Below are 55245 nucleotides of genomic sequence, written 5' to 3' on the forward strand. Positions count from 1 at the left end.
CGAACCTGAATCGAAGCGAAGTCGCCGAACGATCTCGAACCATCGACGTCACCGGGTACCGGGTGGAGTTGGATCTGCGATCGGCGGCGGACTCTGCCGCGAAGACCTTTTCGACCGTCACGACAATTGATCTGACGTCGTCGGCGGAGTCCACGTGGCTCGACTTCATCGGTGCTGCAGTCGATTCCGTAGAGGTCGACGGTGCGTCCATTCCGGTGGAGTACGACGGATCCCGGATTGTGCTGCGCGGACTCGGCGGATCGAACGTCGTTCGGGTGGCAGCACACGGCCACTACAGCCGTTCCGGTGAAGGGCTGCACCGATTCGTCGACGACGCTGACGATCAGACGTATCTGTACACGCAATACGAGCCCGCCGATGCCAGGCGTGTTTTCGCCTGCTTCGAGCAACCGGACCTCAAGGCGCCCTTCACATTCGAGGTGACAGCACCTGACGGCTGGGAAGTCCTGTCGAATCAGCCCGCGACACGGACTCTCTCCGTCGACGGTGCGCAACGCGTCACTTTCGCACCGACGCTGCCGATCTCGACTTACATCACCGCGATCGCGGCCGGGCCGTATCACCGCGTGGCCTCGTCGTGGAGTCGCGGCGAACTCACGGTCGAGTTGGGCGCTTTGTGCCGGGCGTCGTTGGCTCCTCATCTCGATGCGGACAACGTTTTCGACATCACCCGTCAGGGGTTGGACTTCTACGCCGAGCACTTCGACTATCCGTATCCGTTCGGCAAGTACGACCAGATCTTCGTCCCCGAGTACAACCTCGGCGCCATGGAGAACCCGGGACTGGTGACCTTCACCGAGGCGTATGTGTTCCGCGGCACCGCAACCGACGAGCAGCATCAGCGTCGCGCCAACACGATCCTGCACGAAATGGCGCACATGTGGTTCGGCGATCTCGTGACCATGGTCTGGTGGGATGACTTGTGGCTCAAGGAATCCTTCGCCGACTTCATGGGATCGCTGGTCAGCGCCGAAGCCACTCGCTTCACCGATGCCTGGGTAGCATTTGCCATCAAGCGGAAGGCGTGGGCGTACCTCCAAGATCAGCTGCCGACCACGCATCCCATCGTCGCCGACATCGTCGATCTCGAAGCTGCAAAGCTGAACTTCGACGGAATCACCTACGCCAAGGGCGCCAGTGTCCTCAAGCAACTCGTGGCGTTCGTCGGCCGTGACGCGTTCTTCGAAGCGGCACGACGGTACTTCAAGGCCCACGCCTTCGGGAACACCACGCTTGTTGATCTGCTCGACGTGCTCGCGGAGACTTCCGGACGTGATGTGCGCGAATGGGCCCGAATCTGGTTGCAGACCACCGGAGTGTCCACGCTGTCGCTCGACGGAACAGACCTGGTTCAGACGGACCCGAGGCCGCATCGGCTCGCAGTCGGAATCTACGACTACAACGAGTCCGGAGATCTTGTTCGCACCGAACGCGTCGAACTCGACATCACCGAATCCCGCACGCCGGTCGACCTTCCGCCCGGAGCGCTCACACTGCTCAACGACGAAGACCTCACCTACGCGAAGGTGCGACTGGACGCGGAATCTCTGTCCACGGTCGAGGCATCCCTGGACCGCGTGAGCGATCCGCTTGCGCGCGGTGTGATCTGGTCGTCGCTGTGGAACTCGGTGCGCGATGCGCAGCTCTCGGTGTTCCGATACGTCGACATGGTGGAACGATTCGCTCCCACAGAGACAGATCTTGCGATTCTCAGCGCGATCCTGACCGATGCCCAATACGCGGTTCTTCACTACGTTCCGAAAAGCTTGCGGCCCAATGTCAGTGCGGGCTGGTTGGAAACGACCTGGAAGGCGGTGTTCGAAGCCGAACCTGAGTCCGGAAGACAGCTGGCATGGGCACGGGCTCTGTCGGCCGCCGCAGCGGTCAACGATGCTCGCGCCGGCGAGTTGCGGTCGATACTGGACGGCACGTGCCCGGGACCGGTCGGACTGGCTCTCGATCCTGATCTGCGGTGGGCATTGTGGATCGCCCTGTCCGCGACCGGGCATGCGAGTGTGAGCGACTTCGACGGTGAGCTGAGCAAGGACAGCACGTCAGCGGGTCGAACGGCGTACGTCCGCGCCGCGGCGTCGATTCCCGATGCCGAGACCAAGGCGGCTGCCTGGGCGTCGGCGACCACCGATGCCTCACTCTCGAACGACCGCCTGGATGCGACGATCGCCGGATTCCGTTCGGGCACAGACCCGTCGTTGATCGAGGGATATGCGGTCGAGTACTTCTCGTCCCTGGGGAAGTGGTGGTCCGAACGCAGCATCGAGATCGCGCGACGGTTGGTGAACGGGCTCTTCCCGGCAGCTGAAGACACCTCTGCTGTCGATTCCTGGATCCAGGCCAATGCTGAGGCGCCCGCGTCGCTGCGGAGGCTTGTTCTCGAGCGTCGGGATCACCTGGCCCGAGACCTACGTGCTCAGGCCTCGAACGCAGTGATCTGACGCCATCAGCTCCGAAATGTCCTGTTCTTGGATATTGTCTAAACAGGGCTGCGACGGGAGACGACGTGCACACGATCACGGATCTGTCGCTGGTCACGGGCCCGGTTCCGCCCGTGGTGACGGTGCTCGGAATTCTGGCACTTCTGTGGCTGATCTTCTCGAGATCGAGGCGTCACGTGCTGATCTCGATTCCGGTCTGCATCGTCGCGGCAATCGCGATCACTCTCGTGCTGTACTGGCTGATCGAGAAGGTGTGGCACCCGTTCCCCGATCCGATTGCCCGTCCGGTCTACGTGTGGATCGGGTTGGGCATTTTCGGCGTGCTGCTGGGTGTTTCGCGGGTATTTGCGGCGACGCGGATCGACGGCCGCGTGCTCACCGTGGTCTCCGTGCTCCTGGTGGTCGTGTCGAGCGCGGCTCACGTGAATCTGCAGTTCCAGTCGTATCCGACGTTGGGAACAGCGCTGGGACTCTCGGACGCGGAGAAGGTTTCACTCGCCGACCTGGACGACGGCAAGGACGGGGCGGTACCGGTTTCGCAATGGAAGGCTCCAGCGGACATGCCGTCGGCCGGCAAGGTCAGCACGGTCACGATTGCGGGGACGGTCTCTGGATTCAGCGCCCGCGACGCCGAGATCTACCTACCGCCCGCGTATTTCACCAACCCACGACCGGAGTTGCCGGTGTTGGTACTGCTTGCCGGCCAACCAGGCGCGCCCGAGGACTGGCTACAGGGCGGACGTCTCGTCCAGACCATGGACGCCTACGCCGCTGCGCATTCGGGCTTGGCTCCCGTTGTCGTCGTTGCTGACGGGACCGGGTCGGAACTGGCGAATCCGCTCTGCGTCGATTCCCAACTCGGAAACGTCGCAACGTACCTTTCGCGCGATGTTCCCGACTGGGTGCGCGGGAACCTCCAGGTGGATCCCGACCCGAGGAAGTGGGCGATCGGGGGACTTTCCTACGGCGGTACCTGCGCGTTCCAGATGGCAACGAACTTCCCCGCGGTGTATCCGACGTTCCTGGATCTGTCCGGTCAGATCGAACCCACCCTCGGTGATCGGAAGCAGACGGTCGATGCAGCGTTCGGCGGTAACGAAGCCGCGTTCGTGGCAGTGAATCCGCAGGATCTGCTCCGGGAGAAGAAGTTCCCCGACAGCGCCGGAGTGTTCGTAGTCGGCAAACAGGACAACGACTACCGCCCAGGTCTTCAAACGCTCTACGAAGCCGCAAAAGCCGCAGGGATGGACGTCCAGTACGCCGAGGTCGACGGAGGACACAGCTTCCAGGTGTGGTCGGCTGGATTGGCGAGTCAATTAGGTTGGCTGGGAACGCGACTCGGTCTGCCCGGATGAACGATCGTCTGGAAGTTCCGAAGACCCGATGATCAGCGGGTGAATTCTTCCGGTCGCCCCGGCTTCGGAGCCCAATCCCTGCGGATCTGCCACACTCGCGAGCCGAAGGTCGAGTGCGCCGGTCCATTCTCGGGTCAATTGCGCATCGAGTGCGTCGACGCGCTCGAGTAGCGGAGGGTGCTGGTCCGGCGGGCAGGCTTCGAGCAAGGTCGCGAATGCCGCGCGTAGACGACGCTGGACCTGCGCGGAATTGGTACTGAAGTGCCGGATCTCGTCGGTGGCGACGGACACGTAATCGGTCCAGGTGCGTTGCTGCCCTCGGATCAGCGTGAGATCCGAGGTTGACGTGTCGAAGCGGACCCGCGGGGCGAGAAGTACCAGAAGGTCCTCGATGTGGTCGAGAGCCTGCACGGCTCGGCCCGGGTCGTTGATGGCGGGTGACAGTGCCTTGAGCGCGATGTCCACGATCGACTGAAGCGCTGCACCGGGGCTGACGACCGGGCTGTGCGTGTCACCGAAGATCAAGCACGACATCAAGGTGTCCGGACGTACCTGCAGCGACGGTCCGCGTACCTCGAAGAGGGGCGCGTTCTGGGCGACGAACTCGCCGATGCTGGGGACGACCTCGACCGAGACGTCCCAGCGGCTGGCCAACCGCTGCAGTCGTGCGAGATCGATCGCCAGCAGAATCCGGCCGTCGGGTGAGAGGTGGCGCAGGCGAATCACCAGTGCGTCGGCGCTCTCGGAGGTTTCGGACTCGCGCGGTTGGGGGAGGGGGAGCGGCTGACTGGGTTTCGGTGCGCCGGAAGGCAAGTCCTCGTACAGCGGATAGGCACGAATCGTCGCGCTGCGACCCTGGGCCGCTATCCAACGCAGCAACCGACTGGAATTGAGAATCGACCCGACCTTCGCCACCAACGCGATGAACAGGATCGCACTGGCCAATGCCAGAAGCAGTGCGATCGCCGTTGAGATGGTCGGTGAGGAATTCTCCGAATCTAGCGCCAGATCGAGCGCAATGATCAAGGAGAAGACGAACGTGGCCAGAAACATGCCGATCGACCACCGCATCACTCGCTGTTGCGCAAGCATCGGGACCACCCGCACCGAAATCTGCGATGCGCCGAACTGCATTGCGAGGGTGATGGCGGTGAACACCAGACCGGTGAGAGTGATCATCCCGCCGGCGATGACGCTGAGCAGCGTTGCGGTGGCACCGGCGTCCACGCCCTCGGAAATGGTACCGACGTCGCCGTCGCTCACCAGGTCTCCGTCGATCCCGACGAGGATGTTCGCGGTGACGACGGACAGCACGACGAGGATCACGGGGAGGCGCCAGACCGGGACTGTTCGTAATCGTCGGCGAGTTCGGCGCCAGCGAATTCTGTCCGAAAGCCGCCGTGACAGTCCGACTTTCGTCGTAGGCGTCGTGGTGTCGACGACTGGGAGTGGTGGTGGGGTCGGAGGAGTGGAACCGAAACTTCCTGACACCGTTTCCTGAACGTAGATCTTCGCGTGGATCATCGGCTCGCGATACCGCTGCTCACGGGCGACTGCCCGGCTCATCTTCGCGGGCTTGTCGCGGTAACGCGAACGCGCCCACGGCGCACCCGGGCGACTCAACCGAATTGCTCCGACCAACAGAAGCGGGGTGAAGAACAGCCCGATCAAGCCGGTCCAGAGTTTGCCCTTCATCAACGTGATCACCGCGAGTCCGAGTTGGATCACGATCGCGACGACAACGCCGATCAACGTCGCCAGGCTACGGTCCTGCTCATACGGGTCGAATTCTCCCGCGAACCCGATCGGGTGGACTCCGAGAAGGAAAAGGAACGAGATCGCGATGGCAACGAACACCGCGTCGATGGACGAGCGACCCTCCTCGGCCCAGTAGACGTCGCGCAGATGTAGCACGAGTGCGTACTCGTCGAGGACCAGCGCGCTGCCGATACCGAACACCGACGCAAGAACACAGTTGGCGATCGGGGTGTGATAGTCGGCCAGAGCGATGAAGGCAAAGCCGGACACGAGCATCATCATCAAACCGAAAACCATGTGGTGGATGTGCATTCCACCGGGCGTGACATTGCCCGGCCACCACGAGACCTCAGCTCGGATCATTCGAACGCTGAACCGAATGAACAGGAACGTCAGGACAAAGGCGAGCAGAAGGAAGAACAGCGGGAGTCTGCCGGTGTCGACGACCGTGTGCTCGAACCAGGACCGCACGGCGTCAGCTCTTGCTGGTGGCGAGCTTGATCAGCTGAGGAGCCGTCGCGTCCGGAAGGTAAGCACGCGTGAGCGCGATTCCGATTCGAGGCAGGTCGGCCTCGTCGCGGAAACACAGGAAAACGGGTTCGTATCTCGGCTTGAACTTCTTCTTGAACGCGTGAAGAGACCGGAAGCCGTAGAGCGGTTCCATCGCGGCTCCGAGCATGTCGAGCAGGCGGTCCATCGATGCGGCGTCGGCGCCGTCGTCGCTGCGGGCCAGCGGCGCGCCGGACAGTGAGACGAATTGGGCACCTTGTTCTTTGAACTCGAGGGCCGACGATGCGATGAGGAACTCGACCACCGGCCGGAAGCCGTCCGGGCGTCGACGCATGACGTCGAGCGTCCAACCCCGGACCACTCCGCCTTCGCCGTACACCGGCAACCACGAGGTGACGCCGTGAATACTTCCCGTCGGGTCGACGGCCAAACCGACCCGGACGTCGCGATCGAGCGCCTCTTCGACGCTGCCGAGGGTGAACCCCATCTCGGGTAGTCCCTTGTCGCCCACCCATTCCTCGGATATAGCGCGCACCTGAGCCAAGACGGAGAACGGCTCGTCTGCCAGTGTTGTCATCCTGAAGGTGATGTCGTCCTTCTTGGCCTTGTTGAGTGCCGAACGGATGTCCTGCCAGGACTTTCCGGTGAACTGCAATTCCGGCAGGTCGACGATCGTGTCCTCGGCGACCTGAACGGTGCGCCACCCCCGCCGTGTGGCGGCATCGGCTGTTTCCTTTCCTACGGAGAACAAGCAGGGAGTGAGGCCGTTGGCTTCGGACATCGTCGTGAACTCGTCGACCGCCGCGGCAAGTCGCTCGGGGCTCGCTATCGGATCGGCCAGCACCACGACGACACCGACATGCCGTTGGAATGCAACGACGCTCTCTCCCGACTCACCGAAGTAGTAACTGTTGCCGTCCCACGTCGTCATCCACGACATGGTTCCGCCGCCGTGCTGTTTGAGCAGTTCCCGAGCAGTGGCGCGAGGATCGTTCCCGGACAGCGGTCCGCCTCGAATCTTGCGCCGCATCGGCACGTGAAAAGCGTGACGGCCCTTGATCAGCAAGATGAGTTCGAGAAGCCAGAGCAGCGCGGTACCGACCGTGACGGCTCCGGCGCTTTCGTAGTCGAAGAAGATGACCGAACCGAGGACGAGGGCGGTGGCCAAGACCGTCAGAGAGCCGAACACCACGGCAACCCACCAGGCCCAGCGGCGACCTCGTCGCAACTGATCCGCGATCAGTGCAACGATGATCACGTCGACCAATGCGGTCCAGCCCGAACCGGTTTCGGCTTCCGTCGGCCCGAAGGGTCCACTGCCGGGGAACAACCACACGGCGATCTCGACCACTCCGATCAGGAGCAGGCCGATGAATCCGAGCAGACGGATCTCGCGTCGCGTTCGGGGGATGAAGCCGCGCTCTCCGTCGCCGAAGAACTTTTCGCCGACCGGAAGGAAGATCGCAACCGCGATGAGGTGCTGTACGTCGGCGAGGCGACCTTCGAAGAGAAAGGCGATCGCGATGTACGCGCACAGGATGGCGCGCACTCGCATTCGCCAGGGCGAGCGCAGAGTTGCGGTGGTCGCGGCGAGTGCGGCGATGATGGCGGTGGTGACACCGACGTCGCGGTGGGTGGCGAGGTTGCGAGCCCAATCCCAATCGGTGTGGCTGCCCGCCCAGAGGAGGAGCGATGCACCCAGTTCGCCCGCCAACTGACCGCTGATCGTGACGATGGCCGCATTCTTGGTTCCCAGGCGCCACTCGCACCAGCCGACCGCGAAGGCAAAAACGACGATGATCGAAACATACTGACCCGGCGTCAAGCCGAAGAACCAACCCGTGACGAGAGTCCACCACTTACCTTCCTGCAAGGCAGGGACTCCGTAGGCGATGTCGTCGAACCACGAGTAGGTACGGACGTGATTCCACAAGGCGCCGGTCGCGATCCCGACGACGGTGATGGTGAGCACGACGATCGAGGTGAACGGCACGCGCCGCAGGACGCTCAGCGCGTCGGAGGCAAAGCGAGAGGCCCGATTCGGCGCGCCTGGCGCGCTCTGGTCGGTCTGCGGGGTGGGGGTCTGGGACTGCTCAGCCATCGAGGTTCTCTTCTCGCCATGCCGCACGGTGGATTCTGCCTGTTCAGCATGACAGGAATACAGACCGATAATCAGGCGAAGCGGTCAAAATGGACGAGACTGGCTGGGGGTCTCAGTCTCGTGGCGCTACTGTCGAGCCATGGTGAACGGAGATTTACTGAATCGGGACCACCTGGTCGCCTCACTTGCCGCTTTCGAACCTCGGTCGGTCGAATTGGACGGAAGGCGCTCGGCGTCGGTGGTCATCGTCGTCATGCGGACTGCGGACGGAACACCCGTGTTCCCGGTGACGAAGCGGCCGAGCAAGATGCGCGCTCACCCCGGTCAGTTCGCGTTGCCAGGCGGAAGCGTCGACCCGGGTGAGTCTTCCGAACAAGCAGCGGTTCGGGAGCTGTCCGAAGAGTTGGGCGTCGACGTCCCTGAGTCGAACATCATCGGCCGGCTCGACGACTACGTCACCCGTTCGGGATTTGTGATCCGACCGTTCGTCGTCTGGTCCGGTGAGGACATCGGGGGACTGGTACCCAATCCCGACGAGGTGGCCCAGGTGTATGCCGTGACGTCGGAGGAACTCGACGTGGACTCGCGATTCGTCACCATCGAGGAATCACCGAACCCGGTGATCCAATGGCCTTTCCGAACGAGCCTGATCCATGCGCCGACCGGAGCCGTCATCTATCAGTTCCGCGAAGTGCTGAACGGACGGAACACGCGCATCGACAACCTCGAGCAGCCGGTGTTCGCCTGGCGATAAGGTCAGCTCGACACGCTCGGGACAGTTCGGGCTACGGCGCCTCGGCGAATAGTCCGTCGTGCTGTGGAAAGCTGGCCGCACGGCAATCGAAAGACACGAGGTGTGTGCAGTGAACTCTGGCGAACAAGAACTGGTCCCCACGGATCGGATTCTCACTGTTCCCAACTTGCTCAGTATCGTGCGTCTACTCGCTCTGCCGCTGTTCGCCTACCTGCTGCTCGTCACGCACTCGGACGGCTGGGCATTGGCGCTGCTGATGCTCAGCGGGTTCACCGACTGGCTCGACGGCAAGTTGGCCAGGGTGCTCGGGCAGACCTCGCGTCTGGGAGCGCTTCTCGACCCGTTGGTCGATCGCCTGTACGTCGTGACGACACTGGTCACCTTCGTTGCCCGCGATTTCATTCCCTGGTGGGTCGCGGCGATTTTGATCGGCCGTGATCTTCTACTCGCGTTGACGCTGCCGATCTACCGCCGGCGTGGACTGCCGCCGCCCGAGGTCATCTACCTCGGCAAGGCTGCGACCTTCCTCCTGATGTTCGCGCTGCCCTTGATTCTTGCCGGGCATGGAGACTGGGCCATCGGACCGTTCACCCATGCCTTCGGTTTCGCTTTCCTGATCTGGGGAACCGTCCTGTACGTGTGGACTGCTGCGATCTACGTGCTCAAAGCCGTTGACGTTGCGCGAACGCACGAGGTCGTGCCTCGATGAAGTCGACCGGGGAGGACGTCCGTCGTAACCCGGTACCGTCGCTGCTTCGGTCGCTCATGACCGAACATCTCGATCCGGGCTACGAAGCGACGGCATTCGAACGCCAACACGAGCACACGACGAACAGATCCTCGAAGACGGGGCCGTGGCTGGCCCTCGGTGCACTGTTGATCGGGTTCATCGTCACGGTCTCTGCAGTTCAGGCCACCAAGCAGGTGACCGGCACCGAGGAGGTTCGAAGCGAGTTGGTCGCCAAGGTCCGTGACGCGGAGGATCGAATCGATTCGCTGGCCGCGTCCCGCGATTCACTCGGCGGCGACGTCGACGCCGCCCGTGGCTTGGCGCTCGAAGGCGATGCCAGAGGCAGCGCGGTCCTCGATCAATTGCGAGCGGTCGAATCCGGCGCAGGAGCCGAAGCTGTTCACGGGGAGGGGCTGGTGGTGACGTTGACGGACCCGGCCGGGCGCCCGAACCTCTCGGATGCGTCCCAGCGCAGCGTCGGCGGTAAGACAGTTGTCCTCGATCGCGATCTGCAGACCGTCGTCAACGCCCTGTGGGCTGGCGGAGCGGAGGCAATCGCCGTCGGCGGCGTGCGAATCGGGCCGACGGTGACCATCCGTCAGGCCGGCGGCGCGATGCTCGTCGACAACCAACCTGTCTTCTCGCCGTACCGCGTCGAGGCGATCGGCGACACGCGCGCGCTGCAGCGAGAGTTCGTCGTCAGCGACGCCTACGTGAGAATGTCGAGCGTCTCGCAACTGTACGGAGTCGGTTTCGCAGTGGCCGAGGACGACTCGTTGACACTGCCACCCGCGACGCCTCGTGCGGTCCGGGTGGCAACAGAACCCACAGAACCCAAGTGACAGAAGGAGTTCGATGAAGGCCGGTTCCGCCCTGTACGGACTCGCAGCACTGGTCGTCGGCATCGTCTTGGGCGTCGTTTTCAGCCCGCAGGTGCCCGACGTCATCCAGCCCTATCTTCCGATCGCTGTCGTTGCGGCACTCGACGCCGTCTTCGGCGGGCTACGCGCGTATCTGGACGAGATATTCGACGCAAAGGTGTTCGTGGTTTCCTTCGTCTTCAACGTGCTCGTCGCGTCGTTGATCGTCTGGCTCGGCGATCAGTTGGGTGTGGGTACTCAACTCTCGACGGCAATCGTCGTCGTGTTGGGTATCCGGATCTTCGGCAACGCAGCGGCATTGCGACGACGACTGTTCGGAGCGTGAGCCATGTCCGACCACGCCACGACTGACCCCGAAGAACCGCCAGTGACGACTACGGGTGAAGGTCGTCACGAGTTGCGTTCGCCGTCGAAACATCGCACGAACGTCGTGTTCGCGATCCTCGCCGCCGTGCTTCTGGGTGTGCTCGGCGTCGCGATTGCCACACAGGTACGCAGCACCGTGGCCGGAGATTCACTCGACGCCGCGCGCCCTGCCGACCTCCTGGTGGTTCTCGACAACTTGAATCGGCGTGAAGCCGCGCTGAGGCAGGAAGTCGCGAATCTTCAGGAATCGCTTGCCACTTTGGAAGCCGGCGGCAACACCGGAGCAGCGCTCGACGAGGCGCGGGCGCGGCTGACCTCGCTCTCCATTCAGGTGGGGACCGCTCCTGCTACCGGACCGGGTGTGACGATGACCCTGACGGATCCAGCAGGGGGCGTCGGCTCCGAAGTGATTCTCGATCTCATCCAGGAACTACGTGCTGCCGGGGCCGAAGCCATCTCGATCGCAGGTGCGAACGGCGAACCCATTCGTATCGGCGTGAACTCGTGGGTGAGTGGGCGCGGCGGCGAGATCGAATTGGACGGAACCCGGATCGAGCAGCCGTACACTGTGACCGCGATCGGGGATCCACCGACGTTGGCAGCAGCGTTGAACATTCCCGGAGGCGTTTTCGACAACGTCGCACGCAACGGCGGAACTTCCTCAGTCGACCAATCGCAGCAGGTCACGATCTCCGTCTTGCGACAATTGAATCCGCGCCAATACGCTCAACCCGGAAATTGATCTTTTGCGTCCGACTTTCGGACGGCCTGTGAAAGGAAGCCACTGTGAGTGAGCTCGATACACCTACCGATCTGCGCTACACCGCGGAGCACGAGTGGGTGAAGCGGACCGGCCCGACCTCAGTTCGAGTCGGTATCACCGACTTTGCTCAGTCGCAGCTCGGTGACGTCGTGTTCGTCCAGCTTCCCGCTGTCGACGAAGACGTGACCGCCGGTGAATCGCTCGGTGAGGTCGAGTCGACCAAGAGCGTCTCCGACATCTTTGCTCCGTTCACTGCGAAAGTTCTTGCAGCCAACGGTGAATTGGACGGACAGCCTGACCTCGTCAACACCGATCCGTACAACACGGGTTGGTTGGTCGAGCTCGAGGTCGCCGACGAGGCCACACTCGACGCCGCACTCGCGGCAACGCTGGACGCGGAGGCATACAAGGGACTCACGTCCGAGTAGAAAACCTGCGCGTGGACCGGCCAACTCGTGTTGTGTCGCGGCCTGTCTCGCTGCACGCGGCGGTCTGCGCAGGGTACGGTCGTTAGGTACGCATGTGCCGAGTCGGGGCGCAGGGCCGTATCGAACGTGACTGTGAAAGATGCTCGTGAAGAAAGTGCACTGCGTAGTCCAGTGATTCATGATCTGGATGATTGACCCAGGAGGAGAAACAGTGAGCGAGAACGGTAACGACGCGGGCTATGGGGAGTCGCCGGCGGAGACCACTTCGGTTTTCCGTGCGGACTTCCTCAATGAGCTCGACAACACCTCCTCTGCAGCACCGGCCGCCGAGCAGCCGGTTTCGGGCGTGGAAGGCCTTCCCGCCGGAGCCGCCCTTCTGGTGGTCAAGCGGGGACCGAATGCAGGATCCCGCTTTTTGCTCGATCAGCCGACGACGTCGGCAGGTCGGCACCCGGACAGCGACATCTTCCTCGACGACGTGACCGTCAGCCGTCGTCACGCCGAGTTCCGTCAGGAAGATGCAGATTTCCACGTCGTCGACGTCGGAAGCCTCAACGGCACCTACGTCAACCGTGAGCCTGTCGATTCGGCAGTTCTCGCGAACGGTGACGAGGTTCAGATCGGCAAGTTCCGTCTGGTGTTCCTCACCGGCCCTCGTGCCGGCGGTTCGCAGGTCGGCGAGTCGTCAGCAGGTGCGGGTAGCTAATGACGGCAGTGCGGCAGCAGAGCCAGCCCGGAATGTCGATTGGTTCCGTGCTGGATCGGTTGCGTCCAGATTTTCCCGACGTGACGATTTCGAAGATCCGTTTCCTCGAGTCCGAGGGCTTGATCAGCCCACAACGGACACCGTCGGGATACCGCAGATTCTCTGTCGAGGACTGCGAGCGTCTTCGCTTCGTGCTGACCGCTCAACGCGATCAGTACCTGCCGCTCAAAGTGATCAAAGAACAACTCGAAGCGATCGACAGCGGCGCAGCGACGGTGAGTGCAGAAGTTCCTGCGCCTCGTCGTGCTCGCGTCCTGTCGATCGCTACGGGCGATGTCTCACCCGAGGCTTTCCGGGTCGATCGCGAAGTTCGAGTCGGTCGTCAGGACCTTCTCGCTCGCGCCGACATCGACGATCGGTTTCTGACCGATCTGATCCGCACCGGTTTGGTCGTTCCCGGCGCAGCGGGCTTCTTCGACGAGGACGCCGTGACGCTGGCGCGCACCGCGAAGGCGATGTCCGAGTACGGCTTGGAGGTTCGTCATCTGCGGGCGTTCAAGTTGGCTGCTGATCGTGAAGCAGGACTCGTGACCCAGATCGCCGGACCGGTTGCCAAGGGTCGTGACGCCGGAGCACGTGATCGTGCCGAGGAAATGGTCCGGGAACTGGCTGCGCTGTCGCTGACTTTGCACACATGTCTGGTCAAGTCGGCGGTTCGGGGAAGTCTCGATCGCTGAGTTCCTCGATCAGCGGGGCACACTCGAATAGAATTTCAGTACGACCGCATCGGAGTCGGTCGGCTGGATCACGTCAGGTTGGAGGCAAGCTCGATGGGCGAAATGCGTGTGATCGGAGTTCGTGTCGAGCAGCCTCAGAATCAGCCGGTCCTGTTGCTGCGAGAGTCCGACGGCGATCGGTACCTGCCGATCTGGATCGGGCAAACCGAAGCTACCGCGATTGTTCTCGAACAACAGGGAGTCGAGCCGGCGCGGCCGCTGACTCATGACCTGATCAAGATCTTGATCGAATCATTCGGTCGGAGCCTCAAGGAAGTGCGGATCGTGGACCTGCAAGAGGGCACTTTCTACGCGGATCTCGTCTTCGACGAGCAGACCACCGTCTCGGCACGTCCGTCGGACTCGATTGCATTGGCCCTGCGCATCGGCGTTCCGATCTTCGCGTCGGAGGCTGTTCTCGCCGAGGCCGGTCTGGTCATTCCCGACGAGCGCGAAGACGAGGTCGAGAAGTTCAAGGAATTCCTTGACACCATCTCGCCGGACGACTTCAAGGCCACTGACGGTTAGTCCTGTTTGCCCGTAATCAGGCTTTAGTCTTCAACTCTCAAGTAGAGGTTGAGTCTCGGTCGGCGTGTTGCGTTGACCGAGCACCCTCGTGGTCTTACCGTTGCGTGCGGTGGAGATCTTCTCGCCTTGTCGATCGAGGCGTACTCTGGGTAAGTCCACTCATGGAATTACCTGCCTTGGATTCACATCTGAAAGTTCGGTCGGCACGGGATTCTCGTGACTGCTGATAGCACAGGTTGGTTACATGATGGCGAAGCGAGAGGGAGACGGCAGTGGAAGAACAGTCGAATGAGCGCGGAACGGGCATAGCCGATAGTGCCGAGCCGACTGCAGAAATGTCTTCCGAAGAGCTGCAGCCAGGCCTGTTCCCGGACGATTCCATCCCCGACGACCTCGTCGGATATCGAGTACCCAGTGCGTGCCAGATCGCCGGGATCACGTACCGCCAACTCGACTACTGGGCACGGACGTCGTTGGTTGTTCCGTCGATCCGTGGCGCTGCCGGATCCGGTAGCCAACGTCTGTACTCCTTCAAGGACATCCTCGTTCTGAAGATCGTGAAGCGTCTGCTCGACACCGGCATCTCACTGCAGAACATCCGCGTTGCCGTCGATCACCTCCGTAAGCGTGGCGTCCGCGATCTTGCCAACATCACCCTGTTCTCCGACGGCACCACCGTGTACGAATGCACGTCTCCCGAAGAGGTCGTCGACCTCCTCCAGGGTGGGCAGGGTGTATTCGGCATCGCAGTCAGTGGAGCGATGCGTGAACTCACCGGAACGATCGCCGACTTCCCAGCCGAGCGGGCTGACGGCGGCGAAAGTGATCCCAACCCGGAAGACGAGTTGGCTTCGCGACGCAAGAATCGCGCCAGCCGCAAAACCGGATAACGCACGTCACATCTCTTTGGAGGATGCCACGGTGCAGGTAGGCGTTTCGGTCAACTAGACTGGGCCTGCGTCGCCGGCGTACGGGAGAGCCTCGGATACCGATTCACCGAACTTGTCTTTGTTTCAGTCTTTGTCTCAAAGGTCAGTCGTGAGCGGGATCAGGGCGCCGAAGGAGCAATACCTCCCCGTCAATCTCTCAGGCACCAAGGACCGTACGGGCTCCGACGCCTCTGGAAAGCGGTGGGACAACCCACCCGCCGACGGGGAAAGGCTGTGGCTTCCGTCTATCGGCGGATCACTACCGAATCTCTCAGGCGCTCGGGAATCGAGCATGCGACAGAGGGGGAGGAACGCACCGCAGTTCGGTGTGTGTCCTGATCCTCCGATCTGTCTGGGAGTTGTCGTGATCGACGCTGCAAGCCGTATATTTGCCGACCGCCATGTCGGTCCGAACGCCGCGGAACTCGCGCGCATCCTCGAACTCGTCGGGGTCGATTCACTCGACGAACTGGCAACCAAGGCCGTTCCCTCCGTCATCCTCGACGCCGCCCCGAACGGCATCGCGGCCGGACTCGACGCTCTGCCGCTTCCGGTGGGAGAGCACGAGGCACTTGCCGAACTGACTGCACTTGCAGCCCAGAACACTGTCGCGACGTCGATGATCGGCCTCGGCTACTTCGACACGTTGACGCCGCCGGTGTTGTTGCGCAACATCATCGAGAACCCGGCCTGGTACACCGCGTACACCCCGTATCAGCCGGAGATCAGCCAGGGCCGCCTCGAAGCCCTCCTCAACTTCCAGACCATGGTCGCCGATCTCTCCGGCATGGAACTGGCCAACTCGTCGATGCTCGACGAAGCCACCGCCGCTGCCGAAGCCATGACGCTCCTGCGCCGCGCGAACCGCAGCAAGTCCCCACGCTTTGTCGTCGACGCGGACCTGTATCCGCAGACCCTCGCCGTCATCGAGACACGCGCCGAGCCGCTCGGCATCGAGATCGTCTCCGCAGATCTCACTGCCGGACTGCCCGAGGGTGATTTCTTCGGTGTCATCGCCCAGATCCCGGGCGCTTCGGGACGCGTCGTGGACTACACCTCGATCATCGCGGAAGCTCACGAGCGCGGCGCGCTAGTTGCCGTCGGCGCCGACCTTCTTGCGATGACGCTCATCACCTCGCCGGGTGAACTCGGTGCGGACGCGTGCTTCGGCACCACCCAGCGCTTCGGTGTTCCCATGGGGTACGGCGGACCGCACGCCGGTTACCTGGCCGTGCACTCCAAGCACGCGCGTCAGCTGCCCGGCCGTTTGGTCGGCGTCTCCATCGACGCCGACGGAGACAAGGCATACCGCCTCGCGCTGCAGACACGTGAGCAGCACATTCGCCGTGAGAAGGCGACGTCCAACATCTGTACCGCGCAGGTGCTCCTCGCGATCCTCGCTGCGATGTACGCGAGTTACCACGGCGCCGAGGGGCTCAAGGCGATTGCGTTGCGCGTCGCTGCCCGCGCACACGCGTTGGCAAACGGCCTGCGCGAGGGCGGCGTGACCGTAGTCCACGATTCGTTCTTCGACACTGTGCTGGCTCAGGTTCCGGGTAAGGCGGCCAGCGTTGTCGCTGCGGCCAAGGAATCCGGGATCAACCTGCGTCTGGTCGATGCCGATCATGTCGGTATCTCCTGCGACGAGGCCACCACCGCCGACCACGTCCTTGCCGTGCTCGACGCGTTCGGGATCGAGGATGCTGTTGTCGCCATCGAAGCCGAGGGCAATTCGGTTCCGGCTGCTCAGGAGCGCACCTCCGACTACCTGCAGCACGAAGCCTTCACCCGTTACCGTACGGAAACGGCAATGCTTCGCTACCTGCGCGCGCTCTCCGACAAGGACATCGCCCTCGATCGCAGCATGATCCCGCTGGGTTCGTGCACCATGAAGCTCAATGCGACCGCCGAGATGGAATCCATCACCTGGCCCGCGTTCAACGCGATCCATCCGTTCGCGCCCACGTCGGATGCACCCGGTCTGCTGAAGATCATCAAGGATCTCGAAGACTGGCTGGTCGCGGTCACCGGCTATGACAACGTCAGCCTGCAACCCAACGCCGGCAGCCAGGGGGAGTACGCGGGCCTGCTCGCGATCCGCAACTACCACCTCAGCCGGGGCGACGACCACCGCGACACCTGCCTCATCCCGTCGAGTGCTCACGGCACCAACGCGGCTTCGGCCGTCATGGCCGGGATGCGCGTCGAGGTTGTTGCGTGCCGCCCCAACGGTGACGTCGACGTCGACGATCTGCGCGCGAAGATCGCCGATCACGCCGAGCGTCTCGCCGCGATCATGATCACCTACCCTTCAACACACGGTGTCTACGAGCACGAGATCTCCGACATCTGCGCAGCGGTACACGACGCCGGTGGCCAGGTGTACGTCGACGGCGCCAACCTCAATGCGCTTGTCGGCCTTGCCCGTCCGGGCCGATTCGGCGGCGACGTCAGCCACCTGAATCTGCACAAGACCTTCTGCATCCCGCACGGCGGCGGCGGACCCGGCGTCGGCCCGATCGGTGTGCGCTCACACTTGACGCCGTTTTTGCCCGGACACCCGATGGCTCCCGAACTCGGTGGTAGAGGAACGATCTCGGCAGCGCCGTACGGCAGTGCGTCCATTCTGCCCATCACCTGGACCTACATCCGGATGATGGGTGCTCAGGGCCTGCGCCGCGCCAGCCTGACCGCCATCGCGTCGGCCAACTACATCGCGCGTCGACTCGACGAGTACTTCCCGGTTCTCTACACCGGCGAGAACGGCATGGTCGCGCACGAGTGCATCCTCGACCTCCGTGGGTTGACCAAGGACACTGGCGTCACCGTCGACGACGTGGCAAAGCGTCTGGCCGACTACGGTTTCCATGCACCGACCATGAGCTTCCCCGTGGTCGGCACACTGATGGTCGAGCCCACCGAGAGCGAGAACCTCGAAGAGATCGACGAGTTCTGCGAGGCGATGATCGCTATTCGCGGCGAAATCGATCGCGTCGGCGCCGGCGAGTGGACGGTGGAGGACAACCCGCTACGCGGTGCTCCCCACACTGCCGGAAGCATTGCAGCGCAGTGGGATCACCCGTACTCGCGTGAGATCGCCGTCTTCCCGCGAGGCAAGGCTCGCCCGAAGGTGTGGCCGTCCGTGCGTCGTATCGACGGTGCACATGGCGACCGCAACCTGGTCTGCTCGTGCCCGCCGATCGAAGCGTTCGCAGGCAACTAAGGCGTGTGCCCGCCGGAGATCATCACCTCTCGCGTACGAGTTCGAGAACGGTGATCTCCGGCGGTGCGCCGACGCGTACCGGCGGGCCCCAAGCCCCGGCGCCACGCGTCGTGTACAGCACTGTGTTTCCGACCTTGTCCAAGCCTTGCACCGAAGGCTGCTGCAGCGGAACGAGATACCTCAGCGGCCACATCTGACCGCCGTGAGTGTGCCCGGACAGCTGCAGATCGATACCCATCTCGGACGCCTCGATCGCCTGACGCGGTTCGTGCGCGAGAAGCAAGGCGAAAGTATTCGGATCGCGACCTGCGAGCGCGGCAGTAAGGTTCGGCTCGTACGGGGCCGGCGACGTGTAGTCGTGGATGCCCACGATGTCGATGGTGTCGCCGTCATGCTGGATCGAGGCGCGACTGTTGCGAAGTGTGGTGATCCCCAATGTTTCCCACACGTCGAGCCATTTGCCACCGTCGTCCGCGTAGAACTCGTGGTTTCCGCTGACTCCGAAGATTCCGTCCGGCGCCTGAAGATCGGCGAGCGGAGCAAGATCGGGAGCAACTTTTGCGACGGTGCCGTCCACGAGATCGCCGCCGATCGCGATCAGATCGACATTCTGCGCGTTGACGATTTCGACCACCTTGCGGGTGAAGTCGACCCCGCGGGCCGGTCCCACGTGCAGGTCGGTGATCAAGGCGATCCGGTATCCGTTGAAGCCCTCGGGCAGGCGAGCGAGCGGCACGCGGACGCGTGAAATCTTGGGGCCCGACGCCTCGTAGACGCCGTAGCCAGCGGTGCCGATCGCCGCGAGAGTGACTGCTGCTGTAGCCAACTGCAACGTACGACGCTTGGCCGGGTCGACTTCGGTCGTGGTATCCGTGCGGCGTGCACGTAGTCGACTGATCCCGGCAAACAGGCCGATCACGAGCAGTCCGGGAATCAGGTACAGCCACGAAGCCAGCCAGACCCATCCGAGAAATCCGATCGGTCGCGCCCAGGACGTCGGAAAGATTTCGCCGCTGCCGACCCCGATGAGCGTCGAGACCGCCAAGACGACAAGCGCAGTGTCGGCAAGACGAGCCCATCGCCTCGGGATGCCGGTGGCGCGAACGAGTCGGCGGTGCAGGAACCAGGTCAGAAGGGCGAGAAGGACTGCAAAAACCGCGACGCGCCCCATCAGGACAGCATCTTGGTCACTGTGGCCGCGAGAGCGGGGTCGGACGTCGAATCGACGCGAACCAAGGTTCCGCCGGTCCGATCCGAGACGTCTTGGAGTGTGGAGACGTCGTCGCCCGCACCGACGACGATCACGTCGACCTGTACCGGACGCGACGGATTGCCCGCAGCGGCGATCGCGCTGAGCAGTTCGGCTCGCGTCGTGGTGGATTCGTCAGGTGTACTCGAGGTGATCAGCAGCACCGAGTTGACTCGCCCCGCGTCGAAACCGTCAACCGCGGCTTTGTAGGAGCTGGCAAGCGCCGGATACTTGGAGGTCTTTCCGCCGGCTCGAAGCCCGTTGAGGAAATCGGTGATGGTGGCGCGCCGATTCGGCTCGGACAGTGAACCGCCCGGAACCAGGATGCGCTCGGACGGTTTTCCGTCGGTGCCCGTGCTGAACTCGCGAAGGCCGATGTCCGAAGCGTCAGGGCTGCGACCCAACTGGGTGTTCACTGCCGCGGCAACGTTCGCCAAGCGGGTAGCGCCACCGTCGTCGGTACCCATCGACGCCGACGTGTCCATCAGGATGGTGGCACTACGCGGAGAGACCGGATTGGCGACGATGTCACCGAGCGCAGCTGCGGTTTCGGCCGAAGCCGGTTTCAACGTGGACGAGATCTTGGCCGGAGACACCGCACCGAGATCGGGAAGATCTTGACCCTCGACCCGGAAACCGGCGCCGACGAACAACTGTGACTGATTCGGCTCACGCATGAAATCGGCAAACTGCGCCGCTGCGCGCGAGGCGGTTTCGTCGATCCCGCTGCCCGAGACGATGACCGCCGGATAGTCCGCGACTGGCGTTGCGCCGGCGGGGGAGTACGTCGTCATCGCCGCGTTCGCGCTCTGCGCTATCGACTGTTCCGTGGCCGGAACGGCTTTCACCGAATCCGGTGTTCCGGCGCTCAGTGCTCCGAGGGCTTCGGCGGTGGACGTCGGGGGAGTCGGCAAGGATTGGAACTGCAATGCCCGCGCACTGAGCGCAGCGTTGACCTGCGCGGACTTCGCCTGATCCGTCGTGACCGGACCGGCACCCGCATCGGCGACGTCGGCAGCGATTGCCTGTGCGGCCATCGAGGTTTCGGTACTTCCGACCGGCAGGGCGACCGTCAGATCGGAAGGCAATGACTTCCAACTCGATGCTGCGCCGGCCAATGCTGCCGCGGTCTCGGGGCCGGTTGCCAGAACGATCGGGGAACTCGCGAGCGAGCGAGGATCACCGTTGATCACGGCCTTGCCCGCCAGCGGCGCGAGTTCGAACGAGCTCGTCGGGATCCACAGGGAGGGACGCGGTCCCAATGCTGCGTCGTCCCAGGATGCCGCCGGACCGGCTTCGAGTGCCGTCGAGACCGACGCGGACGGCGCACCGTGCACCACGACGGTGATGCAGTGATCGCGCACGACCGGAGAGGTCTGGGTGTACCGCTTGGCCAGTTCCTCGATCTGTGGGGCGATGGACGGATCCGCGGTGACGTCGAGTGTCTTGTTGCCTTCGACGCACGTACCTGCTGCCTGCTGGCCCTGATCGTCGATCCGGTTGCTGAGGGCCTTCCACCCGAAGAAGCCTGCAACGATCAAGACGATCAGCACGACGACGAGAATCGGCCCCTTGCTGATACCTCTGGCGCCTGACCCGCCGCGATGTTCGCCCACGTACCTTGCCCTACCTTGGTCACTCGAAGAATGTCTGCTGAACGGACTGTGTCCTCGGCCAGTCTAGTGACGAATCTTCGGGGCCTACGCGAACAGCCTCGACACCGGTAGCGGTGCCGAGGCTGTTCGGGTTCAGCTTCGAGTTCGAAGAAGGTGAAATCAGGCGTTGGCAGCCTTGTACTCGCGGCGGCGGCGATGCAGGATCGGCTCCGTGTATCCGCTGGGCTGCTTCGCGCCTTCGAGGATGAGTTCCTTGGCAGCCTGGAACGCGATGTTGGAATCGAAATCAGGTGCCATGTTGCGGTACTCGGCGTCGCCCTCGTTCTGACGGTCGACAACCGGGGCCATGCGCTCGAGTGCACTGACAACGTCGCTCTCGCTGACGATGCCGTGACGCAGCCAGTTGGCGAGCAGCTGGCTCGAGATGCGCAGGGTGGCGCGGTCCTCCATGAGCGCGACATCGTGGATGTCGGGAACCTTGGAGCAGCCGACACCCGCGTCGATCCAGCGGACGACGTAGCCGAGGATGGACTGGCAGTTGTTGTCGAGCTCTTCCTTCTTCTCCGCGTCCGTCCAGTCGGTGCTGGGAGCGAGCGGGATGGTCAGGATGTCGTCGACGCTCGCACGCGGCTTGCCCTTCAGGCTGTCCTGAACAGCGAACACGTCGACGCGGTGGTAGTGCGTCGCGTGCAGCGTTGCGCCGGTCGGCGAAGGAACCCACGCGGTGTTGGCGCCGGCCTTGGGGTGGCCGATCTTCTGCTCGAGCATGTCTGCCATCAGCTCGGTCATGGCCCACATGCCCTTGCCGATCTGCGCCTTGCCCTGCAGGCCGCAGGCCAGTCCGGTGTCGACGTTCCAGTCCTCGTACGCACCGATCCACTTCTGCTTCTTCATCTCGGCCTTGCGCACCATCGCGCCGGCTTCCATGGAGGTGTGGATCTCGTCGCCGGTGCGGTCGAGGAAGCCGGTGTTGATGAACACGACGCGGTCGACGGCTTCCTTGATGCAGGCAGCGAGGTTGACTGTCGTGCGACGCTCCTCGTCCATGATGCCGACCTTGAGCGTGTTCTCGGGAAGCCCGAGGACCTGCTCGACGCGGCCGAACAGTTCGGTGGTGAAGGCAACTTCCTCGGGGCCGTGCTGCTTGGGCTTGACGATGTAGATCGAGCCGGTGCGGCTGTTGTCGAGCGGGCCGTTGGCGTCACTGATCGAGAGGCCGTGCACTGCACAGGTGCTGGTGATCAAAGCGTCGAGAATGCCCTCGGGGACCTCGTTGCCGTCGGCATCGAGGATCGCGGGATTGGTCATGAGGTGACCGACGTTGCGGACGAACAGGAGCGAACGACCGTGCAGGCTGAGTTCGCTGCCGTCGACGGCGGTGTACTTACGGTCGCCGTTGAGCGTACGAGTGAAGGACTTGGCGCCCTTCTTGATCTCCTCGGACAGATCACCGCGATTGAGGCCCAACCAGTTCCGGTAACCGACAACCTTGTCGTCGGCGTCGACAGCGGCGACCGAGTCCTCGAAGTCCATGATCGTGGTGACGGCCGATTCGAGAACGACGTCCTCGACACCGGCGGCGTCGGTGCTGCCGATCGGGGAGGACGCGTCGATCTGGATCTCGGCGTGCAATCCGTTGTTGAGCAGCAGGATGCTCGTCGGTGCGTCCTTCTCGCCGAGGTAGCCGACGAACTTCTCCGGCTGGGCGAGGGTGGTGACCGTACCGTCTGCCAACGTGATCTTCAGTTCGCTGCCGTCGATCACGTACTCGGTCGAATCTGCATGCGACCCCGACGCGAGAGGTGCTGCCGCGTCGAGGAATTCACGCGCCCAGGCGATGACCTTGTCGCCTCGGACCTTGTTGTAGCCGGAACCCTTCTCGGCGCCGTTCTCCTCCGAGATGGCGTTGGTGCCGTACAGCGCGTCGTACAACGAACCCCAGCGGGCGTTGGACGCGTTGAGAGCGAAGCGCGCGTTGAGGATCGGCACGACCAACTGCGGGCCGGCCGTCGAGGTGATCTCAGTGTCGACGTTCGCGGTGGTGACCGAGAACTCGGCAGGCGTCGGCAAGAGGTAGCCGATCTCCTGCAGGAACGCCTTGTATGCGGCAGCGTCGATGGGAGCGCCGGCATGATCGCGATGCCACTGATCGATCTGAGCCTGCAGATCGTCACGCTTGGCAAGCAAATCGCGGTTCTTCGGTGCGAGCTCGGTGATGACCTTGTCGGCGCCGGCCCAGAACGTCTCGGCGTCTACACCGGTGCCGGGAAGAGCCTCCTCGACCACGAAGTCGTAGAGAACCTTGGCAACCTGAAGACTGCCGACCTGAACGCGCTCAGTCATGAATAGCCTCACTTTTCCGAAAGCGGAGCACCACATATGGATGCCATGAACCAACATCAATGTTACCTGGGAGTATTCCCACCGCTGTCCGCGCCCTGAGCTGCGATAATCGGGCGCGAAGAGCTGAAACGATCAAGTGAAATTCGTTCTGTCTAGAGTTTGCGCGCGGAAATCTCGAAACCAGCCGCGCGTAGACGCTCGACCAGGACGTCGCCGAGCGCTGTCGCTGGAGTCAGAACGCCGGTGGCCGGGGGGAGATCCTTGTGGTCCTTCGCCAATGACAACGCAGATTCGCCGAGCATTACCGCCGTCGCGCTGTATCCCGGGTCGCCCTTCGCCTTCACTCGTGAGGTGTATCGAGCGCCGGTCGTGGTCGTGGTGAACACATCGAGCGTGAAGTGCCCCTTCTTCTGGGTGCTCTCGCTCGGGCCCTCGCCGGGTGCAGGCAATACCTTGTCGAGAAGGAAACGCGTCGGAGGTAGAGCGAGTCCGGCGACCAGCGCGCCGAGGCCGACTGCGACACCGCCCGCGATTACCGGTGACACCACCGAGGAGCCGACGCTCATCACCTCGCTGTACTTGAACTTCTTGCCGTACGCCCACTCTCGGAGCGCATTGCTGCGACGGACGACTCGTGTGTTGTACGACGCCATCACGAACGGTGCCTTCCAACCCTTCAGCGACGGATCGATCTTCTTGCCGTCGACCACGCTCACGTCGCTCTGTCGTCCGAGGTCCGGCTCCCGGTCACGATCGGGGCTCAGTGAATACGGCGAGGCAGCGAGTTTCCTTAGGCGCGCATCGTCTTTCGACACGTCGATCTGATTGCGAAGAGAATCGATCGTGCCGCCGCTCACGCCGCCGCGCAGTGCCGTGACCATCAGCGTTGTGTCGGTGAGCTCACCGGCGCCGTCGGCAGTGACCTTCTCGTGGAGGACGTGAACTCCGAGATCGGAAGGGATGGAATCGAATCCGCAGGAATGGACGATCTTTGCGCCGGTCGAGACCGCCAGCTCATGGTTGGCGTCGATGCTCTCGCGGTGGAACAGCACCTCACCGGTGAGGTCGACGTAATGAGTTCCGGCGGAGGCGCATTCGTGAACAAGGGTATGACCGTACTTGGCGTACGGGCCGACCGTGGTGGCGACGACTCGAGTTCGCTGCGCGAGCGCCTTCAATGCGGTGGCGTCGTCGGCGTCGGCGATGATCAGGGGGAGATCGGCCGCGGCGGTACCCAGATCGGCGCGAGTGGCTGCCAACTTCTCGAGGGAGCGGCCACCGAGGCCGATTTTCGTGCCTTCGGGAGCATGTTTGACGAGGTAGTCGGCGAGTAGCTTTCCGACGAAGCCGCTCGCTCCGTAGACGATGATGTCGAGTTCTCGGGCGGGCGAGGTTCCAGTCATGGAGCCAGCCTACAAACGCGCACTCGAAAGTGATGTGACCGAGGTCACTCAGCGGGGAGGGGTTCCTTGACGACGAGGATCGGAGCCTCCACTTCGAGCAGGAGACGCTGCAGCGGGCGTTCGAGGAGGAACTTGCCGATGGGGGACATCCGGCGTGTTCCGACGATCAGGAGATCGACACCCGCGCCGTGGACCAGGTTCACGAGCGCGGTCACCGGATCGCCGTCGTGCTCGGTGGTGCGCAGATCCCACTTCGTCTCCGAGAATCCACCGGCGTCGAGCGCTGACTGAATCTCGCCGCGAAGAGCGGCCCGATCGTCCTCGGTGTCTCCGGTGTCGGCCGTGTCCCCGATGTTGACATCGTCCAGGACGTGCAGAACCAGCAGTTCCTCGCTTCGACCCACGGATTCCCGTGCGGCGGCCACGATTGCGGCGCGGCCTTCCGGGCTGTCCTTGTGTACGACGGCGATCGTCATGGTTCCTCCGAGTCGGTGAGCAGGTTCGCCGTCCATTATCGCCTGCAATGCTGTGCCCTACCTGAATTGAGCTACTCGACACGGGGGTTTGGCGGTGACGAGATCGCCACATCGGGGCGCCTAGGTGCTGCCTGTCACCACTGCGGGGTGTCGCCCATCACCACGGCGAGGGTTTGTAATCCTTGAGGAAGCAGCCGTGCAGGTCGATACCCAGTTCGCCCTGAACGATGGGGTCGTAGACGCGGGCTGCACCGTCGACGAGGTCGAGTGGTGCGTGGAAACCTTCGTCGGCCAACCGCATCTTGGTGAAGTGCGGGCGTTCGTCGGTGATCCAGCCGGTGTCGACGGCGGTCATGAGGATGCCGTCGTCGAGCATTTCCTTGGAGCTGGTGCGGGTCAGCATGTTCAGTGCTGCCTTGGCCATGTTGGTGTGCGGGTGGCCAGGGCCCTTGTATGCGCGGCTGAACTGGCCTTCCATGGCGGAGACATTCACGACGTACTTGCGTCGCGCAGTTGCCGCGGCCATCGACGGGCGCAGGCGTGAAACGAGGATGAATGGCGCTACCGAGTTGCAGAGCTGGACTTCGAGAAGCTCGATCGGATCGACTTCCTCGACGGTCTGGACCCAACTGTTGGTGTGCGCGAGGTCCGGCAGCAGCCCGCCGGCGTCGATGGCGATGCCTTGCTCGATGCGATCGGGTGAAGCCGACTTGGCGACGAGTGCGAGTGAACTGACCGCGTCGGCGGACAGATTTCCGGAGGTGATGCTTGCGACGTCCGACAGCGATCCGGCCAGAGCCGCGGGGTGAGCGTCGCTCGTCTTGCCGAAGGTCAGGACATCAGGCAGTTCACCGGCGGGAAGGGCACCGGACTCGGCGTCGACCAAGGCGCCGTAAGCACCGGGGGAGCGTCGAACAGTTTGTGCGGCGTTGTTGATCAGGATGTCGAGCGGACCCTGTGCGGCAACGGAATCCGCGAGTGCAACAACCTGGGCGGGGTCGCGGAGGTCGATGCCGACGATGCGCAGACGGTGAATCCAGTCGTTGCTGTCTTCCATCGCCTTGAATCGGCGGATCGCGTCGTTGGGGAATCGCGTCGTGATGGTCAGATGTGCGCCGTCACGCAGCAGGCGCAGCGCGATGTACATACCGATCTTCGCGCGGCCGCCGGTCAGAAGTGCGCGTCGGCCGGTGAGATCAGTGCTCGCATCACGTTTGCTGCGGCTGGTGGCAGCGCACTCGGGGCACAGTTGGTGGTAGAAGGCGTCGACTGCGGTGTAGCGCTGCTTGCAGATGTAGCACGGTCGCGCCTTGATGAGCGTGCCGGCGGAAGCGCCGGCGGTGTTCGACTTGATCGGAATGCCTGCGGTCTCGTCGTCGATGCGATCGGGTGAACCTGTGGCAGTCGCGGCGACTACTTGGCGGTCCGCTTCGTTGACGGCTGCGCGCGAGGCGAGGCGGCGCTTCTTCTTGAGTCGCTTGAACAGATGGCCGACAGCGCGCTGCATGGTGATCGAATCGGGATGCTCGTCGTCGAGTTCGGCGGCTTCGGAAAGGACCTTCAGGCAGATTTCGAGTTCTGCGGGGTCGAGGCCGGTGAGTTCGGCTCGAGCAGATTCTGAATCGGCTGTTTCCAGCGAATCTGCCTGCAGTGCATCCGACTTCTTGGTGTCTGTATCCACTTCGAACTTCTGTTCCATCTCGATCGCCGCTCGCGCGGACTGTTCCCTGGTGCGGGAACTTCGCCAATTACGAGAAAAGCTCCGGTTCGATGAACCGGAGCTTTTCCTGTCTGTCTCAACACAGAGTGTCCGAGGGGGGACTTGAACCCCCACGTCCGTTAATAGGACACTAGCACCTCAAGCTAGCGCGTCTGCCATTCCGCCACTCGGACTCGGCCCCGATTTCTCGGTGCTGGGAAAGAGTATCCGATGCCATCGCCAGGTCCCAAATCGCCCCACTGCTGTGCGCCTTTATTAACCGCCGGGGGTTAATAAAGGCGCACAGCAAAAAGACCCCAACCTGATCAGGCTGGGGTCTTTTTGCTGTATTCGAGTGTCCGAGGGGGGACTTGAACCCCCACGTCCGTTAATAGGACACTAGCACCTCAAGCTAGCGCGTCTGCCATTCCGCCACTCGGACTCGGCCCCGATTTCTCGGTGCTGGGAAAGAGTATCCGATTAGGTCAGCTGCCCCAAATCGCCAGGTTGCGGGGCATTCCGGTCGCCCGCGTCGTTTGATTCGATGGTAGGAAAGTGGAATGACCACAACCCCGAATAATCCGAATCCGAGCAGAGCCGAAGCAGAAGTAGTCGAACTGGTCAGTTCTCTCATCCGCTTCGACACCTCGAACACGGGAGAACTCGAAACCACCAAGGGTGAGCGTGCGTGCGCGGAGTGGGTTGCCGCGCAGCTTCAAGAAGTCGGCTACGAGACGGAATACGTCGAGTCCGGTGCGCCCGGCCGCGGGAACGTCTTTGCTCGCTTGAAGGGAGCTGAGTCGGGTCGAGGTGCATTGATGCTTCACGGTCACCTCGACGTCGTTCCGGCCGAGCCCGCCGACTGGAGCGTCCATCCCTTTGCCGGCACCGTCCAGGACGGTTACGTCTGGGGGCGCGGCGCCGTGGACATGAAGGACATGGTCGGGATGATCCTGGCCCTCGCCAGGCAGTTCAAGGCGGAAGGCGTCGTACCGCCGCGTGATCTGGTGTTCGCCTTCGTGGCGGACGAGGAAGCTGGCGGAAAGTACGGATGCCAGTGGCTGGTCGAGCACCGCCCGGATCTGTTCGAGGGAGTGACCGAAGCCGTCGGTGAGGTGGGCGGTTTCTCGCTGACGGTTCCGCGGCCGGACGGAACCGACCGGCGGCTCTACCTCGTGGAGACTGCGGAAAAGGGCCTCGGTTGGATGCGTCTGACGGCCAAGGGACGCGCCGGGCACGGCTCCTTCCTCCACGACGACAACGCAGTCGCGACACTCGCCGGCGCGGTCTCGAGACTCGCTGCTCATCAGTTCCCGATCGTGATCTCGGATTCGGTTGCCGAGTTCCTCACCGCCGTCGGCGAAGAGACCGGATTGGACTTCGATCCGGGATCACCTGACATCGACGGGACTCTCGCGAAGTTGGGGACGATCGCCAACATCATCGGGGCGACGTTCCGTGACACGGCGAACCCGACGATGCTCAAGGCTGGATACAAGGCGAACGTCATTCCGCAGACTGCCGAGGCAGTCTTCGACTGCCGCGTGCTGCCGGGACGTCAGGCCGAATTCGAGCGCACGGTGGACCAGCTGATCGGCCCCGACGTGACCCGCGAGTGGATCACCAAGCTGGATTCGTACGAAACAACGTTCGACGGCCACCTCGTCGACGCCATGAACGAGGCGATCCTCGCCCACGATCCGGAGGCTCGCACAGTTCCGTACATGCTCTCCGGCGGAACCGACGCGAAGGCATTCGCGAAACTGGGCATTCGCTGCTTCGGCTTCGCACCTTTGCAGTTGCCGCCCGAGCTCGATTTCAGTGCGCTGTTCCACGGCGTCGACGAGCGAGTTCCGGTGGACGCACTACTGTTCGGGACACGTGTTCTGGAACATTTCCTGCTCAATTCCTGACGAGCACGTAGATAGATCCGTGAGCTCGACGCACATCGAGCTCTCTTGTCACAGAAAGGATTCGCATGGCGCACGATCCGTACGAACCATTGCCGAAGTTGCCGAGTTTCGAGCTGACCAGTGACGACATCACTGCGGGCCAGCCGCTGAAGCTTGCTCAGGCCAGTGGAGCTTTCGGTGTTCCCGGTGGCGAAGACATCTCACCGCAGCTCTCGTGGTCCGGCTTTCCGGCCGAGACGAAGAGCTTCGTGGTGACGGTGTTCGATCCGGACGCACCGACGGCGTCAGGATTCTGGCACTGGGCCGTGGCGAACATCCCCGCTTCCGTCACCCAACTCCCGGCCGGTGCCGGCGCGGCGGACAGCGATGTCCTGCCCGCCGGAACCGTCACCCTCCGCCACGACGGTGGCGGGTTCGGTTTCATCGGCGCAGGCCCGCCTCCCGGGCACGGTCCGCATCGCTACATCGTGGCGGTGCATGCCCTCGACGTGGAGACGCTCGACGGAGTCACCCCTGACTCGTCGCCGGCGTTCCTCGGTTTCAACGTGTTCCATCACGCGATCGCGCGTGCAACCCTGACCGGGACGTTCGAGGTCGAGTAATCACTTTGCTGTGCGCCTTTATTAACCGCGGGCGGTTAATAAAGGCGCACAGCAGTTTCTAGCGAGGATTTTCAGCTCCCACTGCCTGGGCGATCGACGAGAAGCCGGCTGCGCGGACCCGCTTGGCTATGCCCTTGTGGATGCTGCGAGCCCAGAACGGTCCGCCGTAGATGAAGCCGGTGTACCCCTGCACCAGCGTCGCGCCGGCGAGGATGCGCTCCCACGCCTGGTCGGCTGTCTCGATACCGCCGACCGAGATGATGGTCATCTTGTCGCCGACTCGGGCGTACAGGCGCCGGAGCACCTCGAGCGAGCGGTCGGCCACCGGTGCACCGGACAGCCCGCCAGCGCCGAGTGCAGCTACCTCGGCATCCGGGGTCTTCAAACCGTCGCGGCGGATCGTGGTGTTGGTCGCGACGATTCCGGCAAGCCCGAGTTCGACTGCCAGATCGGCGACAGCGTCGACGTCCTCGTCCGAGAGATCGGGCGCGATCTTCACCAGTACCGGCACGCTGACGGTGTCGAGCACGGCCTGCAGGATCGGGCGCAGAGATTCGACGGCCTGCAGATCACGGAGTCCGGGTGTGTTCGGCGAGCTGACATTCACGACCATGAAGTCGGCCAGCGGACCCAGAAGCTGGGCGCTGGCCGTGTAGTCGGCAGCGGCGTCGACAGCTTCGACGATCTTGGTCTTGCCGATGTTGGCACCGATCGGCACCGTGACGCGGCGCTGTCGCAGGAAATTCGCCGCGTGACCAGCGCCGTGGTTGTTGAAGCCCATTCGGTTGATCAGAGCGCGGTCGGCCGGAAGTCGGAAGAGACGTGGCGCGGGGTTACCGGGCTGAGCTTGGGCTGTCACTGTTCCGACCTCGGCGAAACCGAAGCCCAACGGGCCCCAGGCGTCGACTCCGGTGGCGTCCTTGTCGAATCCTGCGGCCAGGCCGAGAGGTGCCGGGAACGTCAGACCGAAAGCCTGACTGCGCAGAACCGGGTCGTCGACGACAAGGACTTTTGCGACCAGCCAGCGAAGGGGAGCGAACCGTGTCACCAGTTTCATCGCGGTGAAGGCAATGTGGTGGATGCGTTCCGGTGGGACTCGGAACATCAGGCTCAGCAGCAGTTGGTACACGATTCTCCAGCTCTTCGATGGTGTGATTTTGTCAGCGGTTTCGATAGCGGCGGGTTCTGGTCGTCTGTTGAACGATCAGTGCTGAATGCCGTCCGGATCGGTCACGTGCAGCGGCGTCTTCTTTCGCTTGAGGAGCACACGACGGCTGCCGTCGGGGTAGAGACGGACTCGGGAGAGTTCCCACCCGCCGAACTCGGCGGAGATCGCCAGGCGCATCGACGCCGTGACCCGCGAAACGTTCGGCGGTAGCCGGAGCGGCACGTAGTCGAACTTGTCGTCCGACGTCTCCCACTGCGCGGGGATCCCGCGCGTACGCTTTTCCATCAGTTCTCCCGTGACGGGATGACCTGCAGCCCGTCACCGGTTGCCGATCCGACGATCAGATTGCCGTTGGAAGAGTCTACGGCCAACGAATTCGGCTGTCGCACCGTCTTGAACCGTCCGGTCTCCACGGGGATGCCGGACGACAGATCGAAGCCGACCACTTCGTTGGTCGCCGTCAGTGTCACCCACACCCGATCCGCGGTCTCGTCGTAGGCGACGGCGTAAGGCGATTCGCCGACGGGGTAGCGCTGGTGCATCAGGAGCGGATCGGCAGTGAAGACGAGCAGTTCGTTGCCGGTGGTGTCGGTGACAAGGATGCGTCCGAAGCGATCGGTGGCCAGATGAGTTGCGCCCTCACCGGCGCGAAGAGCGACGCCGAGTTTGCCGTCTTCGAGATTGATCGCCGTCAGCGAGGTCTGACGGTGATCGAGGGCGCTCAGGTTGTCGCCGGTAACCGCAAGTTCGTCGACGGATGCAAACCCCGAAACCGTCTGTGACTGATCGGTCTTCGGGTCGACGATGTGAACTGAACCATTGTCCGTGCCGATCGCGATGCGGCCGTCGGTCAGCTCGACCGCGGAGTTCGCCTGGCCGTCGACCGGTATGGACGTCTGTTCGCCCGATGTCAGATTCAGCTTCACTACCTGGCGATCCATCGCCAGCAGAGCGCTACCGTCGGAGCCGATCGAAACGTCGCGTACGTCTGAATCCAGAGCTATCGGACGACCTGCGGAGGCGGGGTCGGCGCCGGCCAAACTGTCCGAAGGAACGACCAGCACCGATCGTGGGTCGTTGGCAACCAGAACAGCGCTGCGCGTGATCGGGTCGAATGTGATGGAATCGATCAGACCTGAATACGGGTGAACCACGCCGTCCGGGGTGCTGGTGGTGGCCGGTGAGACCGCTGCCGTAGCGGGATCGATCGTGATGAGGTCGTCTCCGCCATCTCCGGAAGAACATCCTGTGACCAGCAGAACCGCCGCCCCCATTGCTGCTGCAGTGGTGCGGATCCCTAGGCGAGCCATGTGTAGTTCCTCTTTTTCTTGTCATCTGTTCTTCACGCAGTGCGACTGTCATCGATCATCCCTGATCGCAGTCGGGCGCCGTTCATCGCGTCGAGGAACTACCGACCATTCCGCTCACACCCTTGACGCGATACCGTACGAACAGCGGTTGCGGTTGACGCTGCAATCACCGAGGAGATCATTGTGATTCCCACAGAACCCACCGATTCCGGCGCACAGCCGCCCGAACCGGCGCGGCCGGACTTCGAGATCGAGGACCTCACCGTCGGCGCTCATGCACACGGTTTCGGCAGGTCCGACGGTCGAACTTTCGCGTTCCGCGTACGCAAGAGCGTGCTGTTCGTCGAGGTATACGGCGAATACTGCGAGCACAGTGTGCCGACCCCTTCGGACGTTGTCGCCACGGCGGAGCGATCGGTCACCGACATCGATCTGACCGACGAGCGAAGCATCGCCGGTGTGGTGCGCGACGCAGTTCTCTCGACCGAGACTGATTGGTCACATCCGGACGTCGGTGACGGCGTTCGTCAGGGCGAGGGACGCAGCCTGCCGACGGTGAGAGCAGTCCTGAACAGGCTGGGATCGATCATCGATTCTGTTCGGTGAATTCTCGGCGCGGGATAACCAGCGTTGCTCCGGTTGTCGGATGCGGGAACACCTCGACCGGATAACCGTAGACGCGGGTCAGAAGCTCTTCGTGTAGCACCGATTCCGGGGGACCGTCGGCGGCGATGCGTCCATTCTCGAGTACGACGATTCGGTCGGCATACGCCGCTGCCAACGCGAGATCGTGCAACACGACGACGACGGCATCGCCGTCCGCAGCGCGAGCGCGCGCCACGGACATCACCGCTTCCTGGTGTCCGAGATCGAGTGCTGCAGTCGGCTCGTCCAGCAGGATGGTCGACGTTTCCTGTGCCAGTACCCGGGCAAGAGCGACCCGCGCCTGCTCGCCACCGGACAGCACGGCGAATGGCCGATTGGCGAACCCCTCGACATCGCAGGTCTTCATCGCCGCGGTGATAGCAGCGCCGTCGCGGTCTTCTCGGCGCGTTCCGGCCCATGGCGCACGTCCCATGCGAACGACCTGGCGAGCGCTGAACGAAAATCCGATCGTGTGTTTCTGGGGGAGAACCGCGCGTCGGCGCGCCATGTCGATCGGCGACCACTGAGTGAGGTCAGTGCCTTCGACGTCCACCCGCCCAGCGATGACGGGCTGATCACCGGCCAACGCCGCAAGAAGAGTCGACTTACCGGCGCCGTTCGGTCCGACGAGGACGACGAGCTCGCCTGCCCGGACTTCGATGGATACGCCTTCGAGAATGTGTCGACCACCGCGTTCGACGGTGATGTCGCGCGCTTCGAGGGTGACATCACCGACGCCAGGGCTTTCCGGTTCGGGGGTGACGCGGCCGAACAGTTCGCGCCAGTTTCTTACGAGGCTGCTCATGCCCACCCGCCCTGTTGCGCGCGTGTTCGTCGGAGAAGCCAGAAGAAGAAGGGGCCGCCAACCAGAGCGGTCAGCATTCCGAGGGGCAGGTCTGCGTTGTCGATCAGCGACCGCGAGCCGAGATCTGCGACAAGCAGAACCAGTGCGCCGGCAAGGGCGCTCGCCGGAATCAGCGCGCGGTGGCCGGGGCCGACAAGAATGCGCATCAGGTGCGGAACGATCAGTCCGACGAAGAGGATGATGCCGGTGAAGGCAACACTCGCCGAGACCAGGAGAGCGACGATCAGAACCGCGAACTGGCGCAGCCGTTCGACGTTGACACCCAGGTGACGAGCTGCATGTTCACCGAGTGCGAGAAGGTCCAGACGCGGAGCGATCATGACCGTCGCGGCAATTCCGACAACGGTCATCGGCGCCACGATCATGACGGCATTCCACGACGCTCCGTTGAGTGAGCCGAGTTGCCAGAACACGATCTGATCGCGAGCGGACGGGCTGGCGACGAAGGTGAAGAACGCGATGAGTCCGCCGGCGAACGCATTGATCGCGACGCCGGTCAGCACCAATGTCACTACTTCGGTTCGGCCTTCGTGGCGCGCAAGCAGGTAGACCGCCGCGGTGGTGAACAGCCCGGCGACGAACGCTGCCGCAGCAACGGCCCAGCCGGCCACGAACGTGCCGCCGACGACGATGACAGCGCTCGCGCCAACTGCAGCGCCCGCGGACACTCCGATCACCCCGGGCTCCGCGAGTGGATTGGAGAACACACCCTGCAGGAGCGCACCGGAACATCCCAACGCCGCGCCGACACAGATGGCGAGCACGACGCGGGGGAAACGAACCTCCCACAAAGTCACTTCACCGCTGGGATGGGCGGGCATCGGACCGAGATCGAGCCCGATGCGGTGCAGGATGCTGCCCAAAACCTCGAGAGGCGATGTCGGAACTTGACCGATGCACGCCGACAGCACTGCGACGATCACCAGGGCGAGAGTCAAGCTGACCAGTACCGCACTCACCCGCGACCGCGACGCGGGGCCAGACGCCGACTTGTCGGCGCCCCCGACGTCATTTGAATCCTCGGCTGCGGACACAGACTTACCTGCTTCGGAACTACCTGTTTCTGTACTCACGAATCAGCACTCACAAATCTTTGCTCACGATCCACCGGGCTCGTAGATCGCTTCGGCGAGTGCCGCCATGACGCGTCCGGTGTTCGGCCCGAAGCTGAGCAGGACACCGTCCTCCATGTCGACTACTCGTTTGTTCTTTCCGGCCGGCGTCTGAGCGATGCCAGGGACCTTTTCGAGGCCGTCGATTCCGCCGATCGATGCCAATCCGTCCGTCATCATCAGCAGGGCGTCAGGCGCTGCGGCGATGAGCGCTTCGCTGGTGATGGGTACGAACTGTTGTGTGATGCCCGAGGCGGTACCCGCATCTGTGGCGCCGAGGGCCTCGATCAAGGAATCGGCACCCGAACCTTCACCGCCGATCATGGTGATGGCCGATCCGCGCATGTAGAGGAACGCGATCTTCAGTGGATCGCCGTCGTTGGGAACCAGATCGCGCGCAGCAGCGATCTCCGATTCGGTTCGATCGATCAGCGCTGCGCCCTGGGCCGGAACGCCGAGCGCGTCGGCGACTGCTTGGATCTGCCCCGGCACACCTTCGAGGGTTCGGGTCGGGTCGAAGAACACCACGGGAACACCGGCGGCGCGCAACTGATCCTGGACGCTCTTGGGCCCGATGCTCGTGTCAGTGAGAACCACGGTGGGATTCAAATCGAGGATGGCTTCGGTATTGAGCGATTGGCCGCCGACCGTGACAACCGGTACGTCCGCGACCGCGGGGAACTTGGCTGCGGTGTCGCGGCCGACAAGGTTGTCACCGAGGCCGAGCGCCACCGTTGTCGTTGCGAGCGTCCCGTAGCGGTCGGCCGCAACGATCCGGCTGTTGTCGGTGATGGTCACGTCGACGCCGTCGAAGCTCTTCACCGTCACGGGCAGCGTTGCGGTCGGGTTGTCGGACACGGGAACCGGGCTGGAATCTTCGAGTACTGCGGTCCGGGCACCCTGAGATGTCGTGGAGTTGTCGCTGGATCCGCAAGCCACCAGACCGAAACCGGCTGCTGCGACCAGTGCCGCCGCGGCCAAGCGCTTCATCATTTGACGAGGTAGCTCTCGATGTCGCCTTCGAGGTCGGCGAACAGGTCACCGTTGAGGCGGTACGCCAGATTCACCTCGTCGATGAAACGCTGCTGTTCTTCGGCCGGAATCTGCAGCGCATCCAGATTCGAGCGGTAGTCGTCCTTGAAAGGCTTCGGCTTGGGGATGCCTTCGAAGATGTAGAAGCGAAGTCCGTCGGTCTCGAATCCGTAGGCGCGCTCGAGCATCCGGCGGATGATCTGTCCGCCCGAGAGGTCACCCATGTATCGCAGGTAGTGATGTGCGACGAAGCCGGCGGGCCAGTCGAACGCCACTTCCTTCAGGCGGGCGATGTAACGCTCGGTTGCCGGCAAGGCCACGAGTTCGTCGCGCCAGTTCGGTCCGCCGAGGAACTCGAGATCGGCTTCGAGCGAAGCCACCCGCAACAGATCCTCGGACAGGAACGGAGCGACCAACTCGTTGTCGGCGTGTGTGCGGCCGGCCTCTTCGAGGCTCGTGTAGACGAGGTACGTCTGTCCCAGAAGAGCGGCGTAGCCAGCCGTGGTCAGCTCACCGCCGAGAAGCGCGCCTACGAATCGGGACTGCTCCGTCTCGCGGTGCGCTGCGTCCGTCTCGGTCTTGATTCGTTCGGAGAAGGCGGGGCCTGCGTCTGCGGAAAGGCTGTCTACGTCGAGCGTGGTCATTGATTCTCCTGAGGCTGTAGTCAAGCGTTGCCTACTAGGTTAGCCTGCCCTCGCCAACACGATACCTTCGGTATTTCGATCAGCGGGACAGATCAAGCGCTCACATCGTCGAGAGCCGCGGCAATCGCTTTCGGAAGTTCCAATTCTTCGGTTGCCAGTACTCCTGTCAACTGGGCGAGATCCCGCGTGCCGACGACGGCGCTGGCCACCCCGGCGCGATCGCGCGCCCAGGCCAGTGCCACCGCCAGTGGGGAAGTACCCAGACCGTCGGCGGCGGTAACGACTGCGTCGACCACCCGGATCGAGGAATCGGTCAGATAACTCTGCACATCCTGCGAATGTGCTTCGTCGGCGCCGCGGGAATCGACGGGAATGCCGTCGCGGTACTTTCCGGTCAGAACACCGCCCGCGAGGGGTACTGCGGCGAACACTCCGACGCCGTGGTGGGCCGCCGCTGCGAACAATTCTTCCTCGACGCCGCGCGCGAGCAACGAGTACTCGGCCTGCGTCGCGGCGAGTGTTGTTGCGCCACCGGCTCCGACGGCCGTCGCGAGCTGCCAGCCGAGGTAGCCGCGCACGCCCACATACCGCACCTTGCCGCTCGAGACCGCGTAGTCGAGGGTTGCTGCAACCTCGTCGACGGGCGTGAGCGGATCCCAGGTTGCGACCTGCCACATGTCGAGGAAGTCGGTTCCGAGTTCACGAAGAGTCGCGTCGAGCTGGCGGAGCAATCCGCGCCGCGAGCAGTCGACGCGGTTGGTGCCGATCGGAGTGGGATCGATGCCGGCGCTCGAGCTGATGATGAGTTCGTCACGTGGAACGACGTCGTCGAGCAACTCGGCGAGGATCCGTTGCGCCGCACCGGCGCCGTATGCGGGCGAGGTGTCGACCAAGGTTCCGCCGGCCTCGGCGAAGGCGAGCAGCTGCGCCGCAGCCTCGTCGCCGTCCGTGTCGCGTCCCCATGTCAGTGTGCCGAGCCCAAGTCGCGAGACCCGAAGTCCGCTCGTTCCGACAGATCTGTGCTTCATAACCGCCTGCATCTCGCGCCCGACTCGTGTGCGCAAGTGCGGCACCCGAGAGATCTCACCACGTGCAGACTAGTAGGCGCTCGCCTCGAGTCGGGGTATTCGGACACGGACGTGCCGGGCGCGGCGCGGCGCCGTGGGCCCCGGTAGCGTGGCGCCGGTGAAACGTGAACCCGACACACGAAACCTGTGTGCAGTAACCCCATTCGAATCAGCCGGGATCGGTGAGTGATGGGCGAAGCGATGACCTGGCTCCAGGCCGTGATCCTGGGCCTCGTGCAGGGATTGACCGAGTTCCTGCCCATCTCGTCTTCCGGACATTTGCGAATCGTGTCGGAGATATTCTTCGGCAGTGACGCCGGTGCGTCGTTCACCGCGGTGACGCAGCTCGGCACCGAACTGGCTGTGTTGATCTACTTCGCGCGCGACATCGTGAGGATCATCACTGCCTGGTTCCGGGGTGTGTTCAATGCCGAGCACCGGGGCGATCTCGATTACCGGATGGGCTGGTACGTCATCATCGGTACCATTCCGGTCGGCATCCTCGGGTTTCTGTTCAAAGACCAGATCCGTACCGGCGCACGCAATCTGTGGCTGATTGCCACGATGTTGATCGTGTTCGCGCTCGTCATCGCCGCTGCCGAGTACTACGGACGCAAGACGCGCCCGATCGAATCGCTCACAGCGCGCGACGGCATCATCATGGGTTCGGCTCAGGCGCTAGCGCTCATCCCGGGTGTCTCACGTTCGGGTGGCACGATCAGTGCCGGTCTTTTCCTCGGACTCACCCGTGAGGCCGCAGCTCGTTACTCGTTCCTGCTGGCGATCCCGGCGGTTCTCGCCTCCGGTTTGTTCAGCCTCCCGGATGCCTTCGAGCCGGCCGGTGAGGGTCTGAACGCGAGCGGTCCGCAGTTGCTGGTGGCAACCGTCATCGCCTTCGCGGTCGGTTACGCAGCGATCGCCTGGCTGCTTCGATTTGTTGTCGATCACTCCATGTACTGGTTCGTGGGATACAGAATCGCTCTCGGCGTAGTCGTCCTTGCGCTGCTGGCCACAGGGGTCGTGTCCGCGACATAGAGCCCGTTTCGACGTCGACCACCCGTCCGTGCGGCCACCGCCCCATTAGGGTTGTGGAATGACAGTTGTCCTACTGCGGCACGGGCGGTCGACGTCCAACACTGCCCATACCCTGGCCGGTCGAACGCCGGGTGTGGAACTCGACGACCACGGCCGGAAACAGGCCGAAGGCGTCGTCGATCGGCTGGTCGGTCTGGACATCGCGGAGATCGTCCGCTCGCCGCTGTTGCGGTGCGAGCAGACGGTCGGCCCCATTGCCGTCGACCGTGGTCTGACGCCGGTGGTCGAGGATCGCCTGATCGAGGTCGATTACGGCGACTGGACGGGTCGCCCGCTGAAGGAACTCTTGGAAGAACCGCTCTGGAAAGTGGTGCAGCGCCATGCTTCCGGTGCGGTCTTTCCCGGCGGTGAAGGGCTGGCCCAGGTACAGGCGCGAGCCGTTGCCGCGATCCGAGAGCACGATGCACGGCTGGCCGAAGAACACGGCAAGGACGTCGTCTGGATCGCCTGCACACACGGTGACGTCATCAAATCGGTTCTCGCCGACGCGTTTGCGATGCACCTCGACTCGTTCCAGCGGATCGTCGCCGAGCCGGCCTCGGTCAGCGTGATTCGCTACACGGCCACACTGCCGTTCGTTCTTCGAGTCAACGACACCGGAGACGTGCTCGCAGCGATCAGTGCAGCGAAGACCGCGACCAACGGTTCGGCTCCCGCGCAGGAGTCCGTACCCGGCGGAGAGGTCGGTGCGTGAGCTGTGACGGATAATGGGTATTCAGTGATGTTCTGCTCGAACTCGAGGAGGTGCAATGTCGCGCGCGATTCACGTATTTCGCACTCCTGACCGATTTGTCGCAGGAACGGTGGGCGAGCCCGGTGACAGGTCTTTCTATCTCCAAGCCGTGCACGATTCACGGGTGGTGAGTGTGCTGCTCGAGAAGCAGCAGGTTCAGGTTCTCGCCGATCGCATGGGCCTTCTCCTCGAAGAGGTACATCGACGCTTCGGAACCGAGGTTCCGCCGCAGGCCGACGATGTCTCCGATCTCAGCCCGCTGGTCACACCGCTCGACGCGGAGTTCCGGGTCGGCACGATGGGGCTCGGTTGGGACGCCGATGCCGGTGCGGTCGTCGTGGAGTTGCTTGCCGTCAGCGAGACGGAGTTCGACGAATCGGTTGTCCTCGACGACGCCGACGACGGTCCGGACGCGGTCCGTGTGTTCCTGACCCCGGAACAAGCGCGCGAATTCTCGCTGCGGTCCGAACGCGTCATCGCGGCGGGACGCGCGCCATGCCCTCTGTGTGGTGAGCCGCTGGCGCCCGAGGGGCACGTGTGCATCCGCACCAACGGATACCGGCGCGGCGAGTCCTTCGGTTTTGCGATCGACGACGCAGACGACGACGAGGTCTGACATCGTGTCCGAACCTGGTGTGCCGGACGTTCTGCTCGAGGGTGATCTGACCCTGATCGGCCAGATCACCACGGCAAGCAACGCCACGCTGGTGTGCGAGTCGACTCTGGGGGAGCAGTCCACCCGTGTGGTCTACAAACCGGTGCGGGGTGAACGCCCACTGTGGGATTTCCCGGACGGCACTCTGGCCGGGCGTGAGGTTGCGTCGTACCGCGTGTCCGAGGCGCTGGGCTGGGGAGTGATTCCGCGAACAGTGTTGCGGGACGGCCCTTTCGGGCCAGGCATGGTGCAGCGTTGGATTGACACCGTCGATCGCCGCGCGGATGGATCCGGCGGACTCGAGATGGTCGACCTGTGCAGTCCGGGCAATGTTCCGCCAGGGTGGTTCGAGGTCCTGCAGGCCTTCGACTCGGAGGGTGAACCAGTCTCTCTGATCCATGCGGACGATCCACGGCTGCAGCGAATGGCCGTTCTGGACGTCCTCATCAACAACGCCGACCGCAAAGGTGGTCACGCCCTCGAAGGCGTCGACGGCTCGGTGTACGGCGTTGATCACGGAATCTGTCTTCACTCGGAGAACAAGCTGCGGACCGTGTTGTGGGGGTGGGCGGGGCAGCCCGTACCCGGTGCTTTGATCGCCGACGTCGCCGAATTCGCGACAACTCTCGATGGAGATCTCGGGGACGAGTTGTCCGAACTGATCACCGAAGAGGAAATCGTGGCCTTGGCGGTCCGGGCGATGCAGTTCGCCGAGTCCGCGGTAATGCCCGAACCGAACGGCCATCGAACGATTCCCTGGCCGGCTTTCTAGTCTCGAGACGTTTCCTGCTGTTCGCGAGTTGCCGTCTTCAATCCGGGTGAGCGAACCAATCGCAGTAGTTGTTCGCGCAGCGCGGCGACGTCCCCGACGCCGACGGTCAACGCCGCATCTTCCTTCTCGAGCGTCAGTAGTCGCTCGTACGTCAGTCTTCCGGCGTCGGTTATCGCGATCACGCGCCGGCGCTCGTCCCGCGGATCGGTGTCACGCGTGACGTAACCCGCTCGTTCGAGACGGTCGATCGTGCGGCTCATCGTCTGATCGGTGACGCGGGCGTTCTTCGCGATGTCGCGTTGAGATGCCGCCCCACCGGCGATCGAGTGGAGCACGATCAGGCCCGCGTGCGTCATGTCCTGAGACCGCAGAACCTTCTCCCACGAGTGCTCTACCAGGCGCGCAGCGGTGGACAACAGCCGGCCGGTTGGCCAGTCGTCCAGGCCGTCGCTGCTCATGTTTTTGCCTTCCGTTTGCAATTACTCAGCATGCTGAACAAAATAGTCGGCAAGTCCTCTCTGCTGCCGATCCCTGGAGACCCAGTGAGCACACCAGTACAAAATCGTCCTGTTCGTCGCCTTCGATGGATTGTGCCAGCTCTCCTCGTCATCGGCTGGCTGGCAATCGGAGGATTCGGCGGCCCGTTCGCCGGAAAGCTCAGCACCGTGCAGCAGAACGACAACACGTCGTTCCTGCCGGCGTCGGCCGAAGCCACCGAGGTGGCAAAGCTTCAAGAGAGCTTCACGGACACCCGCTTCGTGCCGGCCATCGTCGTGGCGGAACGACCAGGTGGCCTCGAGCCCACCGACTCCACCTTCCTGTCCCAGACCGTCGATTCGTTTGTCGGTACCGAGGGATTCGGTGACGCGTCATCGCCGCCGATCCCGTCGGCCGACGGCCAGGCGTTGCAGATGTTCCTGCCGGTCGACAGCACCCTCGAGGTCAAGGACAGCGTGAAAGCGCTGCGCGCGGCGCTGGAGTCGAGCCCTGACGGACTGACAGTCAAGGTCACCGGCCCCGCTGGGCAGGTTGCGGATCTGTCGGCAGCATTCGCCGGTATCGACGGACTGCTGTTGTTGGTAGCCGGATCGGTCGTGATCCTGATCCTGATCATCGTCTACCGGAGCCCGATCCTGCCGTTCGTGGTGATCTTTTCGGCGATCTTCGCACTCGGATTGTCGAGCTTGCTCGTGTATCTGCTCGCCGACGCGGACGTCATCGCACTGAACGGTCAGAGCCAGGGCATCCTGTTCATCCTCGTGTTCGGTGCCGCCACCGACTACGCGCTGCTTCTTGTCTCTCGCTACCGGGAAGAATTGCGGATCGAGAAGGACAAGTACGCAGCAATGCGGACTGCGTGGCGCGCGACGCTCGAACCCGTCGCGGCGTCTGCCGGAACGGTCATCGCGGGCGTTCTGTGCCTGTTGCTCTCCGACCTGAACTCGAACCGCGGACTCGGTCCGGTGGCCGCCATCGGTATCGCCGCGTCCTTCCTCGCGTCGATGACGTTCCTACCCGCTGTCCTCGTTCTGTTCGGGCGGACTGCGTACTGGCCGACCAAGCCGAAGTTCGACGCCGACCGCGAGCACCGGGACGAGGCGAACGATCACCGGTTCTGGGCCGGGCTCGCTGCTCGAATCGGACGGCACCCGCGCCGCTTCTGGGTGGCGTCGACGCTGGTGCTTGTGATCTTCGCGCTGATGATGCCGCAGTTCAAAGCCAGCGGTGTCTCTTCGTCCGACATCTTCTTGCTCGACGTCGATTCGGTTGCAGGCCAGGAGATTCTCGGCGAGCACTTCGACGCGGGTTCGGGTTCCCCGGCCGTGGTCATCGCGAATGCGGATCAGGTGGACGCCGTCGCGGCAGCCAGTCGCGTGGAGGGCGTCAGCGACGTAAGCGTCGTACAGAACGGGGGAGTCCCTCTGGTTGTCGACGGACGAGTCTCACTGCAGGCGACGTTGACTGACGCTGCCGACTCACTCGAGGCCGAAGACACCATCGTGCGACTACGTGATGCAGTTCACTCCGTGGACGGCGCCGACGCGTTGGTCGGTGGCGTCACTGCGACCGACCTCGACACGAAGACCACCTCGACACGGGACCGGACACTCATCATTCCCGTGGTGATCATCGTGGTGTTCGTGATTCTCTCCCTGTTGCTGCGTTCGCTTCTCGCACCGCTGCTTCTCATGGGCACCGTTGTGCTCTCGTTTGCTGCGACACTGGGCATTTCGTCGCTGGTGTTCGACCACGTCTTCGGGTTCCCCGGCGCGGATCCGGTGGTCCCGCTGTTTGCGTTCGTGTTCCTGGTGGCTCTGGGAATCGACTACAACATCTTCCTCATGACGAGGGTGCGTGAGGAAGCGCTGAAGATCGGCACTCGGGCGGGTGCGCTGCGGGGACTCACCGTGACCGGCGGGGTGATCACCTCTGCCGGAGTTGTTCTGGCAGCAACCTTCTCGGCGTTGGCGGTGATCCCCCTGTTGTTCCTCGCGCAGATCGCGTTCATCGTGGCGTTCGGTGTCCTGCTCGACGCTCTGATTGTCCGATCCTTGCTGGTCCCGGCCCTGACCTACGACATCGGTCAGAAGATCTGGTGGCCGAGCAAGCTCGCGTCGACGCCCGAACCGGAGCAGGATCAGCCAGCACCTTCCCAGCCTCAGAGCAGTCTCCACTAGGCTCGGCAGCATGCAGTCTTGGTCCGATACCGCACTCCCGTCCGTTCCCGGTCAGGGGCCGCCGTTGCGGCTGTACGACACAGCCGACCGTCAGGTTCGCCCCGTCACCCCGGGCAAGAAAGCGACGATGTACGTCTGCGGCATCACCCCGTACGACGCCACCCACCTCGGTCACGCGGCCACCTACCTCACGTTCGACCTCGTGAACCGCATCTGGCGCGACGCCGGACACGACGTCCACTACGTCCAGAACGTGACCGACGTGGACGACCCGCTGTTCGAGCGGGCTAATCGCGACGGCGAGGACTGGATCGTCCTCGGCATGCGTGAGACCGCGCTCTTCCGGGAGGACATGGAAGCGCTGCGCGTGCTTCCGCCGAAGGACTACATCGGCGCCGTCGAATCGGTGAACGAAGTAGTCGAGTTGGTGGAGAAATTCGTGGCGTCCGGCGCCGCGTACATCGTCGACGACGCGGAGTTCCCCGACGTCTACTTCCGCGCCGACGCGACCGAGCAGTTCGGCTACGAGTCGGGCTACGACCGCGCGACGATGGAGAAGTTCTTTGCCGAACGCGGCGGAGATCCCGATCGCGTCGGAAAGCGCAATCCGCTCGACGCTCTCGTCTGGCGGGCGGAGCGTCCGGGCGAGCCTTCGTGGCCCTCACCCTTCGGGCCGGGGCGCCCCGGTTGGCACATCGAGTGCGCGGCCATTGCGCTCAACCGCATCGGCTCCGGCTTCGACGTCCAGGGCGGTGGCAGCGACCTGATCTTCCCGCACCACGAGTTCTCGGCAGCACATGCCGAATCGGCAACGGGTGATCGCCGTTTTGCGCGGCACTACGTGCACACCGGCATGATCGGCCTCGACGGCGAGAAGATGTCGAAGAGTCGCGGAAACCTCGTCTTCGTCTCGAAACTGCGCGGTGAAGGGGTCGATCCCGCAGCAATTCGTCTCGGATTGCTCTCCGGCCACTACCGCCAGGATCGCGCGTGGACCGATCAGGTCCTCGAGGATGCTCAGTCGCGTCTGAAGGTATGGCGCGAGGCAGCGGCTCTCGATTCCGCGCCGTCAGCCACCGACACTGTTGCGCGTTTGCGTCAGCATTTGGCCGACGATCTCGACACTCCGAAGGCGCTCGACGCGCTCGACGGTTGGGCACGCCGCGCCATCGAGGGCGGCGGATCCGACACGCAGGCACCCGGCGAGTTCGCCGATGCCGTCGACGCCCTACTGGGTATTTCGCTTCGCTGAACCCCTGCTGTGCGCCTTTATTAACCGCGGGTGGTTAATAAAGGCGCACAGTGGTTTCTAGGCGTAGTCCAACGCACCTTCGGCTGGTGTCGGCACCCGGCGCCGTAGCGGCGAGCCCAATGCCCGCGCCAGATCCGTTCCGTCGTGCTCGGCGAGCAGCTCACCGTTCGACCACACCAGCAGCGCGGCGCTGACAGCTTGTTCGGCCGTGGAGTGCGCGAGGTCGTAGTGCGCACAGCCGGGGACGTCTGCGTACGTGATCCACAGGTCGTAGCCGGTCATGAAGAGATCCAGGTCGAACTGAACGCTCAAGCCGAGCAGCTCGCTGCGTCCGTTGTCGTCGACACCGGCGAAGGCCTCGTCCAGTGCCAGCAGACGTGGGGCGTGCGGGTCGGCCGAGTCCAGCATGACGTGCGCCGCGGCGAACAAAGGAAGGTGCAGCGAAACCGACTGCTCGCCACCGGACAGTGCGCTGTGCCGCGCGACGGTAAGGCGGTCTTCCTTGCCCTCACCGCTGATGAGGGTGAACGAGAACACGCGCCACTGCCTGTAGTCGAGCGCCGAGGACAGGATTTCCGGGTACGAGCGTTCGGGGTGCGCCGCACGGGCAGTACGGATCTGGGTCGCGAAATGAGCTCGCAGAGTAGCGAGTTCATCGACGCCGAGGGCCGACGCATCTCGATCCAGCAGCTTGGAGATCGCTCGCGAGCTGTCGTCGAGGTTGTCGGCGAGCACCCAGTGAACGCCGATGGTGTTGCCCGAGGACATCCGACGCTCACGCATCTCTGTGCCCATCTGTGCGATCAACACGCGTGCATCGACCGTGCGCTCGTGGATCTGCTGAGCCAATCCGGTCAGCAGGGCATCTTCGAGAATGCGACGCTCGGATTCGGTGAGCAACTGCTCCTGATCGCCACGAGCATCGTGGATCCGCGTTGCGAATTCACCGATCGACGAATAGCCCTGATCGTCCTGCACTCGTACGACGGTCAGTCCGTCCGGTGCATCCCACTGCAGGCGGTAGTCCTGTCCGGCCGCTGCGAGTTGGGCGTCGAAGTCCTGCAACGCCGAGGTCAGTGCCGTGCGGGTTGCCTTGCGGGCTCCGTCGGTGACGCGTACCGCCGAGGTCGCAGCCTCGAGCGCTCGGTACAACTTGTCGACGTCTTCGGGGAGGACGGGCGGGTGGGCCGCGTCCTCGCTGCGGTCTTCGTTCTGGATGCGGTAGACCAACTGATCGGGGCTCATCCACGCCGCTGAACTTGCCGGCCAGCTCAGATGTTCCTTGACGCCCAACAACTCGAGAAGGTCCGGGCGAGCATAGGGTGCGAGTCGCTCTGCATCACTGCGGGTTTCGGTCAGGGTGTGGCGCAACGTCTCGACGGCGGTGTTGTACGCACCCTCTGCCGTGCCGATCTGGAGGACGGCAGCGTCGTACGCCTTTCGCGCAGCACGCTGTTCGACCTTGCATTCTTCGATCTTCGCGCGGGCTTTTGCCAGGTCGAGGTCGATCTGCTCGGCGCTGGCCCCGAGGGTGTCGCGCAGTGTCTCGAGGCGCTGGACCTGCTGAAGCAGACTCTCCTCGGCGATGGCGGCTTCCTCGGCGAATTCCTCCGCATTGGCGCGTGATTCGTCGAGACGGTCGCGAGACTCGCGTTCGAGTTCGACTTCCTTGGCATGTTCGCGTCGGCAGCGCAGCGCCAGTTCGCCCTGCTTCTCGAAATGACGGATCGCCGTCGCGAGGGAGTCGAGTTCACGGCCGATATGCGGGGTCCGGTGCTGCGACGCCGTCGCCCGGAGTTGCTTTTCCTTCGCCGCGAGATCGGCGATCGCCGCATCGAGTTCGCGTTGCGCTGTTTCCGTGGCCTCCGAGCGAGTGCGGAGTGCACCGGCGGATTCGGTGACAGTTTTGAGTGCGCGGAGGATCGACCCTGTCTTCGGCAATTCCTTTGCCGCAGAGTTGATTCGGCTCAGCTGCTCGTTGGTCTGCGTCACCAGTGCCTTGGCTGCATCGACTGCCGCGGCAAGTTCTTCCAGAGCCGCGTCGATCTCGGTGATCCGAGCTTCGCGTCGACGCGCCCGCGCTGTCGTGCCGATGTACTCGGCGTCGGCCTTGACGTGCCGGCCACGCGCGACGCCCTGCCAGAAGCGCCCGTCGACGCCGATCGCGACGCTGGCATCGGAGTCGCCCGGTGCCTCGACGAGACTGATCGACGCGAGAATGTCCTGTACCCGAGCGTCGGGTACGTCGGCATTGCCTTCGACCTCGAGGACGTCGGCCAGCGTTCGTCCCTTCGGGCGCTGCTTGACCGGCAGAGCGGTCAGGAACTGCTCACTGACGTGATCGGGAATCGTTTCGTCGGGGCAGACCCAGCCGTCCAGCAGATTTGCCGCCTGGAGTGCGGATTCGATTCCCGTAGCCACGTCTGGTTCGACTGAATCGGCGAAGCGCACCAGCTGCCACAGCGGTGCCCCACCCAGATCACTGCGGTTGTCGGTCCGTGCGTGGAAGGCCGGCGGAGCGTCGTCGTGTTCCGCCGAGACGGCCTTGCGCTCGGATTTCAGAGCTGCGATGGAGGCGTGTGATGCAGATATTTCAGCTTCGGCCTCACGACGTCGCTCGCGCAGCGTCTCGGTGCCTGCCTCGGTGTGCTCGGTGAGAACTGCGGACAGCGCCGGAGCGTCCTCGTCGCCGACCTCGGCGAGCGCCGCGTCGAGAGCCTCGAACAGCGAGGTGTCGGCGCCGACAGCCGAAAACAGGGAGGAGTGGTCGGTCCACCACGCGCGCAGCCCGCTGGCGCACTGACTGCGTGCGAGTTCCACGGCAGCTTCGCCTTCGAGCACAGCGGCCTTGGACGCTTCGAGCAGCTCTTGTCCACGGCGCGAGCTGTTTTCGGCCCGGGTTCGTTCGGTAGCGGCCTTCTCGACTGTCGCCAGTGCGGTGCGGACGACGCGTACGTCGCCGTCACGCTCCTCGGCATGACCACGCACTGCTGCGGTGATCTGGTCGCTGCGTGAGCCGTCGGGCAGGGGAGTCCAGACGATGCCGGCGTCCTCGGCGGCTGCCTGCAGTTCGTCCTCGGCGCGCGAGAGTGCTTCGGCCGCACGCTTGACCGACGATGCAGCCTTGTCGGCTTCGTCGCCGCGCTGCGCGAGTGCGGCCTGCGCCTTCCTCGACTTGTCTGCCTGCTGCTCGGTCGAGAGCTTGAGCGTCGAGACGGCCTGGGCGAGATCGTCGAGTTGCTGTTTGCCTTCGTAGGCGCTCGAGCGTTGCAACGCTTCGACGTTGGCGCGCGCGTTGTCGAGTGCCTGCTCGGCCTGGTTGAAGCGCTCCTCGGCTGCTGCCCGGGCCTCACGGCTGCGAGTCTGGGCGAGCGACGACTCGTCCATGGCGGCAACGCCTCTGGTGACTGCTGCGAGGCGGGTGCTGACCTGTTCGATCTCTCCGCGCGACTGCTGACGCAGGTACTTGGTGTAGACGCCGATGAAACTCTGCGCTGCCTGATCGGCGGCTGCGAGCCCCTCGAGCGCGCGGCCGACCTCTTCCATATCGCTGAACGAACGTGCAGCTTCGAGGACGAGTTGGTCGTCGAGTGGACGGAGGCCGTCGGTGAGCGCTTGCGAAAGGCCCTTCGGATCTAGGTTCTTCGCGAGCTGCGGACGGCGAAGCGTGAGAATGAGATTGATCAGCTGGTCGTAGCGCTGCACTCCGAGACCAAACATTCGCGCGTCGATCGCGGTGCGGTAGTCGAGGGGACGGTCGGTGATGGAATCGCTGCCGAGTTGTTCGGCCAACTGCTTCTTGGTGAGAGGACGATCGTCGTTGCCGATCAGCGAGAAGTCGACTCCGACGCGGCCGTCGGCGACGAAGTACCAGCGGGTGACCTTGTCGTTGGTACGGGTTGCCCGCATGCCGATTCCCACGGTCACCGACTCGGGATCTTCGAGGGAGCCGCGGCAGAACTCCATCCACACGTAGGAGTGCGCGCTGTCCTGGCCCCGGTAGAGCAGGTTGGACTTCATCGTGCGCTCTTCACCGGCGAAGGGGTTGAGGCGCCGCGGTTCGATGCGGCCGTCGAAAACGAACGGGAACAAGACCTCGAGGGCCTTGGTCTTGCCGGATCCGTTTGGCCCTCGGAGGACCAGTCGACCGTCGGCGAACGAGAACTCCTGGTCTCGGTAATCCCAGAGGTTGATGATTCCAGCCCGAGTAGGTCGGAAGCGGGCGTTGCTCATACGTTCTCTACCTCTGATAGTTCGCCGTTGGTGGAAGATTCGGGGCCGAATTCGTCGACCGGATCCGGTGCGGAGTTGTCTACCGCGAAGTCGATCTGAGGATCGCGTTCGCGTACGGAGACCACGACGTCGCGGTACCGGGCCAGGACGGGCAACACCAGTACGCCGCCGTCGACCGCATGCGTCAGGCGCAGACGTTGCAGCAACCCGAGCGCCTGCTTGCGCAGCCCGTTGTGATCGGCCTGCCATTGCGCTGCAAACGTGCGACCGAACTGGTCCACCAACTCGGTGACCTTGTCGGCGAGCCAGTCGTCGTCGATCATCGGGTACGTGACGGGTTCCGGGGGCTCGGCCGGTTCGCCGGCAGGCACCACGAAGTCGTCGTCCTCGTCGGCGAGGTCCTCGAAGATCCCGGCCTCGGGGATCGCGGCATCGAGTTGTTCGATCAGGTGATCGTCCGATACGTGCGGGATCGGAAGTTTCGGCAGCTCCGGAGCGTCGACGTCGAGTACGCGGTCGGCAATCTCGCCGGCGAGGAGTAGCGCTACCTGGGCGATCGTTCCGGTGCTCGGGAAGCGGACGTCGGAGAGGCGACCGGTGGGATCGATCATCGCGATTCCCTCGGCGCGACGCTCGGCCACCAACCCCGTCAGGAGTTCGACTTCCGACGCGGTCTTGGGCTGCGCCAACGCGATCAATTCGTGCTGATCGAGTTCACCCGCCAGTACGACCGGCCGCTCGACCAGTGCCCGACGCACTCGGCGTCCGATCTCTTTCGCGTCCACAGGAATTCCGTCGTCCTCGGCAGCGCTCGAGGTCTCCGTGGCCAGGAGTCCGCGGATGGAGTGCAGGTGCTGCAGTGCGCGCGGCGGACGGAACAGGGCTACGACGACGGAACGGTCGATGTCGTAGAGCGCTTCTCCCGCTTCGGGATTGGACGCCCAGCCGTTTGCGTCACCGTCGGCGAGTGCGATGGCGCCTCTGACGCCGAGCCAGCCCACTGCGTCGACGAAGGCGTCGCGGTCCGACGCACGATCGGTGGAGAGTTCGACGCCGTCCACTTGCGCAGCATCGGCCGCGACGTGATCGGCCAACTCCGACAACGTGATCTGGTTCCCGGCGCGGCCCAACGCGGCCAGGCACAATGCCAGGTAGGCGTAACGCGTGCGATCGAAGGTTCGCTCGGAGGCAGTTCGGGCCGGTGCCGACGGGTTGAGTCGATCCGACACCGTGAACAGGCGCGCGGTGGTCTCCGTCACCTCGAGGCGGTAGCCGAACAGTTCGAGTAGGTCGTCACGCAGCTCGGTGGCCCAACGGCGCAAGAGCGGCAACGCAATTCGATCCGGGTACGTCGAGGTGATCAGGTGGTTGGACAGGATCACTCGCGCCGCGCGTTGATACGAGTCGAGGGCAAGGGGCGTGATCTCGCGAGCTCTCATCGAACACTGACCTCGATGCCGTCGAGGTGCATACGCCCGCGGGCGGTCTTGATGGTGGTCGAACCGTCCGAGGGACTGAGCGTCAGCTTCACCCCGTTCTCACTACCGGTGGAACTCTTGACGCGTCCCACCACCGGAACACGCGCGGTCAGTGCTGCATTGAGCAGACTCAGCAAAACTTCGGTCTCCTGCTCGTTGAGTTCACGCTGATAGACGCCGTTCGACGCGAGTGATTGCGCCGCAGCGCTGCGGGTACGTTGCGCTGCCAACTGCTCTTCGCGTAGGCGGCGGATGCTGCCGTCGTTGCGGGCGACCTTGCTCGGCAACCCTGGTGAGGGCGGGCGGCCGGTTTCGGCGAGTGTTCGCGCGATCTCGACCGGCGGTGCCTCCCACCACGAACGTGAGTGAGAAATGATGTCGGCGTCCGGATGCACCATCGAGAGGTGGCGTGGACGGCCGAGGTCGAACACTGCCTGGAACAGAGCATGAGCTGCGTCTTCGGACGGCGTGGCGGCGAACCAGCCGGCGAGGTGCCGGAGCTGGCTCTCGCGGCTGACGCCGCCGCGACGGGTTTCCGTGACGCGGCGAAGGAGCGCCAGAACCGCGGCGATCGCGCTCATCGTGCCCTCACGTAGACGCTCGGACTCGCTGATCCCCGATTCCGCGGAGACGAACCAGGCGGTCAATCCTCGCCAACGCGCAGCCCAGTCGTCTTCGCGTTCGGTGATCGGGACGAACACCCGTTCGTCACTGGCGGCGGCGAGGCGGATCATGCGATCGACTCCGGTGGATTCGACGTGCTCGATCGCTTCCTTGAGCTTGGGGGCGTAGCGCGCCAGATCGGAGCTGAACTCCCGCATGTGCGTGAGCAGAGCGTCCTTGTGCGTGAGGAAAGCCTGCGGAGTGATCTCCGTGGTCCGTACGAGGTCGCCGAGGGTCAGATAGAAGTGCGCGGCTCGATCGGCCATGTCGGAGAGTGTCGAGTCGAGGCGCTTGAGCTTGCGGAAGATCAGATCGCCGTCGGAGCTTCGGTTGGCCTCGGCGAGTTCGGACATGTCTGCGAGCAGGTCCGGCAGAGCGAGGCGCGAGAGCGAGGCCGAGTCCAGGCGTGCGGCGAGAACGTCTTCGACTGATCGATAGACCTGGTATCCGGCCTGACCGAACTGGTAGACGAAGTGGCGATTGCGGTACTCGGCCAGCGTGGCCGCTCGGGTGCCGTCGTAGCTGCGCTCGAGGATCTCCCACACATGGAGCTGATCCAACAGGGGAGTGACCTCTGCTGCCGACAGATCGGCCGCCGGATCCGATCCACCGATCTTCTCGAGGATTTGCGCGACGGCTCCGGCATGCAGCAGGACGGTGTAGTTGGCGCGAGCATGGTCGAAGGCACGAAGTACCCAGAGGTACTCGGCCCGTTTTTCCGCGATCGTGAACGAAAACAGCTTCAGTCGATTGGTGTCGGCGTACGCGGCGTAATCGGGCGCACTCGTTTCTTCCACCATGACAGGGTAGGCGAGAGACGCCCCCTCTTTTTCCTACGGGCGATCCGTAGCAGGGGATGCGGCGCGTCGCCACTGCGATTCGTTCTCGATCATCCATGTGAGCAGGTGCTCGGCCGCCGCCTCGTCGGAGTCCGGGCCGACCAGCAGATCGGCGAACGCTTGGCTGGGGGCGACGATGCGGATGCCGTCGCGGGTGAGCAATCGGTCGAAGGCAGACGGTGAGAGGGGAGCGGTGATCCACACGTCACCGCCGGATTCCACCCGCCGTAGTCCGAGAGCGTCGGCGAACTGATCGACGTTGTCGGCATGGAAGTGGGCACGTCGAGTGGGCGCGTACCGAGCAAAGGGTGCCGCGGCCACCGAGGCGGTACCGGCGTAGATGTGACCGCTGAGCTGACGCAGTTGATCGAAGAGTGCTTCCAACCCGTCCGGCGCGTGAAAGCCGTGAGGCGTCGGCGCTTTGGCGCCGGCTTCAGCCGCCCATTCACGAAGCATCTTCGGCCAGCGGACGTCACCGATCCCACCGCGGGGGAGCCTGGTCACCAATTCACGATCCGACAGTGTCTGAACCACCCGATAGGTTGCTCCCGTCGACGCACCGGCCAGGCGCACCAAGGCAGTGATCGCCAGTGGCGCCGCGAAATCGGCAAGTGCACGCACGACCCGAGCTGACGGATCGCCCGTCAGTTGTCCGGAAGGACGTCCGGGCCCCCGCCACGGATCGGCGTCGGCTCCGCGTCCACGCACCCAGACGGCGGGTCGATCAGCGGTCAACGACACATTGCCCGTGGCGTCTGCGTACGAGATCGCGTGGGAATCGAGCTGCCGGCGGACCGGCTCGGACAGATATTTTGCGCACACGAAGCCTGGTTGACCGGTGGGGAAGCGATCGGCGATACCGGGAACGTCGCTGCTCAGGACACCGTGAGCGGCGTAGACGCCGAATTTGGCCACCGCGCCGTCAGGGGAGCGGAGGTCGAGTCGGAGTGGCGCCTCGGACAGGTCGGGGGAGCGCTGTGTCGACAAAGACCAGGTAGGAGGCAAATTTTCTTCGATGACGGCAACCGATCGCCGAAAAATGTCGATCGGCCGTTCCGGTTCCGACTCAGATTCGCTCATGTTCCAATGGTATCAATATCTGTCGACGACGGAAACACAAAATTTTCCGAATAATGTTCGCCCTGACAGCCTCGCGACAACGGTGGTCGCTTTCGCCGACAAACTCACTACCTACACAACTTCAAATTCGAAACTGCCGAGACCGATCAGCGTTGCTTCGGCATGATCAGGGGAGCGACGACGGCGAGCAGTAGTGCGGGGATCAGGAAGCTCGCGGCAGGCGAAGAGTCGTAAATCGGTGTCAGGGCCAGGGGAGCAAGAGCGGCGCCGCCGAAGCGCATCGCTTGGACGACCGACACGGCGCCGCCGCGATTGGGCCCCGCGGATCCGAGCACCGCCGCGTTGACGCCGACAAGGACGAACTGGCTCGCGACACCTGCGACAAACCATGCGATCGCGATCACCGGCACCAAGCCGGCAAGGCCGACGACGGAGACCAGAACTGCTCCGCCCAGTGCACCGATCATCACGGAGGAGCGTGCGCCGATGCGATCGATGAGGATTCCGATGCGCCGGGCCGAGAGGATGCCGGCCACGCCGAAGACGGTGAGCAGTAGGCCGCGGACGGTGGGGGACAGCCCGAACTCGTCTTCGAAGCGGAAGGCGAGCAGGAAGCTCAGTCCACCGAGGGCGCCCCAGCCGAGCAATGCAGCGATACCGATGCGGAGCACTTCGGGGCGTAATGCATCGCGGAGACGGGCGGGAGTGGTCGCTGCCGGTGCTTCGGACTTCGGAAGTCCGACGGCTCCCAGAATGCCCGCGACCACTGCGATGACGAGAAAGGCCAGACGCCAGTCGAATTCGGCCGCCAGTCCGCCGATCAACGGAGCCGACGACTGCCCTGCGGCCTGGAATGCGCCGAAGGCACCGAGGGCTCGACCCAGCCGAGCCTGCGGAGTTGCGGCCGCCAACGACGCAAGCAGCAGCGGCGTGGTGAATGCGTTCGCGGAGCCCTGCAGTACCCGGGCGGCCAGGAAGATCTCGAGTGTCGGGGCGAGAAAGCATGCCAACGACGCGAAGACGTAGACGCCGTATGCGATCCGCACCGTCCGGACCTTGCCCCACCGTGTCCCGAGCGTCCCCGACACCAACATCAGAGCGGCGAAGGGGAGCAGGTACGCGGTGAGGGAGGAGGCGGCCGCCGACGGTCCGACCCCTAGATCGTCACCGATCTCGGGGAGGATCGAAGCAACCACGCCGCCGCCGAACGGGCCGAGGAACCCGCCGGCGTACAGCGCGATCAGTTGAAGCCGGAGGCGCAGTGGGCGCTGTGTACTTCCACCTTCTTCTGGAGTGTTCTTGCTCACAGTCCGAAGCTGCCGGGTCCTCGCCGTCTGAGGTAGCGCTCGAATTCCGCGGCGATGGCGTCGCCGTCGATCTTGGAGATTGCTTCGCTGATGTCGGTTTCGGCGTCTCCCCGCTCTTCCAGGGTGCGCACGTATTCGCCGATTTCCTCGTCGTCCGCGGTCATTTCGTTGACCGCTTCCTCCCAATCCTCCGACTGAGCTGGGAGTTCACCGAGGGGGACCTCGATGTCGAGAACATCCTCGACTCGTTGAAGGAGGGCCACTGTGGCCTTCGGGTTGGGTGGCTGCGAGACGTAGTGCGGAACCGCTGCCCAGAACGAAATAGCGGGTACACCAGCACGAACGCACTCATCCTGAAGAACTCCGGTGATGCCTGTCGGGCCTTCGTATCGGGTCTGTTCGAGGTTGAATCGTGCAGCGGATTCGCTGCTGTACGCCGTGCCCGTGACCGGCACCGGGCGGGTGTGCGGAGTATCGGCGAGCAGGGCGCCGAGGATGACCACCGTCTTGACGTTCAGTTGGTCGATCAACTCGAGCAGATCCTCGCAGAAACTACGCCACCGCATGTTGGGTTCGATCCCGCGAAGAAGGACGATGTCGCTCTCACTGCCTGGAGGCGAACAGACCGACAAACGTGTTGCCGGCCAAACGATTTCGCGAGTGACACCGTCGACCTGACGGACCGTGGGACGGTTGACCTGGTAGTCGTAGTAGTCCTCGGAATCGAGTTCGGCGAGCGGCTGGGCATCCCAGATCAGCTCGAGATGTTCGACCGCACCGCTGGCTGCGTCACCGGCGTCGTTCCAGCCCTCGAAAGCTGCAACGAGGATGGGATCACGTAGGACTGGGATGTCGCCCTCGAGGCGGTCGCTGCTGTCGACGGCAAAGCCGTCAGGGCTCTCGAAGGCCGCCGAATCGTCGAAATCGACCGGGCCGTCGGGAGTGACGGGGAACTCACTTGGACTCACCCACCCAGCCTACGGCCAGAGCTTGTCGGTGCGCCCACTACTCTGGACGGCATGTCTGCCCCATTT

Annotated in this window: 45 protein-coding genes, 2 tRNA genes and 1 riboswitch; of the genes, 22 read left to right on the plus strand and 25 right to left on the minus strand. The window is 63.7% G+C overall.

Features of this window, described 5'->3' with window-relative positions; all coding sequences use genetic code 11:
• Together pepN and RE4_RS28310 are read left to right on the plus strand one after the other, a co-directional pair.
• The coding region (pepN, locus tag RE4_RS28305; RefSeq protein WP_155716995.1) for an aminopeptidase N at positions 1-2474 on the plus strand (2474 nt) is incomplete at its 5' end.
• A gap of 65 nt (positions 2475-2539) precedes the next feature.
• Positions 2540-3829, plus strand: a complete 1290-nt coding sequence (locus RE4_RS28310) for an alpha/beta hydrolase (RefSeq protein ID WP_060939782.1) — start codon at positions 2540-2542, stop codon at positions 3827-3829.
• On the opposite strand, the gene RE4_RS28315 is transcribed toward RE4_RS28310, so the two are convergent.
• A complete protein-coding gene (locus RE4_RS28315) occupies positions 3791-6058 on the minus strand; it encodes a DUF2254 family protein (protein WP_060939783.1) in 2268 nt (755 codons plus the stop codon). The genes RE4_RS28310 and RE4_RS28315 overlap by 39 nt on opposite strands.
• Before the next feature lie 4 nt (positions 6059-6062).
• Positions 6063-8198 (minus strand): bifunctional lysylphosphatidylglycerol flippase/synthetase MprF, encoded by a 2136-nt coding sequence (locus RE4_RS28320; RefSeq protein WP_029538163.1) that lies wholly within the window; start codon positions 8196-8198, stop codon positions 6063-6065.
• A gap of 139 nt (positions 8199-8337) precedes the next feature.
• Here RE4_RS28320 and RE4_RS28325 point away from each other — a divergent pair, with 139 nt between their 5' ends.
• The 11 genes from RE4_RS28325 to gcvP all read left to right on the plus strand — a co-directional run bounded on the left by RE4_RS28325 (position 8338) and on the right by gcvP (position 18282).
• Positions 8338-8952: an NUDIX hydrolase gene (locus RE4_RS28325; RefSeq protein ID WP_020969692.1), complete on the plus strand. Its 615-nt coding sequence runs from the start codon at positions 8338-8340 to the stop codon at positions 8950-8952.
• Between the two features lie 109 nt (positions 8953-9061).
• Complete coding sequence (locus RE4_RS28330) at positions 9062-9661, plus strand: CDP-alcohol phosphatidyltransferase family protein (RefSeq protein WP_060939784.1); 600 nt, start codon at positions 9062-9064, stop codon at positions 9659-9661.
• Positions 9658-10524: a DUF881 domain-containing protein gene (locus RE4_RS28335; RefSeq protein ID WP_019748559.1), complete on the plus strand. Its 867-nt coding sequence runs from the start codon at positions 9658-9660 to the stop codon at positions 10522-10524. The genes RE4_RS28330 and RE4_RS28335 overlap by 4 nt, the downstream gene beginning before the upstream one ends.
• A gap of 13 nt (positions 10525-10537) precedes the next feature.
• On the plus strand, positions 10538-10888 hold the full coding sequence (locus tag RE4_RS28340) for a small basic family protein (RefSeq protein ID WP_003946178.1): 351 nt from the start codon (positions 10538-10540) through the stop codon (positions 10886-10888).
• A 3-nt stretch (positions 10889-10891) separates the two neighbouring features.
• Positions 10892-11671, plus strand: coding sequence for a DUF881 domain-containing protein (locus RE4_RS28345; RefSeq protein WP_021344355.1), 780 nt, complete (start codon positions 10892-10894; stop codon positions 11669-11671).
• Between the two features lie 44 nt (positions 11672-11715).
• Complete coding sequence (gene gcvH, locus RE4_RS28350) at positions 11716-12120, plus strand: glycine cleavage system protein GcvH (protein WP_019748557.1); 405 nt, start codon at positions 11716-11718, stop codon at positions 12118-12120.
• Positions 12121-12331: 211 nt separating this feature from the next.
• Positions 12332-12826 (plus strand): glycogen accumulation regulator GarA, encoded by a 495-nt coding sequence (gene garA, locus RE4_RS28355; protein ID WP_003946166.1) that lies wholly within the window; start codon positions 12332-12334, stop codon positions 12824-12826.
• Positions 12826-13563: a transcriptional regulator FtsR gene (ftsR, locus tag RE4_RS28360; RefSeq protein ID WP_003946161.1), complete on the plus strand. Its 738-nt coding sequence runs from the start codon at positions 12826-12828 to the stop codon at positions 13561-13563. Before garA ends, ftsR begins: the two co-directional genes overlap by 1 nt.
• A gap of 93 nt (positions 13564-13656) precedes the next feature.
• On the plus strand, positions 13657-14130 hold the full coding sequence (locus RE4_RS28365; RefSeq protein ID WP_003946194.1) for a bifunctional nuclease family protein: 474 nt from the start codon (positions 13657-13659) through the stop codon (positions 14128-14130).
• A gap of 335 nt (positions 14131-14465) precedes the next feature.
• Positions 14466-15020 carry a MerR family transcriptional regulator gene (locus RE4_RS28370; protein ID WP_021344354.1) on the plus strand — a complete coding sequence of 185 codons (555 nt, stop codon included), beginning with the start codon at positions 14466-14468 and terminating at the stop codon, positions 15018-15020.
• A 220-nt stretch (positions 15021-15240) separates the two neighbouring features.
• Positions 15241-15370: riboswitch (glycine riboswitch) on the plus strand.
• Positions 15371-15423: 53 nt separating this feature from the next.
• The gene (gene gcvP, locus RE4_RS28375) at positions 15424-18282 is read left to right on the plus strand and encodes an aminomethyl-transferring glycine dehydrogenase (RefSeq protein ID WP_021333500.1); all 2859 of its coding nucleotides are present in this window, start codon (positions 15424-15426) and stop codon (positions 18280-18282) included.
• Between the two features lie 22 nt (positions 18283-18304).
• Here the strand turns inward: gcvP and RE4_RS28380 are convergent, their stop codons facing one another.
• From RE4_RS28380 to RE4_RS28415, 8 genes are all read right to left on the minus strand, one after another.
• Positions 18305-19453, minus strand: coding sequence for a metallophosphoesterase (locus RE4_RS28380; RefSeq protein ID WP_020907834.1), 1149 nt, complete (start codon positions 19451-19453; stop codon positions 18305-18307).
• On the minus strand, positions 19453-21147 hold the full coding sequence (locus RE4_RS28385; RefSeq protein WP_060939785.1) for a VWA domain-containing protein: 1695 nt from the start codon (positions 21145-21147) through the stop codon (positions 19453-19455). Before RE4_RS28385 ends, RE4_RS28380 begins: the two co-directional genes overlap by 1 nt.
• Positions 21148-21306: 159 nt before the next feature.
• Positions 21307-23490: a malate synthase G gene (locus tag RE4_RS28390; protein ID WP_060939786.1), complete on the minus strand. Its 2184-nt coding sequence runs from the start codon at positions 23488-23490 to the stop codon at positions 21307-21309.
• Positions 23491-23642: 152 nt separating this feature from the next.
• Positions 23643-24893, minus strand: a complete 1251-nt coding sequence (locus RE4_RS28395) for a saccharopine dehydrogenase family protein (RefSeq protein ID WP_060939787.1) — start codon at positions 24891-24893, stop codon at positions 23643-23645.
• A 44-nt stretch (positions 24894-24937) separates the two neighbouring features.
• A complete protein-coding gene (locus RE4_RS28400) occupies positions 24938-25369 on the minus strand; it encodes a universal stress protein (RefSeq protein ID WP_020723653.1) in 432 nt (143 codons plus the stop codon).
• Between the two features lie 157 nt (positions 25370-25526).
• Positions 25527-27068, minus strand: a complete 1542-nt coding sequence (locus tag RE4_RS28405; protein WP_238077155.1) for an SDR family NAD(P)-dependent oxidoreductase — start codon at positions 27066-27068, stop codon at positions 25527-25529.
• A 108-nt stretch (positions 27069-27176) separates the two neighbouring features.
• Positions 27177-27262 (minus strand) — tRNA-Leu (locus RE4_RS28410).
• 162 nt (positions 27263-27424) lie between these two features.
• Positions 27425-27510 (minus strand) — tRNA-Leu (locus tag RE4_RS28415).
• A 118-nt stretch (positions 27511-27628) separates the two neighbouring features.
• Between RE4_RS28415 and RE4_RS28420 the strand changes: the two genes are divergently transcribed.
• The gene (locus RE4_RS28420) at positions 27629-28981 is read left to right on the plus strand and encodes a M20/M25/M40 family metallo-hydrolase (protein WP_003946170.1); all 1353 of its coding nucleotides are present in this window, start codon (positions 27629-27631) and stop codon (positions 28979-28981) included.
• A 65-nt stretch (positions 28982-29046) separates the two neighbouring features.
• Positions 29047-29583, plus strand: a complete 537-nt coding sequence (locus RE4_RS28425; RefSeq protein ID WP_029255410.1) for a YbhB/YbcL family Raf kinase inhibitor-like protein — start codon at positions 29047-29049, stop codon at positions 29581-29583.
• Between the two features lie 58 nt (positions 29584-29641).
• Here RE4_RS28425 and RE4_RS28430 read toward each other — a convergent pair whose 3' ends face one another.
• From RE4_RS28430 to RE4_RS28440, 3 genes are all read right to left on the minus strand, one after another.
• The gene (locus tag RE4_RS28430) at positions 29642-30712 is read right to left on the minus strand and encodes a quinone-dependent dihydroorotate dehydrogenase (protein WP_020907828.1); all 1071 of its coding nucleotides are present in this window, start codon (positions 30710-30712) and stop codon (positions 29642-29644) included.
• A gap of 75 nt (positions 30713-30787) precedes the next feature.
• Positions 30788-31036 (minus strand): DUF5703 family protein, encoded by a 249-nt coding sequence (locus tag RE4_RS28435; RefSeq protein ID WP_003946171.1) that lies wholly within the window; start codon positions 31034-31036, stop codon positions 30788-30790.
• A complete protein-coding gene (locus RE4_RS28440; protein WP_019748546.1) occupies positions 31036-32061 on the minus strand; it encodes an NHL repeat-containing protein in 1026 nt (341 codons plus the stop codon). Before RE4_RS28440 ends, RE4_RS28435 begins: the two co-directional genes overlap by 1 nt.
• A gap of 183 nt (positions 32062-32244) precedes the next feature.
• Here RE4_RS28440 and RE4_RS28445 point away from each other — a divergent pair, with 183 nt between their 5' ends.
• The gene (locus RE4_RS28445; RefSeq protein ID WP_060939788.1) at positions 32245-32667 is read left to right on the plus strand and encodes a hypothetical protein; all 423 of its coding nucleotides are present in this window, start codon (positions 32245-32247) and stop codon (positions 32665-32667) included.
• On the opposite strand, the gene RE4_RS28450 is transcribed toward RE4_RS28445, so the two are convergent.
• From RE4_RS28450 to RE4_RS28470, 5 genes are all read right to left on the minus strand, one after another.
• A complete protein-coding gene (locus RE4_RS28450; protein WP_020969682.1) occupies positions 32648-33511 on the minus strand; it encodes a heme ABC transporter ATP-binding protein in 864 nt (287 codons plus the stop codon). The two genes, RE4_RS28445 and RE4_RS28450, sit on opposite strands and share 20 nt — an antisense overlap.
• On the minus strand, positions 33508-34605 hold the full coding sequence (locus RE4_RS28455) for a FecCD family ABC transporter permease (protein ID WP_060939789.1): 1098 nt from the start codon (positions 34603-34605) through the stop codon (positions 33508-33510). The genes RE4_RS28450 and RE4_RS28455 overlap by 4 nt, the downstream gene beginning before the upstream one ends.
• A gap of 63 nt (positions 34606-34668) precedes the next feature.
• A complete protein-coding gene (locus RE4_RS28460; protein ID WP_019748542.1) occupies positions 34669-35676 on the minus strand; it encodes a heme/hemin ABC transporter substrate-binding protein in 1008 nt (335 codons plus the stop codon).
• Complete coding sequence (locus RE4_RS28465; protein WP_003946162.1) at positions 35673-36359, minus strand: biliverdin-producing heme oxygenase; 687 nt, start codon at positions 36357-36359, stop codon at positions 35673-35675. Before RE4_RS28465 ends, RE4_RS28460 begins: the two co-directional genes overlap by 4 nt.
• Before the next feature lie 92 nt (positions 36360-36451).
• Positions 36452-37387, minus strand: a complete 936-nt coding sequence (locus tag RE4_RS28470; protein WP_060939790.1) for an aldo/keto reductase — start codon at positions 37385-37387, stop codon at positions 36452-36454.
• A gap of 228 nt (positions 37388-37615) precedes the next feature.
• On the opposite strand from RE4_RS28470, the gene RE4_RS28475 reads away from it, so the two are divergent.
• The 4 genes from RE4_RS28475 to RE4_RS28490 are packed head-to-tail and all read left to right on the plus strand — an operon-like array spanning position 37616 to position 40681.
• Positions 37616-38461, plus strand: a complete 846-nt coding sequence (locus tag RE4_RS28475; RefSeq protein WP_019748539.1) for an undecaprenyl-diphosphate phosphatase — start codon at positions 37616-37618, stop codon at positions 38459-38461.
• 58 nt (positions 38462-38519) lie between these two features.
• On the plus strand, positions 38520-39215 hold the full coding sequence (locus tag RE4_RS28480) for a histidine phosphatase family protein (protein WP_019748538.1): 696 nt from the start codon (positions 38520-38522) through the stop codon (positions 39213-39215).
• A gap of 55 nt (positions 39216-39270) precedes the next feature.
• On the plus strand, positions 39271-39870 hold the full coding sequence (locus tag RE4_RS28485) for a DUF3090 domain-containing protein (RefSeq protein ID WP_019748537.1): 600 nt from the start codon (positions 39271-39273) through the stop codon (positions 39868-39870).
• 4 nt (positions 39871-39874) lie between these two features.
• A complete protein-coding gene (locus RE4_RS28490) occupies positions 39875-40681 on the plus strand; it encodes an SCO1664 family protein (RefSeq protein WP_003946172.1) in 807 nt (268 codons plus the stop codon).
• Here the strand turns inward: RE4_RS28490 and RE4_RS28495 are convergent.
• Entirely contained in the window at positions 40678-41139 is a 462-nt protein-coding gene (locus tag RE4_RS28495; protein WP_003946187.1) for a MarR family winged helix-turn-helix transcriptional regulator, read from the minus strand. The two genes, RE4_RS28490 and RE4_RS28495, sit on opposite strands and share 4 nt — an antisense overlap.
• A 30-nt stretch (positions 41140-41169) precedes the next feature.
• Between RE4_RS28495 and RE4_RS28500 the strand changes: the two genes are divergently transcribed.
• Together RE4_RS28500 and mshC are read left to right on the plus strand one after the other, a co-directional pair.
• Entirely contained in the window at positions 41170-43359 is a 2190-nt protein-coding gene (locus RE4_RS28500) for an MMPL family transporter (protein WP_238077175.1), read from the plus strand.
• Positions 43360-43369: 10 nt separating this feature from the next.
• Positions 43370-44611, plus strand: a complete 1242-nt coding sequence (mshC, locus tag RE4_RS28505) for a cysteine--1-D-myo-inosityl 2-amino-2-deoxy-alpha-D-glucopyranoside ligase (protein WP_020969678.1) — start codon at positions 43370-43372, stop codon at positions 44609-44611.
• A 57-nt stretch (positions 44612-44668) separates the two neighbouring features.
• Here mshC and RE4_RS28510 read toward each other — a convergent pair whose 3' ends face one another.
• From RE4_RS28510 to RE4_RS28535, 6 genes are all read right to left on the minus strand, one after another.
• Positions 44669-48844, minus strand: coding sequence for a TIGR02680 family protein (locus RE4_RS28510; protein WP_060939792.1), 4176 nt, complete (start codon positions 48842-48844; stop codon positions 44669-44671).
• A complete protein-coding gene (locus tag RE4_RS28515) occupies positions 48841-50283 on the minus strand; it encodes a TIGR02678 family protein (RefSeq protein WP_060939793.1) in 1443 nt (480 codons plus the stop codon). Before RE4_RS28515 ends, RE4_RS28510 begins: the two co-directional genes overlap by 4 nt.
• Positions 50280-51785, minus strand: coding sequence for a TIGR02677 family protein (locus tag RE4_RS28520; protein ID WP_019748531.1), 1506 nt, complete (start codon positions 51783-51785; stop codon positions 50280-50282). The genes RE4_RS28515 and RE4_RS28520 overlap by 4 nt, the downstream gene beginning before the upstream one ends.
• Before the next feature lie 33 nt (positions 51786-51818).
• On the minus strand, positions 51819-52904 hold the full coding sequence (locus RE4_RS28525) for a helix-turn-helix domain-containing protein (protein WP_019748530.1): 1086 nt from the start codon (positions 52902-52904) through the stop codon (positions 51819-51821).
• Positions 52905-53050: 146 nt separating this feature from the next.
• Complete coding sequence (locus RE4_RS28530) at positions 53051-54211, minus strand: MFS transporter (protein ID WP_020969675.1); 1161 nt, start codon at positions 54209-54211, stop codon at positions 53051-53053.
• Complete coding sequence (locus RE4_RS28535; RefSeq protein ID WP_223257810.1) at positions 54208-55062, minus strand: PAC2 family protein; 855 nt, start codon at positions 55060-55062, stop codon at positions 54208-54210. Before RE4_RS28535 ends, RE4_RS28530 begins: the two co-directional genes overlap by 4 nt.
• Positions 55063-55245 lie beyond the last annotated feature (183 nt).

The organism is Rhodococcus erythropolis NBRC 15567 (genome assembly GCF_001552595.1).
In the GTDB taxonomy this organism is placed as follows: Bacteria; Actinomycetota; Actinomycetes; order Mycobacteriales; family Mycobacteriaceae; genus Rhodococcus_F; species Rhodococcus_F erythropolis.

What these genes read in the sequence shown, in the direction of transcription:
- RE4_RS28320 (WP_029538163.1), bottom strand. Translation starts at nt 8,198, where the DNA reads ATGGCTGAGCAGTCCCAGACCCCCACCCCGCAGACCGACCAGAGCGCG.
- RE4_RS28325 (WP_020969692.1), top strand. Translation starts at nt 8,338, where the DNA reads ATGGTGAACGGAGATTTACTGAATCGGGACCACCTGGTCGCCTCACTT.
- RE4_RS28335 (WP_019748559.1), top strand. Translation starts at nt 9,658, where the DNA reads ATGAAGTCGACCGGGGAGGACGTCCGTCGTAACCCGGTACCGTCGCTG.
- RE4_RS28340 (WP_003946178.1), top strand. Translation starts at nt 10,538, where the DNA reads ATGAAGGCCGGTTCCGCCCTGTACGGACTCGCAGCACTGGTCGTCGGC.
- RE4_RS28345 (WP_021344355.1), top strand. Translation starts at nt 10,892, where the DNA reads ATGTCCGACCACGCCACGACTGACCCCGAAGAACCGCCAGTGACGACT.
- ftsR (WP_003946161.1), top strand. Translation starts at nt 12,826, where the DNA reads ATGACGGCAGTGCGGCAGCAGAGCCAGCCCGGAATGTCGATTGGTTCC.
- RE4_RS28365 (WP_003946194.1), top strand. Translation starts at nt 13,657, where the DNA reads ATGGGCGAAATGCGTGTGATCGGAGTTCGTGTCGAGCAGCCTCAGAAT.
- RE4_RS28370 (WP_021344354.1), top strand. Translation starts at nt 14,466, where the DNA reads ATGTCTTCCGAAGAGCTGCAGCCAGGCCTGTTCCCGGACGATTCCATC.
- RE4_RS28380 (WP_020907834.1), bottom strand. Translation starts at nt 19,453, where the DNA reads ATGGGGCGCGTCGCGGTTTTTGCAGTCCTTCTCGCCCTTCTGACCTGG.
- RE4_RS28390 (WP_060939786.1), bottom strand. Translation starts at nt 23,490, where the DNA reads ATGACTGAGCGCGTTCAGGTCGGCAGTCTTCAGGTTGCCAAGGTTCTC.
- RE4_RS28395 (WP_060939787.1), bottom strand. Translation starts at nt 24,893, where the DNA reads ATGACTGGAACCTCGCCCGCCCGAGAACTCGACATCATCGTCTACGGA.
- RE4_RS28400 (WP_020723653.1), bottom strand. Translation starts at nt 25,369, where the DNA reads ATGACGATCGCCGTCGTACACAAGGACAGCCCGGAAGGCCGCGCCGCA.
- RE4_RS28405 (WP_238077155.1), bottom strand. Translation starts at nt 27,068, where the DNA reads ATGGAACAGAAGTTCGAAGTGGATACAGACACCAAGAAGTCGGATGCA.
- RE4_RS28420 (WP_003946170.1), top strand. Translation starts at nt 27,629, where the DNA reads ATGACCACAACCCCGAATAATCCGAATCCGAGCAGAGCCGAAGCAGAA.
- RE4_RS28425 (WP_029255410.1), top strand. Translation starts at nt 29,047, where the DNA reads ATGGCGCACGATCCGTACGAACCATTGCCGAAGTTGCCGAGTTTCGAG.
- RE4_RS28435 (WP_003946171.1), bottom strand. Translation starts at nt 31,036, where the DNA reads ATGGAAAAGCGTACGCGCGGGATCCCCGCGCAGTGGGAGACGTCGGAC.
- RE4_RS28440 (WP_019748546.1), bottom strand. Translation starts at nt 32,061, where the DNA reads ATGGCTCGCCTAGGGATCCGCACCACTGCAGCAGCAATGGGGGCGGCG.
- RE4_RS28450 (WP_020969682.1), bottom strand. Translation starts at nt 33,511, where the DNA reads ATGAGCAGCCTCGTAAGAAACTGGCGCGAACTGTTCGGCCGCGTCACC.
- RE4_RS28460 (WP_019748542.1), bottom strand. Translation starts at nt 35,676, where the DNA reads ATGATGAAGCGCTTGGCCGCGGCGGCACTGGTCGCAGCAGCCGGTTTC.
- RE4_RS28465 (WP_003946162.1), bottom strand. Translation starts at nt 36,359, where the DNA reads ATGACCACGCTCGACGTAGACAGCCTTTCCGCAGACGCAGGCCCCGCC.
- RE4_RS28470 (WP_060939790.1), bottom strand. Translation starts at nt 37,387, where the DNA reads ATGAAGCACAGATCTGTCGGAACGAGCGGACTTCGGGTCTCGCGACTT.
- RE4_RS28475 (WP_019748539.1), top strand. Translation starts at nt 37,616, where the DNA reads ATGGGCGAAGCGATGACCTGGCTCCAGGCCGTGATCCTGGGCCTCGTG.
- RE4_RS28480 (WP_019748538.1), top strand. Translation starts at nt 38,520, where the DNA reads ATGACAGTTGTCCTACTGCGGCACGGGCGGTCGACGTCCAACACTGCC.
- RE4_RS28485 (WP_019748537.1), top strand. Translation starts at nt 39,271, where the DNA reads ATGTCGCGCGCGATTCACGTATTTCGCACTCCTGACCGATTTGTCGCA.
- RE4_RS28495 (WP_003946187.1), bottom strand. Translation starts at nt 41,139, where the DNA reads ATGAGCAGCGACGGCCTGGACGACTGGCCAACCGGCCGGCTGTTGTCC.
- RE4_RS28500 (WP_238077175.1), top strand. Translation starts at nt 41,170, where the DNA reads ATGCTGAACAAAATAGTCGGCAAGTCCTCTCTGCTGCCGATCCCTGGA.
- mshC (WP_020969678.1), top strand. Translation starts at nt 43,370, where the DNA reads ATGCAGTCTTGGTCCGATACCGCACTCCCGTCCGTTCCCGGTCAGGGG.
- RE4_RS28510 (WP_060939792.1), bottom strand. Translation starts at nt 48,844, where the DNA reads ATGAGCAACGCCCGCTTCCGACCTACTCGGGCTGGAATCATCAACCTC.
- RE4_RS28515 (WP_060939793.1), bottom strand. Translation starts at nt 50,283, where the DNA reads ATGAGAGCTCGCGAGATCACGCCCCTTGCCCTCGACTCGTATCAACGC.
- RE4_RS28520 (WP_019748531.1), bottom strand. Translation starts at nt 51,785, where the DNA reads ATGGTGGAAGAAACGAGTGCGCCCGATTACGCCGCGTACGCCGACACC.
- RE4_RS28525 (WP_019748530.1), bottom strand. Translation starts at nt 52,904, where the DNA reads ATGAGCGAATCTGAGTCGGAACCGGAACGGCCGATCGACATTTTTCGG.